Below are 57,671 nucleotides of genomic sequence, written 5' to 3'. Positions count from 1 at the left end.
CGCGGGATGACGCCGGGCCCCGGGCGGCCACCATCGACTGCCCGGACGTGGGCAACGAGCTGCCGGACGTCCCGGCGGACGCCCGCGCCGAGGTCGACCGGGACCTCGCCGCCCTGGACCGCCAGATCAGCGAGGCGTACACGCGGTTCGCGCGGGCCGAGTCGCCGGACGACCAGCGGGCGGTCCTCGAACCGCTGCGGGAGCGGCGGCGCCCGACCATCGCCTCCATCCGGGCCGCGCTCGACCGCGGCGGCCGGGCGCCCGAGGGCCTGGACGGCATGGCGGCCTGCACCCTGCGCGCCGCTGACCCCGCCGCCGATCAGGTGCCGGGAGACGCGGGCCGGGACCAGGACCCCGGGCAGGGCGACGAGGCCCCCGGGCAGGGTGACGAGGCCCCCGGGCAGGGGGACGGGACCCAGCCGCCCGGCCAGGAGCAGCCGCCCGGGCAGGACCAGGACCCCGGCGAGGACCAGGGTCCCGGGCAGGACCAGCCGCCCGGCCAGGACCAGGGGCCCGGGCAGGCGGGCAACGGCCCCGTCGCCGCGGACTTCGTCGACATCACCACCGTCCGCCCCAACGTCAGCGAGCCCCGCCCCCGGCGCGGCGGCTCCCGCGGCACCTTCACCACGCGCTGCGGCACCAACGAGAACGGCAAGTTCAACCCGGACAACGTCATCGTCGCGCCCGGCGTGAGCAACGGCGCGCACCACATGCACGACTACGTCGGCAACCAGGAGACCGACGCCTTCTCCAGCGACCGGGACCTCGCCCGTGGCCGCACCAGCTGCCGCAACCAGGGCGACAAATCCACCTACTACTGGCCGGTCCTCAGGCTCCAGAACGGCGGCGACGAGGACGACGCGGACGCCGACGGCGGCGGCCGCGACAAGAACGTCGGCGAGATCCAGACCCCCGACCGGGTCACGCTGACGTTCGTCGGCAGCCCCGTCAGCAAGGTCACCGCCATGCCGCGGTTCCTGCGGATCATCACCGGGGACGCGAAGGCGTTCACCAACGGCGACGCGAACGCCAACGCCTCCTGGAGCTGCACCGGCTTCGAGAACCGGCAGCTCAAGGACAAGTACCCGATCTGCCCGCGGGGCAGCAAGGTCGTCCGCACGTTCCGCTTCCAGAGCTGCTGGGACGGCCGCAACACCGACAGCGCCAACCACCGCACCCACGTCGCGTTCGCCGACCCCCGCACCGGCCGCTGCCCGCGCGGCTTCCGCGCCGTCCCGCAGCTGGTGCAGCGGATCGTGTACGACGTGCCGCCGGGCCCCGGCTTCGCGGTGGACTCGTTCCCCGAACAGCTCCACAAGCCGGTCACCGACCACGGCGACTTCATCAACGTCTTCGACGAGCGGTTGATGCGCCGGGTGGCGCAGTGCCTGAACGAGGGCCGCCGCTGTTCCTAGGCCACGCCGTGGGACGCGCCCCGAGGGGGCGCGGGGAACCGCGCGCCCGGCCACGACGACGCGGCACACGACGAACGGCCCTACGAGGCGTGGTGCGGGGCCGCCTCGGCCACCCGGCCGCCCAGGCGGCCCCGCACGACGCCCAGCACGCCCCGGTCGCCGACCGCGACCCACTTCCGGCCCACCAGATACGTGCCGCCGTAGTCATCGGCCCCGTCCAGCCACGCGCGGGCCCCGCGCTCCGTGGCGAAGGTGACGAGCACATACCGGCGGCCGTCGGAGCTGCGGCAGTTCGCCTGCCGCAGCTCCGCCGCGTCCGTCCGCACGTCGGGGGCGCACCCGGCCTTCCGGGCGAGCTGCTCCAGGCTGCCGCGCGCCACCGCGGGCGCGCTGGGCACGCCGGGCACCGCGGGCACCGCGCGCCCGCCGTCGGAGCCGTCCGCGGCGAGGCCCCCCGCGATCACCAGGCCGAAAGCCGTGGCCGAAACCGCCCCGGCCGCCCACACCATGCTCCTCATCGTGCGCTCCCGTCTCATCAGGTGATGTGAACGCGCCGTGTCCGTGCGTTCCGCCCCGCCCCGGTGGCCACCGGGCTACCGTGCGCCGCAGCCATCGACGCAGGGGGTACACATGTACGGTCCGTCACGACGCTCGGTCCTCGGCACCGCCGGCGCCATCGGCCTCAGCGGCCTCGCCCTCGGCGGCGCGCTCCCGGCCCACGCGGCCGACGACCCCGGCAGGGATCCCGGCAGAGGTTCCGGCACGGGCCCCTCCTTCGATACGGACGCCGCCCGCGCCGTGCTCAATCGGCGACTGCCGCACCACGCGGACCAGTTCCGCCTCAGACTCGTCCCGGCGCGGGAGGGCCGCGACCACTTCCGCGTCACCGGCGCCACGGGGCGCGTCGAGGTGTCGGGCACCACTCCCGCCGTCCTGCTGACCGGGGTGCACTGGTACCTGAAGTACGTCTGCGGGGCGCACATCGTCTGGAACGGCGACCAGCTCGACCTGCCGCGCCGCCTGCCCGCGCCCGCGCGCCCCCTGGAGCGCACCACCGCGCTCCCCCACCGCTTCGCGCTGAACGACACCAACGACGGCTACACCGCCCCGTACGCCGACTGGCCGTACTGGGAGCGGATGATCGACGTCCTGGCGCTGCACGGCTGCAACGAGGTCCTGGTCATCGCGGGCACCGAGGCCGTCTACCACCGCCTCCTGAAGGAGTTCCACTACAGCGACGCCGAGTCCCGGGCCTGGCTGCCCGCGCCCTCGCACCAGCCGTGGTGGCTGCTGCAGAACCTGTCCGGGTACGGCGGACCGCTCTCCCCCGAGATCATCGACCGGCGGATCGAGCTGGGGCAGCGGATCGTGGCGCGGCTGCGCGAGCTGGGCATGGCGCCGGTCCTGCCCGGCTACTACGGGCACGTCCCCGACGGCTTCGCGGACCGCAACGGCGGGGACGCGCGGGTCGTGCCGCAGGGCACCTGGCACGGCTTCCAGCGCCCCGACTGGCTCGACCCGCGCACCGACGCGTTCGCCCGGGTGGCCGCCTCGTTCTACGGCCACCAGCGCGAACTGTTCGGCGCGGCACGGCACTTCAAGATGGACCTGCTGCACGAGGGCGGCACCGCGGGCGACGTGCCCGTGCCGGACGCCGCGCGCGGCGTGGAGCGCGCCCTCCAGACGGCGCACCCCGGCGCGACCTGGGTGATCCTCGGCTGGCAGGAGAACCCGCTGCCGGAGCTGCTCGACGCCATCGACAAGCGCACGATGCTGATCGTCGACGGCGTCAGCGACCGGTACGCGAGCGTCACCGACCGCGAGCGGGACTGGCGCGGCACGCCCTACTGCTTCGGCACCATCCCGAACTTCGGCGGGCGCACCACCATCGGCGCCCGCACGCACGTCTGGAACGAGAAGTTCTTCGCCTGGCGGGACAAGCCGGGCAGCGCGCTGGTCGGCACCGCGTACATGCCGGAGGCCACGGACCGGGACCCGGCCGCGTTCGAGCTGTTCTCCGAACTCGCCTGGACCGAGGAGCGCGTCGACCGGGCCGCGTGGTTCTCGGCCTACGCCGACTTCCGCTACGGCGGGCGCGACGCGCGGGCGCGCGCCGCCTGGCGGGCGCTGCACGACACGGCGTACCAGCACCACGCGGTGGAGCGCAGCGACGCCCACGACTCGCTGTTCGCCGCCCGCCCCGACCTGTCCGCGAACCGCGCCGCCGAGTACGCGCCGCGCGCCCTGGCCTACGACCCGGGCCGCTTCGACGCGGCGCTCGCGGGCCTGCTCGGCGTCGCGGGCGCCCTGCGCGGCAGCGCGGCGTACCGGCACGACCTGGTGGACGTGGCCCGGCAGGCCCTCGCCCACCGCAGCCGCCAGCTCCTGCCGCAGCTCAAGACGGCGTACGACCGCAAGGACCAGGCCACCTTCCGGGCCCTGTCCAACCTGTGGCTGCGCCTGATCCGCCTGGCCGACGACGTCACCGGCACCCACCCGGCGTTCCTGCTCGGCCCGTGGATCGAGGACGCGCGGCACCTCGCCACCAGCGACACCGAGCGCGTGGAGTTCGAGCGCACCGCCAAGGTCCTCATCACGGTGTGGGGCGACCGGCCCACCTCCGAGGGCGGCAAGCTGCACGAGTACGGCAACCGCGAGTGGCACGGCCTGATCGCCGACTTCTACGCGCCGCGCTGGCAGCGGTGGCTGGACGAGCTGGCCGACGCGCTCGCCGAGGGCCGCGCCCCGAAGTCCGTCGACTGGTACGGGGAGTTCGAGGAGCCCTGGACGCGGGAGCGCCGGGACTATCCGCTGCGGCCGGTCGGCGACCCCTACCGCACCGCGTCCCGCGTCCGGGACGCCCTCGCCCGCGCCCCCTACCAGGGCACCCTGGAGGTCACCGCCGAGCCGCCCGCGTTCCCGCCCGGCGGCCGGGCCCGTATCGAGGCGCGCTTCCGCAACGTCAACGGGCTGCGCGCCACCGGCCGCGTCGACTTCGCGCTCACCGGCATCGAGGCGGAGCCCGACGGGCCGACCTCGCTGCCCCGGGTGGCTCCGGCGGGATCCGGCACCGCCGCCTGGCGCGCGAGCGCCCCCGGCACCCCGCTGGACCGCCCCCTGCGCCCCCTCCCGTACGCCCTGACCGTGCGCTACGGCCCGCTGGGCGAGAAGCGGGTCACCGCCACCCACGAGGGCGCCCTCTTCGAGGCGGGGCCGCTCAGCGCCGGATGGCGCACGTACACCAACAACGCCGCCGTCTTCGGCGAGTGGGACGGGCGGTACGGGATCAACGGGGCGGGCGCGGACCTGTGGCGCGGCACCGCCGAGTTCGGCACGCTCTTCCGGCCGGGGGCCCTGCGGGACGGGGGGTCCGCCACGGTGCGCGTCGACTCCCAGTCCCCGACCGGCCCCTGGGCCCGCGCCGGGATCGTCGTCCGCGACTCCCTGGCCACGCCCGGCTCCCCGGGCTTCCTCAACCTCGCCGTGACCCCCGCCAACGGCGTCGTCCTGTCGTACGACGCCAACGGTGACGGCGCCCTGGACACCTACCGGCGCGTCACCGGCGTGGCGGCGCCGGTGCTGCTGCGGCTCTCCCGTGCCGGGGGCGCGTTCACCGGGGAGCTGTCCACGGACGGCGGGGCGACGTGGCGGGTGGTCGCCACGGTGCCGGTGCCCGGGGCGGGCGGGGCCCAGGACGTGGGGCTGTTCATGACGGCGACGAACGGGGGAGCGGGGGCCGTGGGACGGCGGAGTTCAGCGGCTGGGCGCTCCGCTAGGGGGTGCTCCTCCGCCCCGGCAGTGCGCCTACCTGCGGTAGGTGACCGGTGGTCGGTTCGCTCGTTCTGCTGAACGTGTCGTCATCGCAGTCCACGAAGAACCCCGCGCGCCCCGCCGCCACGTCCGTCATCGACGTGGAGCAGGCCGAGGCCGCCGTGATCGAGCACTACCCGCGTCTGACCCGCCTCGCCTACCTGGTGCTGCCGCCGTCCCTCGGCCGGGGCCGCCGCGTGCTGACCGCGCACGCCCTGGCCCAGCGGGCGCTCCCCCGCGGCCGCGCCGCCAACGCGACCGTGCCGGACCAGCGGGGCTCCGCCACCGGCCGGGCCGCCGACCCCGGCTACGCCTACGTACGCTGCCAGGTGCTGCGCACGGCCCTGGAGGCGAGCCTGCCGCGGAAGCGCCGCGCCTGGCCCCGGCGGTCCGCACTGCCGCCGCTGCTGCCGCAGGTGTGGGGGCTGCGGCTGTTCCCCGCTCCGGGGGCGCCGACGAACTCGCCCTGGACCAGCACCTCACCACCCTGTCGGGCCCGGCCCGCGCCGCGTTCGCGCTGCGCGGCCTGGAACGGCTCACGGACGACGAGGTGCGCCGCGCCCTCGCCGCCGCCGGGGTCGACGACGACGAGACCGATGCCGCGCTCGCCGACGCCGACGGCGTCACCGCCCCCGCGGCGCTGCTTGAGTCACCCGAGTTCGACCCGTGCTCGCTCCAGGCGCGGCCCACGGACCTGATGCGGCGCAGGCAGCACCTGCGGGCCGCGGCCGTCGCGGTCGCCGCGGCGGTCGTGTGCGGGGCGCTGCTCGGCCTGCCCGGCGAGGGCTGGGGCCCGGACGGCGCGGCGGCCCCGCCGTACGCGAAGAACCCCGCGGGCGAGGCCGCGCTCGACCCCGGGAAGCTGACCAAGGCGGCGCCCGCCGCCTGGAAGCGGGCCACCCGGCACGACTTCGCGGCCTGGCCCGCGCGCGGCGAACTCGTCGACGACCAGGCCCTGTTGCGCCGGGCGCTGGCCGTGTGGGCGCGGCCCGGCTCGTCGGTGCGGGTGTCGGCGACGCCCGGTACGCCCGCCGGGGCGCCGCCGGGGCCGACGCGGCTGCTGTACGCGGGCGAGGTCGACGGGGCGCGCGTGGTGCTGCTGCACGACGGGCTGCGCGTCGCCCGCTACGCCGAGCCGAAGGACGGCACCGAGGGCGCCGCCCTCGACCTCGCGCGGGTCGACGGCGCGAGCGACGCCGAGGCCGGGGCCGTCGTCCTCGGCCGCTCCGACGGCAACGTCCGCTACCTCACGGCCCCTTGGGTGGGCGACATCGCCGTACGCGACCTGCTGAAGCCGTCCGCCGCGGCGGCGCCGCTGCGGCGCGACGACCACGGGGTGACCGCGCCGTTCGCCAGCCCGGCGGTCGCCCGGGACTGCCGCGCCTGGAACGCGCTCCAGTTCCGCGACGGCACCGGCGCCGTCGCGCTCACCACCGACCTGGGCGAGCTGACCCCCGCGCGGCTCACCTCCGGGCGGCCCGGTGCGACGCGGGACTCCGCGCCCGGCGACTGGGCGCGCACCGCCTGCTCCCTGGCCGCCGCGCGGTCGTACGGGGTGCGGTCCGTGAACTCCTGGGCGTACGCCCGCCAGTCCCTGCCGGGCGGTGTGGGCAGCGCGGACTGGGTGTGCACGCGGGCCGAGACCTGGCGGGGCGCCGGGGAGCGGGTACTCGCGCAGGTGCTCGTCCCCGGGACGGGGCCCGGCGCGGTCGCCGCCAAGGCCGAGGGGTCGGCGGCGTGCGGGGTCCGGCAGCCGCGGGTCCTCGCGGCGGCGCTGTGGAAGGCCCCCGCCGGGGGCTGGTACCTGCTGGCCGCGGGCAGCAAGGACGTGGCGTCGATCAAGGTGTCGGGGCGCGCGCCCGTGCCCGGGCCGACGCTGGCCCTGCCCACCAAGAGAAGCGCCCGCCCCGAGGTAACGGCCCACCTCCCCAACGGCACCCAACTCCCGCCCCTGCGCTGACCTTTCCCCAACGCAACCGATCGAGCCCGTCCGGCGATTGAGGACGAGCGCGCCAGCGCGACATATCGAGCCTGTCCGGCGTTTGAGGACGAGCGCGGAGCGCGAGATGGAGCCCGCCCGGCGTTTGAGGGCGAGGCGCGGAGCGCCGATGGGGGCGGGGGTGCCAGGGGGCGCCGCCCCCTGGTTCGGGGAGGGGCGGGTCTGGGGCGCCCCCGCGAGGGAATTGGCCGTGAACGGCCCCTGTACCCGCGCCCTACCCACGCGTACATTGACGCCATGTCTAACACGAAGGCCCGGCGCCCCCAGCCCGTCGCCTCCGAGCACATACCGCTCAAGGCCCGCAACGTCTCCTTCTCCTGGGAGGACACCCCCCTCCACTGGCTCCCGGGAGACCCCTTCTCCACGCACACCATCAACGTCCTGCACCTCCTCCTACCCGCGGGGGAGCGCTGGTTCGTGCACGTGTACAAGCAGGTGCTGCCGCACATCCGCGACGAGCGCCTGCGCGAGGACGTCCTCGGGTTCATCGGCCAGGAGGCCATGCACTCCCAGGCGCACGACGAAGTGCTGCCGCACCTGCGGGAGCAGGGCCTGGACCCCACCCCGTACACCGCGCAGGTCGACTGGCTCTTCGAGAAGCTGCTCGGCGACCGCACCCTGCCGCCCGGCCGGGCCCGGCACTGGTGGCTGATGGAGCGCGTCGCGCTGATCGCGGCGATCGAGCACTACACGGCGTTCCTCGGCGACTGGGTGCTCAACGCGCGCGAGCTGGACCGCCGCGGCGCCGACCCGACCATGCTGGACCTGCTGCGCTGGCACGGCGCGGAGGAGGTCGAGCACCGCTCGGTGGCCTTCGACCTGTTCGAGCACGTCGACGGCTGCTACCGGCGCCGGGTGCGGACCTGGGCGACGGCGTTCACGGCCCTGGTGTTCCTGTGGCAGCGCGGCGCCCGCTTCTTCATGGAGAACGATCCGACGCTCGTCGGCGGCAGGGCCACGTTCCGCGACTTCCACCGCGCCGGGCGCGCGGGCACGCTGCCGGGCACCGGCGCGATGCTCCGCTCCATCCCCCGCTACCTGAGCCGCGCCTACCACCCCTCCCAGGAGGGCAGCACCGCGCAGGCCGTCGCCTACCTCGCCTCCTCCCCCGCGGCACGGGCCGCCGAGGCCCGCGCGAACGGAGCCGCCTGAGATGCCGCCGAGCCCGGTCAGGACCGCCCTGTTCGTCACCGGCGCCGCGCTGCTCGCCCGACGCACGCGGCACGCGCTGCGCCGCCGCGTCGAGGGCTCGCCGCTGTGGCCGCTGCCCGCCCTGGACGAGCCGATCTCCGGGCGCCCGCGCTCGCGGGCGCTGAGGCTGCGCGTCGCCCGGCACGAGGCGATCGCCGACGGCGTCGTACGACTGCGCCTGGAGGGCGAGCGGCTGCCGCCGTGGGAGCCCGGGGCGCACCTGGACCTGGTGCTGCCGTCGGGGCTCGTGCGGCAGTACTCGCTGTGCGGTGACCCCGAGGACACGTCGTCGTACACCGTCGCCACCCGGCTCATCACCGCCGACCAGGGCGGCAGGGGCGGGTCGCGGGAGGTGCACGAGGGGCTGCGCGAGGGCGACGAGGTCGAGGTGCGCGGGCCGCGCAACCGCTTCCCGCTGGCCCGGGGCGCCGCCGCGTACGTGTTCGTCGCGGGCGGCATCGGGATCACCCCGGTGCTGCCGATGGTGCGCGCGGTGGCGGCGGCGGGCGGCGCGTGGCGGCTGCTGTACTGCGGGCGCACCCGGGCCTCGCTGCCGTTCCTGAAGGAGTTGGAGGAGCTGGACGGGGGCGGCGGGCACCTGACCGTGGTCAGTGCGGACGAGAGCGGGCGGCCGGACGTCGCGGGCTTCCTCGCCGACGCCGCGCCCGGCACCGCCGTGTACGCGTGCGGGCCCGAGGGGCTCATGGACGCCGTCGCCGACGCGCTGCCCGCGGGCTGCGCGCTGCACCTGGAGCGGTTCGCGCCCCGCGTCTCGGCGGGCGGCGAGGCGGCCTTCGAGGTCGAACTGCGGCGCAGCGGGCGCACGGTGGCCGTGGCGGCGGACACCACGGTCCTGGCGGCCGTCCGCGAGGCGCTGCCCGACACCCCGTACTCGTGCGCGCAGGGCTTCTGCGGCACCTGCCGACAGCGCGTCCTGGAAGGGGAGGTCGACCACCGCGACGAGCTGCTGACCGACGCCGAGCGCGCCGACTCCCTGCTGATCTGCGTGTCCCGCGCGCACGGCACCCGGCTCGTGCTCGACCTCTAGCCCCCGGCGAGCGAACAGGCGGAGCGGGGGCGTCCGTTCATCGCCTGATCGAATCGGTAGAGTGTTCGCATGTCTACCGGGATGCGCCGCAGGATGGGCGTCGAAGAGCGGCGGCAGCAGCTGATCGGGGTCGCGCTCGAACTGTTCAGCCACCGCTCTCCCGACGACGTCTCCATCGACGAGATAGCGTCGGCGGCGGGCATCTCGCGCCCGCTCGTCTACCACTACTTCCCCGGCAAGCTCAGCCTGTACGAGGCGGCCCTGAAGCGGGCCGCCGACGACCTGGCCGAGCGGTTCACCGAGCCGCACGAGGGGCCGCTGGGGGCGCGGCTGCTGCGGGTGACGGGCCGGTTCCTCGGCTTCGTCGACGAGCACGGGCCCGGCTTCTCCGCCCTGATGCGCGGCGGCCCCGCCATCGGCTCGACGTCGTCGTCGACGACGAACGCGCTGATCGACTCGGTGCGGCAGGCGGCGTACGACCAGATCCTCGCGCACCTCGGCATCACGAAGCCGCCCGCCCGGCTCGAACTGGTGGTGCGCTCGTGGATCTCGCTCGCCGAGTCCACGGCGCTGATCTGGCTGGACGGCCGCCGCATCCCGCGCGCCGAGCTGGAGCTCCAACTCGTGCACGACTTCGCGGCGTTGGCGGCCGTCAGCGCCGCGTACGACGACGAGATGGCGGCGCTGCTCGGCCGGGTCCTCGCCGACGAGCCGTCCGACGGCCCGTTCGCGGACCTGCTGACCCGGCTCGCCGCGCTGGCCCCGCCGTCGATCGGGGCGCCGTCGGCCGCGACCCCGTAGGTCAGGGCGCGGCGCCGTTCGAGGAGGGCGCGTCGGTGAGGCTCAGGGCGAGCACCGCGATGTCGTCGTCGCGTTCCCGGCCGAAGCACTCGAAGAGCGTGTCGCACAGCGCCGTCACGCCCGGCGGGGCCCCGGCCGCGGCCGCGCGCAGGTGCTCCATCGACACCGCGAGGTCCGTGCCGCGCGTCTCGATCAGGCCGTCGGTGACCATCAGGAGCCGGTCGTGCGGCCGCAGCCGGACCGTCGCGGGCAGCGGCCGGTCCAGGCCGAGGCCGAGCAGCGGCCCCGCGGCCCGCACGTACGCGGCCGAGCCCGCCTCCCGCACCACCAGGGGCGGGATGTGGCCCGCGTTCGCGACGCGGGCGCGGCCCGAGGGCGGGTCGACCAGCGCCAGGCACAGCGTGGCCGTGGTCTCGGGGTGGTAGCGCTGGAGCATCCGGTCCAGGCGGCGGGCGAGGGTGCCGGGGTCCGGGTCCTCGGCGCAGTAGGCGCGCAGCGCGTGGCGCAGCTCCACCATCACCGTGGCCGCTTCCAGCGAGTGGCCCGCGACGTCGCCGATGCCGGTGAGCACCCCGGCGGGCGTGTTCAGGGCGGCGTAGAAGTCGCCGCCGATCTCCGCCTGCGGCGAGGCCGGTTCGTAGCGGACGGCGATCTCCGCGCCGGGCGTGCGCGGCAGGCGGGTCGGCAGGAAGCTGCGCTGGAGGGTGAGCGCGACGTGGCGCTCCTTCTCGTACATCAGCAGCTGCTCGGCGACGCGGGCCGTGGCGTGGGCCAGGCGCTCCAGGTCGGCGGCGCCGTGCCGGGCGTGCGCGGCGGTGGCCAGGCACACCGGGGCGTACTCCTCGCGGGTGCGGGCCAGGGCGAGCAGGGCGCCGCCGTCCCCCGGCAGGCCGTGCGCCGCGCCGTTGGCGAGCCGCTGCTCCCCCGGCGCCCACACCCCGGCCGGGACGCCGCGCCCGGGGCCGAGGAAGCCGGGCGGCCACACCGGCGCCGGGACCACCCTGCTGCACACGCCGGTCCTGCCGGACATCAGGCGGAGCATCAGGTCGGCCACCTCCTCGTCGGCGTCCGCGCCGGGCCGGGCCGCGGGCGCCCGGCGCCGGGACAGGCCCCGGTGGACGGCGCCCTCGTCACCGAGGACGAAGGCCGCGGCGGGCGCGCCCGCGAGCCGCGCCGTGTGCACCGCCGCCGTCTCCACCAGCTCGTCCAGGCAGCCCGCCGACTGCACGTCGAGGACGGCCTCGGCGAGCAGCGTGAGGCGGCCCGCGCGGGTGGTGGCGGCCGAGCGGCGGCGGGCGCCGCGCGCGGCGGCGCGCACCACCGCCTGGATCTCCTCGGGCTCCGCGGGCACCGCCAGATACGCCTCGGCGCCCGCGTCCAGGCCCCGGCACCGGTCGGCCGTGCCGTGCGCGACGGCGGAGAAGTGGACGACCGGCAGGGCCGCGGTGACCGGTGACTCCTTCAGGCGGCGGCACAGGTCGTAGCCGCTCATGTCGGGCAGGCCGACGTCGACGAGCGCCACGTCGGGCAGTTCGCCCGCGTGCAGCCGCACATCGAGTTCGCTCAGGGCCTCACCGGCGCTCCCGGCCAGGAGGACCCGGTGTCCGGCGCGGCGCAGGACGGCGCCCATGGCGTACCGGCTCGCGGCCGCGTCGTCGACGACCAGGACCGTGGTGTCCGGTCCGGCCTGCTCCCCTTCGTTGTCTTTCACGCCCACGTGGACAGCCCCCAGGACCCGGCTCGGTGATGGCGGGCCCCTTGGCTCGCCCGTCCACGCTAGCGCTCTAGCACACCTGGGGGGAGCACACGGCGTGGTCATGTCCCGCAGCGGTGCATCCCTGCCAAGCGCCCTCGTACGGCGGCGAGTTGCCGATAAGATCCGCGCTCCGCCGGGGCCGCGGGGCCGGAGTGCGGGGCCGCTCGTGACCCCCGCGCACCGCCGCGCGTTCACCAAGGCGTCCGGCTCGCCGCGCCGCGCCGCGGAACGGCCCCCTCGTACCGGCAAGGGACTGGAATGACCCAGCACAGCACCGACGTCGCCGACGGCATCGAGACCGCGCCCGCGCGCACCGACTGGTGGCGCGACGCGGTCATCTACCAGGTCTATCCGCGCAGCTTCGCCGACTCCGACGGCGACGGCATGGGCGACCTGCCGGGCGTCACGGCCCGCCTGCCGCATCTGCGCGGGCTCGGCGTGGACGCCGTGTGGCTCTCCCCGTTCTACGCGTCCCCGCAGGCCGACGCGGGGTACGACGTCGCCGACTACCGGGCGGTCGACCCGGTGTTCGGCACGCTCTCCGACGCCGACGACCTGATCCGCGCCGCGCACGGCCTGGGCCTGCGGGTGATCGTCGACATCGTGCCCAACCACTGCTCGCACCAGCACGCGTGGTTCCGCCAGGCCCTCGCCGAGGGGCCGGGGTCGCCGCTGCGGGAACGCTTCCACTTCCGGCCCGGCCGGGGCGCGGGCGGTGAACTGCCGCCCAACGACTGGGAGTCGGTGTTCGGCGGGCCCGCCTGGACCCGCGTGGACGACGGCGAGTGGTACCTGCACCTGTTCGCCCCGGAGCAGCCCGACTTCAACTGGGACCACCCGGCCGTGCACGAGGAGTTCCGCTCGATCCTGCGGTTCTGGCTGGACCTGGGCGTCGACGGCTTCCGCGTGGACGTGGCGCACGGCCTGGTCAAGGCGCCCGGCATGCCCGACGTCGGCCACGGCGAGCAGGTCAGGCTGCTGGGCGCGCACCCCGTGCCGTACTTCGACCAGGACGGCGTGCACGCGATCTACCGGGACTGGCGCGCCCTGCTCGACTCCTACGACGGCGAGCGCGTCGCCGTCGCCGAGGCCTGGACGCCGACGGTGGAGCGCAGCGCCCTGTACCTGCGCCCCGACGAGCTGCACCAGGCCTTCAACTTCGCCTATCTGACCACGGGTTGGGACGCCGGGGCGCTGCGCGCGGTCATCGACCGCTCCCTGGCCGCAGTGAACGCCGTGGGCGCGCCCGCGACCTGGGTGCTGTCCAACCACGACGTGGTGCGGCACACCACGCGCCTCGCCGACGGCGACCCGGCGCGCGGGCTGCGCCGGGCGCGCGCGGCGACGCTGCTGATGCTGGCGCTGCCCGGCTCGGCGTACCTCTACCAGGGCGAGGAGCTGGGGCTGCCCGAGGTCGTGGACCTGCCCGACGAGGTGCGTCAGGACCCGGCGTTCTTCCGGGGCGCGGCGCAGGGCGGCGGCTCGGGGCAGGAGGGCAGGCGCGACGGGTGCCGGGTGCCGCTGCCGTGGTCGGGGACGCGGCCGCCGTTCGGCTTCGGCCCGGTGGAGGGCGGGCCGAGCTGGCTGCCGCAGCCCGAGGGGTGGCGGGACCTCACCGTCGAGGCACAGGAGGCCGACCCGGACTCGACGCTCGCGCTGTACCGGGCGGCGCTCGCCGTGCGCCGGGAGCATCCGGCGCTCGGGGCGGGCGAGTCCGTGACGTGGCTCACGGCACCGGAGGGCGTGCTCGCGTTCCGCAGGGAGGCGGCGGGCGGCCGGTCCGTGGTGGTGACCGTGAACCTCACCGGCCGTCCGGTGGCGCTGCCCACGCCCGGCGAGGTGCTGCTGTCCAGCGTCCATCCGCACGGCACCGGGGCCGAGTTGACCGGCGGCACCGACGGCGGCTCCGGCGACGGAGGCGGGTCCGGGACCGGCGCCGCGGCCACCGCCGTCCTGCCGCCGGACGCGACGGTCTGGTGGGCAGGGTGAGGGACGACCGGTACAGTCCCGTCCCGTGACCGCGCGACTGGCCGACATCGCAGCCCAGGCGGGGGTCAGCGAGGCGACCGTGAGCCGGGTCCTGAACGGCAGGCCGGGCGTCGCTGCGGCCACCCGCCAGTCCGTGCTCGCCGCGCTCGACGTCCTCGGCTACGAGAGGCCCGTCAAGCTGCGTCAGCGCAGCGCGGGCCTCGTGGGCCTGATCACACCGGAGCTGGACAACCCGATCTTCCCCGCGCTCGCCCAGGTCATCGGGCAGGCCCTGACCCGGCAGGGGTATACGCCGGTGCTCGCCACGCAGACCCCGGGCGGCTCCACGGAGGACGAGCTGACGGAGATGCTGGTGGACCGGGGCGTCGCCGGGATCATCTTCGTCTCCGGGCTGCACGCGGACACCACGGCGGACATGGGCCGCTACGCGTCCCTGCGCGCCCAGGGGGTGCCGTTCGTCCTCGTCGACGGCTTCTCGCCGCACGTGCGGGCGCCGTTCATCTCGCCCGACGACCGGGCGGCGACGCGGCTCGCGGTCACCCACCTCGCCTCGCTCGGCCACACCCGCATCGGCCTGGCGCTCGGGCCGCGCCGCTTCGTGCCCGTCCAGCGCAAGATCGAGGGGTTCACCCGCACCATGCGGGAGCGCTTCGGGCTCCCCGCGGAGGCGGTCGAGGCGGAGCTGGTCCAGCACTCCCTGTACACGCTCGAAGGCGGGCAGGCGGCGGCGTCCGCGCTGCTCGACCGGGGCTGCACCGCCGTCGTGTGCGCCAGCGACATGATGGCGCTCGGCGCGGTGCGGGCCGCCCGCGAGCGGGGTCTGGGCGTGCCCGACGAGGTGTCCGTGGTCGGCTTCGACGACTCGGTGCTCATCGCGTTCACCGATCCGCCGCTGACCACGGTCCGCAAGCCGGTGCCCGCGATGGGCCAGGCCGCCGTGCGGACCCTCCTGGAGGAGATCGGCGGGACGCCCGCGCCGCAGAGCGAGTTCGTCTTCATGCCGGAGCTGGTGGTACGGGGATCGACCGCGGCGTCTCCGCGCGGGCCTCGTCCCTGAGGCGTAGGGAATGCGGCGGGAACCCATCGGGGGGATGATCTGAGGGGAGGTGGGTATCTGGCAGACTCTGTCCCTATGGGTGAGATGACTGTGACGACACTGGAAGGCCGCCAACGGCCCACCACATCACCCATCGCGGGCGAGGGAGACGACCGCGAGGGGCGGAATCTCCTCCGGCGGCTGCGCACGCCCCGCAGGCCCCGGCTGTGGTTCGAGATCCTGCTGATCGCGGTGAGTTACTGGACGTACTCGCTGATCCGCAACGCCGTGCCGGAGCAGAAGTCCGAGGCGCTGCGCAACGCGGACTGGATCTGGGACGTCGAGCACACCCTCGGCATCGCCGTGGAGCGCTCCGTCAACCACGCCGTCGATTCCGTGACATGGCTCATCGTCGGCATGAACTACTACTACGCGACGCTGCACTTCGTCGTCACGCTGGGTGTCCTGGTGTGGCTGTACCGCAGTCATCCCGGCCGGTACGCGGCCACGCGCCTGGTCCTCTTCGCGACCACGGCGGTGGCCCTGCTCGGTTACTACCTGTATCCGCTGGCGCCGCCGCGGCTGATGCCCGGCGGTGACTTCATCGACACGGTCATCGTGCACAACACATGGGGGTCCATGGCCTCCGGCGACCTGAAGAGCATGTCGAACCAGTACGCCGCGATGCCGTCCATGCACATCGGCTGGTCCCTGTGGTGCGGGCTCACGATCTTCGCCCTCGCCTCCGTGCCGTGGGCGAAGGTGCTCGGGCTGCTGTACCCCGCGGCCACGCTCATCGTGATCGTCGCCACCGCCAACCACTTCTGGCTGGACGCCGTGGGCGGCATGATCTGCCTCGCCTTCGGCTACGCGGTGGCCCGCCTGTGGTACGGCCGCCTTCCGTACACGCTGCCGCAGCAGATCCCCTGAGGCCGCCGGTCACGGCAGGATTCCAGCCCGTCCGGCGTTTGAGGACGAGGCCGAAGGCCGTTTGACCGGGGCGCCCCCCGCGAGGGCTCACGCCCCGTAGAAGCGCTGCTCCACGACCCCCCGCGCGCGGCGCGTGACCCGGCGGTAGTCGTCCAGCATGTCCCCGACGTGCCCCGCCTCGTACCCCAGGTAGCGCCCCACGGCGGCCAGCTCCCGCCCGTCGGAGGGGAACGTGTCCCCGGCCCGCCCCCGCACGAGCATCACGGCGTTGCGGACCCGCGTGGCGAGCACCCAGGCCTCGTCGAGCACGGCGGCGTCCTCGGCGGGCAGCAGCTCGGCGGCGCAGGCCGCGGCCAGGGCCTCACGGGTCCGGGTGGTCCGCAGGCCGGGCTCCGCCCACCCGTGCTGGAGCTGGAGGAGCTGGACGGTCCACTCGACGTCGGAGAGCCCGCCGCGGCCGAGCTTGGTGTGCAGGGTGGGGTCGGCCCCGCGGGGCAGCCGCTCGGACTCCATGCGGGCCTTGAGCCGCCGGATCTCGCGGACGGCGTCGTCGCCGAGCCCCTCGGCGGGGTACCGCAGCGGGTCGACGAGGTCGAGGAAGGCCCGCCCGAGGTCGGCGTCGCCCGCGACGGGCTCGGCGCGCAGCAGGGCCTGCGACTCCCAGACGAGGGACCACCGCCGGTAGTAGGCCTCGTACGACTTCAGGGTGCGCGCCAGGGGCCCGCTCTTGCCCTCGGGCCGCAGGTCGGCGTCGATCAGCAGCGGCGGGTCGGCGCTCGGCACCTGGAGCAGGCGGCGCATCTCGGCGACGACCTGGGCGGCGGCGCGCGTGGCCTCCTGGTCGTCGACGCCCTCGCGGGGCTGGTGCACGAACAGGACGTCGGCGTCGGAGCCGTAGCCCAGCTCGCGGCCCCCGAAGCGGCCCATGCCGATGACGGCGAAGCGGGTGGGCAGGGTGTCGCCCCAGCCGTCGCGGACGACGGCGCGCAGGGCGCCCGCGATCGTGGCGGCGGTGAGGTCGGACACGGCCTGCCCGACCCGGTCGACGAGCGCGCCCGCGTCGACGGGCACCTCGGTGTCGTACGACGCGATGAGGTCGGCCGCGGTGGTGCGGAACAGCTCGCGGCGGCGCACGCCGCGGGCCGCGGCCACGGCCTGCTCGGCGCCGTCGGCGCGGCCCACCGCGGCCAGCACCTCCTGCTCCAGGTGGGCCCGGCCGCGCGGTTCGAGGCCGCGCTCGTCGCCGAGCAGGGCGACGGCCTCGGGGGCGCGGAGCAGCAGGTCGGGGGCGAGGCGTCCGGCGGAAAGGACGCGGGCCAGGTTCTCGGCTGCGGCGCCCTCGTCGCGAAGCAGGCGCAGGTACCAGGGGGTCTTGCCGAGCGCGTCGGACACCTTGCGGAAGCCGAGCAGGCCCGCGTCGGGGTCGGCGGAGTCGGCGAACCAGCCGAGCAGCACCGGAAGGAGCGTGCGCTGGATGGCGGCCTTGCGGGTCACTCCGGACGCCAGGGCCTCCAGGTGGCGCAGGGCGGCGGCCGGGTCGGCGTACCCGAGCGCGACGAGCCGTTCGCGGGCCGCGTCGGTGCTCAACCGCGACTCGCCGGGGGCAAGTTGGGCGACGGCGTCGAGCAGCGGGCGGTAGAACAGCTTCTCGTGCAGGCGGCGGACGACGGTCGTGTGCCGCTTCCAGGCGCGGTTCAGCTCGGTGATGGGCTCGGTGCGCATGCCCAGGGAACGGCCGATGCGGCGCAGGTCGGCGTCGTCCTCGGGCACCAGGTGGGTGCGGCGCAGACGGTACAGCTGGATGCGGTGCTCCAGGGAGCGCAGGAACCGGTAGGCGTCGTCGAGCTGGGCGGCGTCGACGCGGCCCACGTAGCCGCCCGCGGCGAGCGCCTTGAGGGCGTCGAGCGTGGTGGCGCTGCGCAGCGAGGCGTCGGCGCGGCCGTGCACCAGCTGGAGCAGTTGGACGGCGAACTCGACGTCGCGCAGGCCGCCGGGGCCGAGCTTCAGCTCGCGGTCGACCTCGCCCGCGGGGATGTTGGCGACGACGCGGCGGCGCATCTTCTGCACGTCGGCGACGAAGTTCTCACGCTCGGCGGCCTGCCACACCAGGGGCGCGACGGCGGCGGCGTACTCCTCGCCGAGGTCGGTGTCGCCCGCGACGGGCCGGGCCTTGAGCAGCGCCTGGAACTCCCAGGTCTTCGCCCAGCGCTGGTAGTAGGCGAGGTGGGAGGAGAGGGTGCGCACGAGGGGGCCGTTGCGGCCCTCGGGGCGCAGGTTGGCGTCGACGGGCCAGATCGTGCCCTCGACCGTGGTCTCGGAGCAGATCCGCATCAGGTGCGCGGCGAGGCGGGTCGCGGCGCGCAGCGCCTTGCCCTCGTCGGCGCCGTCGGCGGCCTCCGCCACGAAGATCACGTCGACGTCGGAGACGTAGTTCAGCTCGTGGCCGCCGCACTTGCCCATGGCGATCACGGCGAGGCGGCACTGGGCGGCGTCGGCGGGCGCGGCGGCGCGGGCCATGGCGAGGGCGGCGCGCAGGGTGGCCGTGGCGAGGTCGGCGAGTTCGGCGGCGGTCTGGGCGACGTCGGTGGTGGCGCACACGTCGCGGGCGGCGATGGCCAGCAGGCAGCGCCGGTAGGCGACGCGCAGCGTGACCGGGTCGGTGGCCTCGGCGAGGCCGCGCTCGAAGTCCTCGACGCCCGGGTGCAGGTCGGCGGCCTCGTACGTGACGAGGGCCCGCCAGTCGCGGGGGTGCCGGGCGAGGTGGTCGGCGAGGGCCTCGGAGGCGCCGAGGACGCCGAGCAGCCGGTCGCGCAGCGGCTTGGAGCTGATGAGCGTGTCGAGCAGTTCGCGGCGCGCGGCGGCCTCGGCCTGCGCCTCCACGAGCCGGGTGAGGCCGTGCAGCGCCAGGTCCGGGTCGGCGGTGGCGCCGAGGGCGTCCAGGAGGACCGGATCGGTGCGCACCGCGTCGAGGCCGGGCGCGGCCAGCAGCCGCTCGGCGGCCGACGGATCGGTGAACCCGTGGCGCAGCAGCCGCGTGAACGTACTGCTCCTGCGCCCCTGCGGCAGCGTCATGCCCGCGCCTCCCACTCGCCCGTTTCCTGGGCCCGAGCCTACCCAGGGGTGTCCTGGCGGGCGCTGGCGCGTTGTGCGACGTACAGGGGTTCGCCCCGGAAGTGGACCGCGGAACGGACAGGAACAGGAAGGCGTGTCATGACGAGCCAGGAACCCGTGACCGATCTCGACCCGCGCTACAGCAGCGAGGGCGCGACCGCGGTCCCGTGGTCGAACGCCCTGGAGCTGTTGCGCTCGGCCGAGCTGTTCTGGATCTCGACGGTGCGGCCCGAGGGCCGCCCGCACGTCACGCCGCTGCCCGCGGTGTGGTGGGAGGGGGCCCTGCACTTCGCGACGGGCCCGAAGGAGCGCAAGGCCCGCAATCTGGCGGGCAACGCGGAGACCGTCCTGACCACCGGCACGAACCTGTGGGACAAGGGCTTCGACCTGGTGGTCGAGGGCACGGCGGAGCGGGTCGCGGACGAGGAGCGGCTGCGGGCGCTCGCCGCCGCCTGGGAGGACAAGTACGGCAGCTTCTGGCACTACGAGGTGCGGGACGGCTGCTTCCACCACGGCGCGGGGCACGCGTATGTGTTCGCGGTGGCGCCGCGCACGGTGTTCGGCTTCGGGAAGGGGGAGCGGTACAGCCAGACGCGGTGGCGGTTCGCCGGGTGAGGCCCGACCCTCGTGCGTAGGGGGGCGTGCCCTGCGCGGGGGCGCGTGCCCTGCGCGGGGGGGCGCCTGCCTTTCGTGGGAGCGTCCGCCTTTCGTGGGGGCGGGCGCCTTTCGTGGGGGCGGGCGCCTTCCGTGGGGGCGCCTGCCTTCCGTACGGCTCCCGCGCGGAATCGAGGAACCTGCGCGGAACCCCGACGTCCGCACCCGAACACGTGTTTGGATCCCCTCATGGACTACACACTCGAAGTGATCACCCTGCCCGTCAGCGACCTCGACCGGGCCAAGGACTTCTACGAGAAGAAGTGCGGCTTCACGGCCGACCTGGACGCCGAGGTCGCCCCCGGCGTGCGCATCATCCAGATCACGCCGCCGGGCTCGCGCTGTTCGATCGCGATGATCCAGGGGCTGCCGTCCGCGCCGGGGCACGCGGCGATGGAGCCCGGGACGCTGCACGGGCTCCAGCTGTGCGTCACGGACATCGAGGCGGCGCGCGCCGAGCTGGCCGGGCGCGGCGTGGACGTCACGCCGGTGCGCCACCTGGGCGAGCAGGGCTGGACGGACGGCAGGGGCGAGGCGGAGTGGAGCTCCTTCTGCTTCTTCGCGGACCCCGACGGCAACAGCTGGGCGGTGCAGGAGGCCCCCTCGCCGCTCGCCGAACGCTGAGCGCCAGGGGCAGGGTCAGCGGAGCTTGTCCTCCATCCAGGCCACGCCGAAGTCGACGACGTCCCGGGCCTCGAACAGGAAGCTCTCGGCGGCGCCGACGGGCCCGCGCAGGCCCTTGCCCGTGGCCAGCAGGTCGCGGGCGATGACCTCGAACGGCCAGGTGCCCTCGGGCACGACGGCGGAGTAGTCGAAGGCGCCGTCCTGCGAGTCGATGTCGTGGAAGCGCCGCCAGACGCGCTCGCCGTCCTCCAGGACCGGCTGTTCGTAGTCCACGAACCGCTTGCCCGGGGCGTCGGCGAGCGCCTCCGCGTGGTGCAGCAGCGTGATCGAGTCCAGCGGGGCGCCGAGCAGCAGCACCCGCCCGCCGTGCGCGACGAGCCGGGCGAGCGGGCTGTCCGGGCCGTGCGGGTCGTCCCACGGGTGGTCGGCCATCAGGGCGTCGGCGGCGGCGCCGAGGGCCGCGAAGCTGGCGTCGGGGTGGCGGCTGCGCACAGCGCCGGGCCAGCGGCGCAGGGCCTCGGGCAGGCGGCCGTTGTTGTGGTCGGCCTCGCTGAGGACCGGGTCGAAGGCGGGCAGCTCGGCGCGCAGGGCCGCCTGCCAGTCGGCGGGCCAGTCGGTGCTCCACTCGTACGGCGGGGCGTCGTTCCACCCGCAGGTCACCATCAGGGTGCCCCGCTCCCCCACGGCCTCGCGCAGGGCGCCGATGACGGTCTGCGGCCCGCCCGCGACGTACCCCAGGGCGGACATCTCGGTGTGGAACATGACGACGTCCCCGTCGGCGAGCCCCAGCGCGCGCAGGTCCCGCACGAGCCGCCCCCGCGTCACGGGCCCGCCGGAGCGCTTCAGGAGTGCCTCTTCATCCATGCGGCGACGCTACCCAGGGGGCCCGGAGCGCGGGCAACCCATTTACGGGCGGCGCCCTTTCGCCTCCTTGCCCGGCGGCGCCCTTTCCGGCGGCCCCCTTGACCGGCGGCGCCTCTTACCGGCCGCGCCCGCCCACGGCTACAGCACCGGCAGGTTCTTGCGCAGCTCGAACGCGGTGACCTCGGAGCGGTACTCCTCCCACTCCTGCTTCTTGTTGCGCAGGAAGAAGTCGTACACGTGCTCCCCCAGGGTCTCCGCGACCAGTTCGGAGCGCTCCATCAGGGAGATCGCCTCGCCCAGGTTCTGCGGCAGCGGCTCGATGCCCATGGCGCGGCGCTCGGCGTCGGACAGGGCCCAGACGTCGTCGTCGGCGCCCGGCGGGAGTTCGTAGCCCTCCTCGATGCCCTTGAGGCCCGCGGCGAGCAGGACCGCGTACGTCAGGTAGGGGTTGGCGCCGGAGTCGATGGAGCGGACCTCGACGCGGGCGGAGCCGATCTTGCCGGGCTTGTACATGGGGACCCGGATGAGCGCGGAGCGGTTGTTGTGGCCCCAGCAGATGTACGAGGGGGCCTCGCCGCCCGCGCCCGCGGTGCGCTCGGAGCCGCCCCAGATGCGCTTGTAGGAGTTCACCCACTGGTTGGTGACCGCCGAGATCTCGGCGGCGTGCCGCAGCAGGCCCGCGATGAAGGAGCGGCCGACCTTGGAGAGCTGGTACTCGGCGCCGGACTCGTAGAACGCGTTGCGGTCGCCCTCGAAGAGCGACAGGTGCGTGTGCATGCCGCTGCCCGGGTGCTCGGAGAACGGCTTCGGCATGAACGTGGCCTGCACGCCCTGCTCCAGGGCGACCTGCTTCATGACCAGGCGGAACGTCATGATGTTGTCGGCGGTGGAGAGCGCGTCGGCGTAGCGCAGGTCGATCTCCTGCTGGCCCGGCGCCCCCTCGTGGTGGCTGAACTCGACCGAGATGCCCATGGATTCGAGCATGGTGATCGCCTGGCGGCGGAAGTCCATGCCCACGTTCTGCGGGGTGTGGTCGAAGTAGCCGCTGTTGTCGGCGGGCGTGGGCCGCGAGCCGTCGGTCGGCTTGTCCTTGAGCAGGAAGAACTCGATCTCGGGGTGGGTGTAGAAGGTGAAGCCGAGGTCGGAGGTCTTGGCGAGGGCGCGCTTGAGGACGTAGCGGGGGTCGGCGAAGGACGGGGAGCCGTCCGGCATCAGGATGTCGCAGAACATCCTGGCCGTGCCGGGGGCCTCCGCGCGCCAGGGCAGGACCTGGAAGGTGCCCGGGTCCGGCTTGGCGATCATGTCGGACTCGTACACGCGGGCGAAGCCCTCGATGGCGGAGCCGTCGAAGCCGATGCCCTCGTCGAAGGCCTGCTCCAGCTCGGCGGGGGCGACCGCGACCGACTTCAGGAAGCCGAGTACGTCCGTGAACCACAGGCGTACGAACCGGATGTCGCGCTCCTCCAGAGTGCGGAGCACGAACTCCTGCTGCTTGTCCATCTCGACTTCCACCCATCCTTGCTGGTCGGAACCGGCTGCTCCCAAGCCATGGGACGTCGCCCCGGCACATGAGCATCCCACCACACGGTTTCGCGCGCGTTGCGGCCGCTCCGGCCCGCACCCGCGCGCCCGTACCGCGCACTCGTGCCGCACGCCCATACTGCACGGTCACCGGGAGGCGGTGACAGCGGCGCCGACCCCCGCCTTTAAAGTGGCATTCGAGATGCAAGTTATAGCGGTCCGGGGCACCGGTTCCGCGAGAGGAGGCACCGTGCTGTCCGAGCACTCCGCAGCCACCGTCCGCGCCACGCTGCCCGCCGTCGGCGGGGCCATCGAGGACATCACCGCGCGCTTCTACGACCGGCTCTTCACCGCCCACCCCGAGCTGCTGCGGAACCTCTTCAACCGCGGCAACCAGGCCGCGGGGACCCAGCGCCAGGCCCTCGCGGGCTCCCTCGCCGCCTTCGCCACCCACCTGGTGCGCCACCCCGACGAGCGGCCCGACGCGATGCTCGCCCGCATCGCGCACAAGCACGCCTCGCTGGGCGTCACCCCCGGCCAGTACAAGGTCGTCCACCGCCATCTGTCCGCGGCCATCGCCGAGGTCCTCGGGGACGCGGTGACGCCCGAGGTCGCGGCGGCCTGGGACGAGGTGTACTGGCTGATGGCGGGCGCCCTCATCGCGATCGAGCGCCGCCTCTACGCCGAGCGGGGCATCCTGGCGGGCGCCACCGAGCCGCGCGAGTGGGAGGTGGTCGAGCGGATCGAGGAGACCCCGGACGTCGCCACGTTCCGGCTGCGCCCGGCCGACGGCCGCCCCGCGCCCGCCTTCCGCGCGGGCCAGTACGTGTCGGTGCGGGTGGAGCTGGCGGACGGGGCCCGGCAGATCCGCCAGTACAGCCTCTCCGGGGCGCCCGGCGGCGACGTGCGGCAGATCACCGTCAAGCGGGTCCGGGGCACCGGCGCCGCCCCCGACGGCGAGGTCTCCGCCCACCTGCACGCGCATGTGCGCGCGGGCGACCGGCTGTGGGTCTCGCCCGCGTACGGCGACCTGGTCCTCGACGGGCCCACGGACGCGCCCCTGCTGCTCGCCTCCGCGGGCATCGGCGTGACCCCGATGGCCGCGCTGCTCGCCCAGCTCGTGACCGACGGCCACCGGGGCCCGGTCACGGTCGTCCACGGCGACCGCTGCCCGTCCGCCCACGCCCTGCGCGCCGACCAGCTCGCCCACACCGCCGCGCTGGCGGACGCGACGGCGCACTTCTGGTACGAGGACCTGGAGGGCGGCGCGGCTCCGGGGGCGGGCGGTCCGGCCGTCCGCGCGGGCCTCGTGGACCTCTCGGCGCTGCCGGTGGCGCCCGGCACGCGGGCGTACCTGTGCGGCCCGCTGCCGTTCATGAAAGCGGTGCGCTCCCAGCTCCTGGCCGAGGGGGTCGCGCCCGCCGACATCCACTACGAGGTCTTCGGCCCCGACCTGTGGCTGGCGAGCCCGAGCAGCAGCGGCCCGGTCGGCGAGGCGACGATGCCGTCGATGGTGACCGGGTCGAGCGCCGCGTAGAACGCCTCCTGCGCCTGGCGCAGGGCGCCCCTGAGGCGGCAGCCGGAGCGCAGCGGGCACGGCGTCGCGCCCTCGCACTCCACGACGTCCCCCGCGCCCTCGAACTCCCGCACCAGGGCCCCGACGGACGCGGTGCGCCCCGCCTCCGTCAGCGTGAGCCCGCCGCCCCTGCCGCGGCGGGCCACCACGAGCCCGAGCCGCTGGAGCCGCGCCACCACCTTCGCGGCGTGCGTGTACGGCACGGCCATGTCGGCGGCGGCCTCACGGGTGGTGGGCGCGACGCCCTCCCCCACGACGGCGAGCCGCATGAGCAGACGCAACGCCAGATCGGTGGAGTGCAGCAGCCGCATGCGGCGAGCGTAGGGAATGCGCATACGGGGTTCAAATTACGAGGGGCCCGAGGAGGCGCCCCGAAGGGGCGCGGGGAACCACAACGACGCTGCGGGCAAACGACAACGAGAAGCACCCCAAGGGGCGCGAGGAACTGCGCGAGCAACCACGACGAGGCGACAGACGGACGACGGCGAGAAGCCACCCCGGCCCACCCGGCGGCAGAGCCCCCGCGGCAGCGCACGGCGGCAGCGCACGGCGGCAGCGCACGGCGGTGGGCCGGACCGCCGTCTCTTTGGCAGAGTTGCCGCAGGGCCCGCGCGCCCAGCGCCCGGCGGCTACGATCAACGCACGCGCACCGCCCAGCAGTTCAGCTCACTGTTCGACCCCTGTTCAACCCATCCGATCCGTCCGAATTCCCGCAGTTTTCGCAGAAGGACACACCATGGGTTCCGCCAAGAAGACGAGCAGCGCCGAGCGCAAGGCCCGGATAGAGGAGATGCGGCGCGCGGAACGCGCCCGCGAGCGCCGCGCCCGCGCGCTCACCATCACCCTGAGCGCCGTCATCGTCGCGGCCCTCGGCATCGGCGGCTACTTCCTGATCTCCCAGGCGGAGGACGACGACCCGGACTCCAAGGGCTCGGGGGACGCCGCGGCCGTCGCGGAGTTCACCCGGGCCAAGGACGGCGAGAAGGTCTGGGACGCCAAGAAGCTGGGCCGCAACCACGTGACCGGCAAGGTGAACTACCCAGTGACGCCCCCGGTCGGCGGCAACCACAACCAGGTGTGGATGAACTGCAACGGCGACGTCTACGACAAGGAGCTGCCGAACGAGAACGCCGTGCACTCCCTGGAGCACGGCTCGGTCTGGGTGACGTACAACGACCAGGCGAAGGACGCCGACCTGAAGAAGCTTGAGGCGAAGGTCAAGAAGACGCCGTACTCGTTGATGAGCCCGGTGAAGAAGCAGAAGGAGCCGCTGCTGCTCACCGCCTGGGGCCACCAGCGGGCGGTGACCGGCGCCGACGACCCGAAGGTCAACGCGTTCTTCTCCAAGTACGTCCAGGGTAAGCAGACCCCCGAGCCGGGCGCGGCTTGCACCAACGGGAAGAGCCAGTGATGATGCGGCGCGGCGACTGGCTGATCGGGGCGGTCGCCGGGGCCGTGCTCGCCGCGGTCGGTATCACGGCCGCGGTCGCCTCCGGCGACGGCTCGTCGGGCTCCGGCGACCGCTCGGGGGTACGCCCCCGAACTCCTCCGCCGACGCCGGGTTCGCCCGCGACATGGCCGTGCACCACCAGCAGGCCGTGGAGATGTCGTACGTCGTGCGGGACCGCACCAAGAACGAGGAGGTCCGGCGCCTCGCCTACGACATCGCCCAGACCCAGGCCAACCAGCGCGGCATGATGCTCGGCTGGCTCGACCTGTGGGAGCTGCCGAAGGTGTCCGAGGACCCGCCCATGAAGTGGATGGGCATGGACGGCGCGCAGTCCGGCGGGGACGGGGCGCTGATGCCCGGCATGGCGACGAACACCCAGATGAACCGCCTCGCCCGCCTCAACGGCCGGGCCGCCGAGGTCTCCTACCTGCGCCTGATGATCACCCACCACAAGGGCGGGATCCACATGGCGCGGGGGTGCGTCGAGCGGTGCGGGGTCGACGCGGAGCGGCGGCTCGCCGAGGGCATGGTGGAGTCCCAGGAGTCCGAGGTGAAACTGATGACGGACATGCTCAAGGCGAGGGGCCACCGCCAGTAATCCCTCGCGGGGGCGCCCCAGGCCCGCCCCTTCACCGAAACCAGGGGCTGCCGCCCCTGGCACCCCGCTTCATTGCCGCTTCGCGGCTCGTCCTCAAACGCCGGACGGGCTGAAAACCTGCCGCCCCCGCAGAATCCAGCCCAGCCCGCACCATCCAGCCCGTCCGGCGTTTGAGGACGAGGCCGAAGGCCGATTGACGGGGGTGCCAGGGGGCGGAGCCCCCTGGTTCGGGAAGGGGCGGGTCTGGGGCGCCCCCCGCGAGGGCACCCCTACGCCACCCGCCACCCCACCTCCGGCGGCCGCACCCCCGCGCAGACCGGCATCCCCGCCCCGTCCGTCAACCCCAGCTCCCCCACCACACCACCCGCGACGACCCCCTCCACCGGCAGGTCCCCGAAGAACAGCTTGGCCCGCCGGAACATGGCGAACCGCCCACCGGGCGGCAGCTCCCCCCAGGTCAGGTAGAAGAACCGCGCACCCCGCCGCCCCTGCACATACGGCCCCCGGAAGTCGACACCTCCGTCCGCCCCGGACACGACCCGCACCTCGAACTCCCACACCGCCTCGTCGGCATCCCCCCTCACGAGCCCCTCGGGCTCGCTCCCGCGCTGCACGGCCACATGAACATCCCGATAGTCCCCGCACACGGCCCCGGGCAGGTCACGCCCGACCACCCGCACGGTCAGCTGGTGATCCGTCATGCTCCCCATCACAGCACGGGGGTCTGACAACGGACGGCGCGGACGGCCTCGGCGACCTCACGCGGCCGTTCGGCCATGACGAGGTGCCCCGCGGGCGCGAGCACGCGGAAGTCGGCGCCCAGGGCACCGGCCAGCGCGCGCTGGCGGCCGACCCAGCGCCCCGCACCCGTGCGGGAGGCCGCGAGCACGGTGACGGGCACGGCGGGCAGCGGCGCCCGCTCCCGGAGGAGGGCGAGTTCCCGGGCGGCATCCCCGTACGTCACGTACTCGGCGAGCGCCGCCCGCCACACCCGGCTCGACCCGTACACCCGGCGCAGACGGCGCGGCACGCCGCCGCCCCTGAGGAGGGGCCCCAGGGCCCGCGGCACCCCGGCGGCGCCGAGCAGTGCCGCGGCCGCCCCCGCGCAGCGGACCCGTGCCGCCCGCCCCGGCAGGGCCCGGGGCCGCTCCTCGACGCTGGAGTCGACCAGGACGAGCCCGGCGGTGCGCCCGGGGTGCAGCCGGGCGAAGGCCTCGGCGTGGAACCCGGCGAGGGAGTGGCCGACGACGGTGACGGGCCGCCCGCCGAGCCCGACCGCGTCCAGGAGGCGGGCGATCCGGTCGGCCTCTCCGAAGAGGGTGGGCGGCACGCGCGCGGGCCCGCTGAGGCCGAGGCCCGGCCGGTCGAAGCGGACGACGGTGCGGTGCCGCGCGAGGTGCGGAACGACCGGGTCCCACTCGAACCAGGCGAGCCCGAGCCCGGCGCTGAGCACGCACACGGGCCCGTCCCCGGTCACCTCCACGTGGTGCGGCACCCCGTCGAGGCGTACGAAGCGAGGGCCGCTCACCCCGGGCGCCCCGCGCCCGCCGCGCGGCCCCCGGCGCCCGCCCGCACCAAAGAGGCGAGCACCACGAGGAACACCGCGATGGTGAGCACTTGGAGGCGCTGGCCGACGCCCAGCGCCCAGGTGCCGTGTCCGGCGTAGAAGGCGCTGATGGCGGCCAGGGTCCAGACGGTGGCGGCGAGTTCGACGGCGACCAGCGCCCTGAGGACGCGGCGCACCCGGGCGGCGCCGGGCGCGTCGCCCCGCACGGCCGCCGTGAGCAGCGCCATGCCGAGGAGCGCGCCCGTCACCGCCACACCGCTGCTGACGGTGTGGGCGGCGTGCTCCCAGGGGACGCGGCCCGCCTCCTCGCGGGCCGCGCAGGCCGCGTCCACGGTGGGCGCGCAGCTCAGCGGGAGCCGCGAGTCGGCGACGGTGGCCGCTCCGAAGAGGGCGATCCCGGCCCAGCCGAGCACGGCCAGCACTCCGGGGTGCCGGACTCCGGGCAGCGCGGCGGCGCGCGGCCACAGCAGCGCGCCCCCCGCGCCCGCGCACACCAGGAGGCCCGCCGCGCCGTCCACCGTGCGGAAGAACGCCCCGTACGGCTGGTCGAGCGCGGCGAGTTCGCTGACGTAGGCGCGCAGCGGGGACAGGCCCGTCGGCAGGACGGCCTCCAGGGCCCAGGAGGTGTAGGCGAGGGCCCCGCACGTGAGGAGCACGGCGATCGCGGTGCCGGTCGGGGGCCTCCTCGGCATGGGTGGGCGGGGGTCAGTCGGCTGGGCGCGCGCTGTGGTGGTCAGGGTGAATCCACTCCGGTCTGCGGAACTTGAGGAACGCGGCGGGCGCCGCGACACCGATCACGAGGAGGCCGCCGCCGACGATCAGCAGATAGCGCCACAGGGGCGCGTCGCCGAACTGGTCGGGCGGCACGAAGCCGATGACGAGGGCGCAGGCCGAGGCGACGAAGCCGACCCCCGCGACCAGCGTCACGGCGGGCACGACGAAGCCGCGCCGCACCTGCGGCTGGGTCCTGCGCAGCCGCACCACGGCCACGAACATCAGCAGGTAGGCGATGAGATAGATCTGCACGGTGATCACGGAGAACATCCAGTACGCGCTGGACACGTCGTCGCTGAACGCGTACAGGACGCCGATCAGGGTGGTGACGACGCCCTGCGCGACCATGATGTTCAGCGGGACGCCGTGCCGGTTGGTCCGTTGCAGGAACGGCGGCAGATAGCCCTCCTGCCGGGCCAGCGCCACCAGGCCCTTGGCGGGCCCGGCGAGCCAGGTCAGCATGCCGCCGAGCGCCGCGAGGACCAGCATGACGCCGACGACCTTGGTCATCCAGCCGACGCCGAAGTGGTCGAAGAAGGCCTGGAAGGCCTGCATCAGACCGGCGGTGAGGCTGAGTTCCTCGGACGGCATCACCCAGCTGATGGCGAGCGCCGGGAGGATGAAGATCAGCAGCACCAGGCCGGTGGCGAGGAAGATCGACCGCGGGTACTCGGTGCGCGGGTGCCGCAGCGACGACACGTGGACGCCGTTCATCTCCATGCCCGCGTACGACAGGAAGTTGTTGACGATCAGCACGAGGCTGGCGAGGCCCGTCCACGGGGGCAGCCAGTGGTCGGCCGTCATGGGCGCGGCGGGCTCGTTGCCCTGCCCCAGGAAGACGACGCCGAGCGCCACGAGGACCACGCCGGGCACCAGCGTGCCGACGACGAGGCCGAGCGACGACAGGCCCGCGACGGTCTTGGTGCCGCGCGAGGTGACCCACACCCCGGCCCAGTAGATGACGACGATGACGATCGCTACGTAGAGCCCGTCCTCGGCGAGGCTCGGGTGGACGACGTACGCGAAGGTGGAGGCGACGTACGCGAGCAGGCTCGGGTAGTACGCGATGGTCATGGCGAACTGGCACCACACGGCGACGAAGCCGAGCGGCTTGCCGAGGGCCTCGCTCACCCACCGGTAGATGCCGCCGGTCCAGCCGGAGGCCAGCTCCGCGCCGACGAGGGCCGTGGGCAGCAGGAAGACGACGGCGGGCAGCAGGTAGAGGAAGACCGCGGCGAGCCCGTAGATGCCCATGGCGGGCGAGGGCCGCAGGCTCGCCACCGACGCGGTGGTCATCAGGGCGAGCGTCACCCAGGAGATGGTGTTCTGTACGGGTACTGCTCTGCGGGCTCCCTGGGTGTCGCGCTGCTCTATTCGCTGGGCGGTGGCTGTACCGGCCTCCGTGACCGCGCCGCCGTCCGCCCCACCGGGTCCGCTCTGTCCCGGCCTGTCCGTTCTCGTCATGGGGCAATGATCAACGATGGCTCCGGGCCCCGCACATCCGCCCCATACGGGGCGGGGGTAAGCTCCGGTCCATGGCCCCGAGGAGGACGACGACCGCGAGCAGGCTCCTGCTGCTCGCCGCGCTCCTCTTCGGCCTCGTGACGATGCACACGCTCGGCCATCCCCGGGAGCACGGGGGCGGGCCCGAGGTCGCGCACGGGGGCTCCCACGCGACGGCGACGGCCGCGCACGCCCCGCGCCACGCACCGGAGAACGGCCGGGCGGACGAGCCGGAACACGCACCGGCGGGTGAGCGGAAGGCCGCCACGGCCGACCAGCCCGCGCCCCCGTCGCCCGGCACCGGCATGGACCCCCTCTCGCTCTGCCTCGCGGTCCTCGGCGCCGCCCTCACGTTCGCCCTGCTGCGCCGGGCGACGGCCACGGCCTCCGGGGCCCTCCTCCTCGTCCGCGGACCCACGGGCCTCCTGGACGCCCTGCGGCCGAACCCGCCCCCGCCCCGCGCCCTGCTGTCCCGTCTGTCCGTGCTGCGCATCTAGACCGGCGCACGCGCTGCTTCGCGCTGCCCGCGCGCGCCCGCCCGCCCCCTCGCGGAGGGGAACCTCGGGGCGGCGAGCGGTGTATCCGAAGCAGCAGACGCGCCCCTCTGCACGCACACATCACACAGACGAGGTGCACTCAGTCATGCGCACACGCACCACCAGCGGCACATCGCGCCGCACCCTGCTCGGCGCCGCGCTCGCCACCGCGGGGACGGGCCTGGTGACGGCCTGCTCCGGCGACTCCGGTAGCTCCGGCGGCTCCGGTGGCTCCCACTCCGGGCACGGCGCCAAGGGCGGCGCCGCCCCGGAGGGCTATGTGTCGCCCACGGGCCCGGAGGTCGCCGCCGCGGAGAAGAAGCGCCCCGGCGGCGGCCGGGTCCGCGCCGTCAAGCTCACGGCCATGCCGACGACGCTCGACCTGGGCGACCGCACGGTCCGGTCCTGGGCGTACGGGGACGACCTGCCCGGCAAGGAGATCCGCGCCACCGCGGGCGACACGCTCGCCGTCACGCTCGCCAACCACCTGCCCGAGGCCACGACCCTGCACTGGCACGGCCTGGCCCTGCGCAACGACATGGACGGCGTCCCCGCCCTCACCCAGCGGGACATCAGGCCGGGCGCCGACTTCACCTACCGCTTCAAGGTCCCGCACCCGGGCACCTACTGGTTCCACCCCCACTCGGGCACCCAGCAGGACCGCGGGCTGTACGCCCCACTGATCATCGACGACCCCAAGGAGCCCCTGGAGTACGACAAGGAGTGGGTCGTCGTCCTGGACGACTGGGTGGACGGGGTGGACGGCTCCACTCCGGACGCCGTCCTGAAGGAGCTGCGCCGCGGCATGGACCACGGCGGTGGTGGCATGGACCACGGCGGCGGCGAGGGCGGCGGTGACGGCGGCGGCCACGAGGGCCACGACATGTCCCAGATGTCCGCCCCCAAGCCCTCCCCCAGCGGATCCAGCGGCTCCGGCGGCTCCGACGGCTCCGAGGGTTCCGGAGGCAAGGGCGACGGGCGGCCCGGCCCGTCCCGGATGATGATGGGCGCCGACAGCGACCTCCTGGGCCGCGACGCGGGCGACGTGGCCTACCCGCACTACCTGATCAACGGCCGCACCGCCGGGTCCCCCACGACCTTCCGCGCCCGCCCCGGCGACCGGATCCGCATCCGCCTGATCAACGCGGGCGGCGACACGGCCTTCCGCGTGGCCCTCGGCGGCCACGAGCTGACCGTGACGCACACGGACGGCTTCCCGGTGCGCCCCGCGAAGACCGACGCGCTCCTGCTGGGCATGGGCGAGCGGTACGACGTCCTGGTCACCGCCAAGGACGGCGTGTTCCCGCTGACGGCGGTGGCCGAGGGCAAGAAGGCGGCGGCCCAGGCGGTCCTGCGCACGGGCCCCGGCTCGACGCCCGCCCCCTCCACCCGCCCCCGGGAGCTCAAGCGCCGGGTGCTGCTCGCGGACAGGCTCACGGCGGACGACTCCGTGGCCCTCAAGCCCCGCAGGCCGGACCGCACCCTGAAGATCCGCCTGACGGGCGGCATGGCGAAGTACGACTGGGCCTTCGACGGCAAGCCCTACTCCCCCACCCAGCGCCACCCGGTGCGCGCGGGAGACCGCGTCCGCCTGGAGTTCAGGAACTCCACCACGATGTGGCACCCCCTGCACCTGCACGGCCACACCTTCGCCCTGGCCAACGCTCCCGGCCGCCCCCGCAAGGACACGGCCGTGATCGTGCCGAACGGCACCCTGACGGTGGACTTCGACGCCGACAACCCAGGCCTGTGGATGCTCCACTGCCACAACGTCTACCACGCGGAGGCAGGCATGATGACGGTCCTGGGCTACCGCACCTGACCCCACCCTTGAGCGGGCGGGGGCCGCCGCCCCGCCCGCTCTCCTCCTCCCGGAGCACTCCCCGTCCTCCCGGAGCACTCCGTGGGCGGGCGCACCCGCCGGGGCGCACCGGCGGGCCGGGGACGCCCCCGAACACCACCGGCGCCCTCCTCCGCAGGGGGCCTCACGGCGCCACGGAAGAGCATCGCGTCGATTTGACGATTACACTGATTCCGTGCCTCAACTACGCCTCGCCCTGAATCAGATCGACTCGACCGTCGGCGATCTCACGCGGAACGCCGAGGCGATCGTCCACTGGACCCGGCACTCCGCCGAGCAGGGGGCGCACCTCGTCGCGTTCCCGGAGATGGCCCTGACCGGCTACCCGGTGGAGGACCTCGCCCTGCGCGCGTCCTTCGTGTCGGCGTCCCGCCAGGCCCTCGACGCGCTGGCGACCCGCCTGGCCGACGAGGGCTTCGGCGAACTCCCCGTCATCGTCGGCTACTTGGACCGCTCCGACGAGGCCAAGCCCCGCTACGGCCAGCCCGCGGGTGCCCCGCGCAACGCGGGCGCCGTGCTGCACCGGGGCGAGGTGGCCCTCACCTTCTCCAAGCACCACCTGCCGAACTACGGCGTGTTCGACGAGTTCCGCTACTTCGTGCCCGGCGAGACGCTGCCGGTGATCCGCGTGCACGGCGTGGACGTGGCGCTGGCCATCTGCGAGGACCTGTGGCAGGACGGCGGCCGCGTCCCCGCGACCCGCACCGTCGGCGCGGGCCTGCTGCTGTCCGTCAACGCCTCGCCGTACGAGCAGAACAAGGACGACCAGCGGCTCGAACTGGTCCGCAAGCGCGCCCAGGAGGCGGGCTGCACGACGGCGTATCTGGCGATGATCGGCGGCCAGGACGAACTGGTCTTCGACGGCGACTCGATCGTCGTGGACAAGGACGGCGACGTCATCGCGCGGGCACCGCAGTTCGCGGAGGGCTGCGTGGTCCTTGACCTGGAGCTGCCCGCGGCGGCGGCCGAGCCGCCGTCCGGCGTGGTCGACGACGGGCTGCGCGTCGAGCACGTGACGCTCTCCGCCGAGCCGCTGCCGCCGTACGAGGCGGAGCTGACGGGGGGCTACGCGGAGCGGCTCGACGACGACGAGGAGGTGTACTCGGCGCTGGTCGTGGGCCTGCGGGCGTACGTCGCGAAGAACGGCTTCCGCTCGGTGCTGATCGGCCTCTCCGGGGGCATCGACTCGGCGCTCACCGCGGCGATCGCCTGCGACGCGCTCGGCGCGCAGCACGTGTACGGGGTGGCCATGCCGTCGCGCTACTCCTCCGAGCACTCCCTCGCCGACGCGGAGGAACTGGCCCGCCGCACCGGGCTGAACCTCCGCACCGTACCCATCGCGCCGATGTTCGACGCGTACATGGACTCCCTCGACCTCACCGGGCTCGCCGAGGAGAACCTCCAGTCGCGGCTGCGCGGCACCATGCTGATGGCGCTCTCCAACCAGGAGGGCCACATCGTGCTGGCGCCGGGCAACAAGTCCGAGCTGGCCGTGGGCTATTCGACGCTGTACGGGGACTCGGTGGGCGCGTACGGGCCCATCAAGGACGTCTACAAGACCGCGGTGTTCCGGCTGGCCAAGTGGCGCAACCGGGCGGCGGCCGAGCGGGGGCAGACCCCGCCGATCCCCGAGAACTCGATCACCAAGCCGCCGAGCGCGGAGCTGCGCCCCGACCAGGTGGACACCGACTCCCTGCCGGACTACGAGGTCCTCGACGCGATCCTCGACCTGTACGTGGACCGGGACCAGGGGGCGGAGGCGATCGTCCGCGCCGGGTTCGACGCGGGGCTCGTCGCGAGGGTGCTGCGGATGGTGGACGCCGCGGAGTACAAGCGGCGGCAGTATCCGCCCGGCACGAAGATCTCCGCCAAGGGCTTCGGCAAGGACCGCCGCCTCCCCATCACCAACGCCTGGCGGGAATCCAGGCCGTAGGCCCCCCTCCCTTTCCCACCCGCCCACCCGTTGCCGCCACCTGGGAAGTGAACGCCCCACGCGGGGGCGCATCGCCGTTGGCGTCTGCGGGTGTGCGGTGGGTTTCCTCTCCCACCCGCCCACCCGTGACTGCCAGCCGAGAGGCGGAGGCTCCTCGTGGGGGTCATTCGCCGTTGGCGTCCGCGGCCGCGTACGGGGTTTCCTCCCCGCCCGCCCACCCTCAACCCGCACCCGCCAACGACGCAGCACCCCCGGGAGAGGGGCCAGCCCCTGCACCAGGGAGAAACGGGCGGGCGGGTGGGAAAAGGACACCCACCACACACCCGCAGACGCCAACGGCGGTGAAGCCCCCCCCGGGGGCAACGGGCGGGCGGGGGGTCAGGCGTGGGTGCGGGTCTCGGGGACGTGGGTGGCGACCAGCCGCCCCCCTGCTGACCCTCGACGGACGTCGACCCCGTAGGCGAGCCCCGCCACAGCGACCCCCAGCACGGCGAGCCCGGCCCCGGCCACCGCGGGGGACGTCGCGCCGAAGCCCGCCGCGAGGGCGAGCCCGCCGATCCACGCCCCGCCCGCGTTGGCGAGGTTGAACGCCGCCTGGTTCGCGGACGAGGCGAGGGAGGGCGCGGCGGCGGCCTTCTCCATGACCATGAGCTGGAGGGGCGAGCCGGTGACGAACGCGGCGGTGCCGAGCAGTGTGACCGCGACGGCGGCGCTCCACTCGGCCCGCATCAGCAGCGGGAAGAGAGCGAGGACCAGGGCCAGCGCGCCCAGGCCGCCGAAGAGGGTGCCGCGCAGGGAGTGGTCGGCGAGCCGCCCGCCGAGCAGGTTCCCGGCGGTGGCGCCGACGCCGAACAGCGCGAGCAGCACCGTGACGGTCGACTCGGCGTACCCGGCGGAGTCGGTGAGCATCGGCGTGACGTAGCTGTACGCGGCGAAGAGGGCGCCGAAGCCCGCCACGGTCGTACCGAGCGCGAGCCACACCGGCAGCGAACCGAGCGCCCGCAGCTCGCCGCGCAGGCCGACGGCGCTCCCGTGGCCGTGGTCGGCGGGGACGAGCAGCGCGAGCGCGGCGACGGCGGCGAGCCCGATGGCGCTGACGGCGAGGAACGTGGCGCGCCAGCCGAGCTGCTGCCCCATGAGCGTGGCGACGGGCACGCCGACGACGTTGGCGACGGTCAGGCCGAGGAACATCAGCGACACGGACCGCGCCTTGCGCTCCGGCGCGACGAGCCCGGTGGCGACGACCGCGCCGACGCCGAAGAACGCGCCGTGCGGAAGGCCGCTGAGGAACCGGGCCGCGACGAGCAGGTGGTAGTCGGGGGCGGCGGCGGACAGCGCGTTGCCGACGACGAAGAGGACCATGAGGCCGATCAGGACGCGGCGGCGCGGCAGCCGCGCGGTGACGGCGGCGAGCAGCGGGGCACCGATGACGACGCCGAGGGCGTAGGCGGAGACGAGGTGACCGGCGGTGGGGATGGATATGCGCAGGTCGTCGGCGACGTTGGGCAGCAGGCCCATCATCACGAACTCGGTGGTGCCGATGCCGAAGGCGCCCACGGCGAGGGCGAGCAGGGCCAGGGGCATGGAGGGGTACCTTCCAGGGGGCGTGCGGCGGGGGCGGTGGGCGGCGCGGCCGGGGCGGGGAGCGCCGGGGTCCGGGGCGCGCGGAACCGTTCGGTTGGCGTACGGGTAAGTTCACGTACGAAACAAAGGCTGCCGCACGGACTATTCCGCGAGGTTAAACCCCCGTGGCCATCAGAGGTCGACCGTGGCCGTCAGAGGTCGACGCGTGCCGCCACCGGCAGGTGGTCGCTGGCCGTGCGGCCGAGGGTCCAGGAGTCGACCGGTTCGACGCCCTTGACCATGATCTGGTCGATGCGGGCCATCGGGAACGAGGCGGGCCAGCTGAAGCCGAAGCCGTCGCCCGCGGCGCCCTGGGTGGAGCGCATCTGGGAGGTGACCGCGTTCAGCGCGCGGTCGTTCATCGTGCCGTTCAGGTCGCCGAGCAGGATGACCTTGCCGAGCAGTTCGCCGGAGATGGCCTCGCCGAGGGCGTCGGCGCTGTTGTCGCGCTGGTTGGCGGTGAAGCCCGCGTCCAGCTTGACGCGCACGGACGGCAGGTGCGCGACGTAGACGGCGACCTCGCCCTTCGGGGTGTTGACGGTGGTGCGCATCGCGCGGGTCCAGCCGAGCTTGATGTCGACGGGCTTGGTGTCCGTCAGCGGGTACTTGCTCCACAGGCCGACGGTGCCCTGCACCGAGTGGTACTTGTACGTGTCGGCGAGGGCCCGCTCGTACGTGGGCACGGCCGACGAGGTCAGCTCCTCCAGGGCGACGACGTCCGCGCCGGACGCGGCGACGTCGCGGGCGGTGCCCTCCGGGTCCGGGTTGTCGGCGTTGACGTTGTGCGTGGCCACCATGAGGTCGCCGCCGCCGCCCGACTTGTCGGTGATGAGGCCGCCGAAGGCGTCGAGCCAGACGATCACCGGCAGGAGCAGCGCGATCAGGGCGGTGGCGGACTTCCGTACGACGGCGACGACCAGCAGCACCGGGATGAAGACGCCGAGCCAGGGCAGGAAGGTCTCCGTGAGGCTGCCGAGGTTGCCCACGCCGTTGGGGATCTGGGCGTGCAGCAGCATGACCAGGCCGAGCAGCACCGCGAGCGCGCCCGTGACGAGGCCGCGCCGCCAGATGCCGCGGTCGCCGCGCCAGCCGTCGACGAAGCGCCGCAGCCGGGAAGCAGGGCGCTCGGCCCGCGCGTCACCGCTGTCCGTCTCCGCCTTGTACGCCTGCGCCATCACTCTCGTCGCCTCACTGACTGCCGTGCACACCGTGGCCCCCGCCCTGGAAACCCTAGGCGATGATCGGGTGTCGTCCCCGCCGTCCTGGAACGGCCGTACGGGCACGAGGACGACCAGGGGGGCGCGTGAGGTTCCGCTTGCGCCCGTGGGGCCCGCCTTCTGTGACGAAACGTGCATACTGCCCGTGCGTCATCGGTACTTGGGGCCCGTCACGCTAGCATCCGGCGCCCCCGGAGCGGGGGTTCGTGGCCAGGTTCACTCCGGGGGCCGCAGCCCGGCGAGGACCGCGTCGACGATGCGCTCGGCGAGGTCCTCGTCGAGCGGGGCGTTGGGGCGCAGCACCGTGCGCACCAGCATGGGGCCGACGAACAGCTCGTTGGCGAAGACGATGTCGATGTCCGGGCGCAGCTCCCCGTTCTCGATGCCGCGGCGCAGGACCGCGTACATCCTGCGCTGCTGCGGCTCGATGACCGTCTCGTGGTAGGCCTGCCACAGCTTGGGCAGGCTCTTCATCTGCGCGAAGACGTTGTGCAGGATCGCGGAGGAGCGCATGTTGAGGCCGCGGCGGCGCAGGTACTCGACGAGGGCGATGATGTCGTCGCGCACGGAGGTGCCGGGCAGTTCGGCGGGCGGTTCCTCCAGGGAGCGCAGGACGTCGACGAAGACGGCTTCCTTGCCGCTCCAGCGGCGGTAGATGGTGGCCTTGCCGACACCGGCGGTGCGGGCGATCCGCTCGATGGAGAGCTCGGCGAGCGGCACGCCGTCCTCGATGAGCTTGATGACGCCTTCCAGGATGGCCCGCTCGACGGCTTCGCTGCGGGGGCGGCCCCGGGCGGGGGCACCTCGGGCGGGGGCGCCTGGTGCGGGGTGGCCACTCTCCACGGTGTCGACTCCTCTGCGGTTGGGCGGGCCCCGTGATTGTGCCTGGTCCGGGGCGGGGCGCGCCCGGCACCCGCGTCTCCCGCCCCCACCCCCGTACCTCCGTACCCCCGGCCGGACCGGTGCCCGGCGCCTGGGGCTGTGCCCACCCGTTCCGCCCCAGCGGAACGGCTGCCCGCAGCCGGGGCCGGTCCGGCCGGTTCGGGCCGGGCTCAGGACCTCGCCGCGGCCTTGGCTCGCTCCCCCGTGTCGCCCGCGTCACGGCGGGTCGGCTCCGCCGGGGGCTTGCCCGGCAGGAACAGGGAGACGACCACCACGCCCACGAGGGCGACGCCCGCGCCGCACAGGGCGGTGATGTGCATGGCGTGCAGGAAGGAGTCGTTGGCCGAGGCGACCAGGGCGTCGCCGCGGGGGCCGAGGCGCGCGGCGGCGCCGAGCGTGGCCTCGATGGACTCGCCCGCGGTGTGCCGCGCGCCCTCGGGCAGCAGCCGCAGCTCGTCCTCGACGCCGCCGCGGTAGGCGGTGGAGAGCACCGAGCCGAGCACGGCGATGCCGAGCGCGCCGCCGACCTGCCGGAAGGTGTTGCTGAGCGCCGACGCGGAGCCCGCCTTCTCGCGGGGCAGCGCCTGCATGATGACGACGCTGGTGGGCGTCATGATGTGCGCCATGCCCGCACCCATCACGAAGAAGATGACCTCCAGGACCCAGATGGGGGTGTCGGCGTCCAGCAGCGTGAAGCCGACCAGGGTCAGCGTGACGAGCCCGAGGCCGCCCGCGCACACGGCCCGGACGCCGAACCGGTCGACGACGAGGCGGGCCCGCGGCGCGAAGACGAGCTGCGCCACCGCGAGCGGCAGCATCAGCAGACCGGTCTGAAGGGGCGAGTAGCCGCGCACGCTCTGCGTGTAGAAGACGGCGAAGAACGTCACGCCCATCAGCGCGAAGAAGACCAGGGCGATCGCCGCGATCGCGGCCGAGAAGACCCGGTTCTTGAAGTACGTGATGTCGATGGACGGGTGGTCGCTGCGCTTCTCGTACCAGACGAAGCCGACGAGCACGGCGAGGCCCGCGAGGACGGTGGCGAGGACCGCCGGGTCGGTGAAGTCGGCGAGCTGGCCGCCCTTGATGATGCCGTAGACGAGCAGCACGAGGCCGATCACGGACAGGGCGACGCCGACGAGGTCGATGCGGCCGGGGCGCGGATCCTTGGAGTCCGGTACGAGGACGACCATCAGGGCGATCGCGATGAGCACGATCGGCACGTTGATGAGGAAGACCGAGCCCCACCAGAAGTGGTCGAGCAGGACGCCGCCGGTGATGGGGCCGATGGCGACGGCGAGGCCGACGCCGCCCGCCCAGATGCCGATGGCCTTGGGCTGCTCCTCGCGCTCGAAGACATGCATGAGCACGGCGAGCGTGGCGGGCATCACGAAGGCGGCGCCGAGGCCCATCAGGCCGCGGAAGGCGATGAGTTCGGCGGGCGAGCCGGACTGCGCGGCGAGCGCGGAGCCGATGCCGAAGACGGCGAGACCGCCGATGAGGATCTTCTTGCGGCCGAGCCGGTCACCGAGCAGACCGGCGGTGAAGAGCAGGCCCGCGAAGACGAGCGTGTAGGAGTTGATGGCCCATTCCAGCTCGCCCTGGGTGGCGCCGAGGCCGGTGGGTTCGGGCGTCGAGATGGTCTTGATGGCGACGTTCAGGATCGAGTTGTCCAGGACGACGATGAGCAGGCTCAGCATCAGCACGCCGAGGATCGCCCAGCGTCGCCGGTGGACGGCCTCCGGTATCCGGGGGGCGCCGGGGACGGCAGGTGTGGTCATGGGGATCACCCTAGACCCATTTCGATACGAGACCGTCTCGTATAGGAAAGGCAGCGGAAGACTTTGCCAGGCTTTTCCCTCCCGGGCCCGCGGAACGGCTCGCGAGAATGGCCGGAAAGAGCCCCCCTAGCCGCCGAGCGGCACGCGATGCCACCATGGAGGTGATCCGGAGACGCCGTCAGGGCGCTTCGAGACGACAGAAGGAGCCGTTGCGATGACGCAGCTTCCGGCTGCCCAGAGCCCCGCCCCCCAGGAGCGGACGTCCGACAGCAGCAAAGCGCTGTACGGCGGCAAGGGCACACGCCGCATCACGGTCCGCGACATCACCGCCGCCAAGGAGCGCGGCGAGAAGTGGCCCATGCTCACCGCGTACGACGCGATGACCGCGTCCGTCTTCGACGAGGCCGGGATCCCGGTCCTGCTCGTCGGCGACTCGGCGGGCAACTGCCACCTCGGGTACGACACCACCGTGCCCGTCACCCTCGACCAGATGGCCATGATGTCGGCGGCCGTCGTGCGCGGCACCAGCCGCGCGCTGATCGTCGCCGACCTGCCCTTCGGGTCGTACCAGGAGGGCCCGGTGCAGGCCCTGCGCTCGGCGACGCGCCTGGTCAAGGAGGCGGGCGTCGGCGCGGTCAAGCTGGAGGGCGGCGAGCGCTCGCGCGCCCAGACCGAGCTGATCGTGCAGGCGGGCATCCCCGTCATGTCCCACCTGGGCCTGACCCCGCAGTCGGTGAACACGATGGGGTACCGCGTGCAGGGCCGCGGCGAGGAGGCCGCCCAGCAGCTGCTGCGGGACGCCAAGGCCGCCGAGGCCGCGGGCGCCTTCGCGGTCGTCCTGGAGCTGGTGCCCGCCGAGCTGGCCGCGGAGGTCACGCGGTCGCTGCACATCCCGACCGTCGGCATCGGCGCGGGCGTCGACTGCGACGCGCAGGTCCTGGTGTGGACGGACATGCTGGGCCTGACGCCGGGGAAGATGCCCCGGTTCGTGAAGCAGTACGCGGACCTGCGCGGGGCCATGGGCGACGCCGTGAAGTCCTTCGCGCGGGACGTGGTGGGCGGAGCGTTCCCCGCGGCGGAGCACTCCGTGCACTAGACGGCGCGTACGGCACCCCGCCGTACCGTCGTGATCCAGCCACTGTGGCACCAGCGGCAGCCCGTCGACGCTTCCCCCACGTCGGCGGGCTGCCGACCGCGCTGAGGAGGCACGCTTTCCGCCGCTTCACGGCGATTTCCACCCCCGTCCCAGCCCGCTGGCCGCCCGCCCGCCCCGCGCTGCCCACCCTCGGGCAACTCCCCGCTGTCGTACGCCTGTAGGAAATCTGTCGGTGGATTGTCGGTGGTGCCTGATCTCATGGACGGCATGACACGCATCGACAACAAGCCCCAACGGGGAGCGGACGGCGCGGCGAGCGCCGTCACGGTACGGGGGCTGGTCAAGCACTACGGCGAGACCAAGGCGCTGGACGGTGTCGACCTGGACGTCCGCGAGGGCACCGTCATGGGCGTCCTCGGGCCGAACGGCGCCGGTAAGACCACCCTCGTACGCTGCCTCTCCACGCTCATCACCCCCGACTCCGGCACCGCCACGGTCGCCGGGTACGACGTGCTGCGCCAGCCGCGGCAGCTCCGCCGCGTGATCGGCCTCACCGGGCAGTACGCGTCGGTGGACGAGAAGCTCACCGGCTGGGACAACCTGTACATGATCGGGCGCCTGCTCGACCTGCCCCGCAAGGAGGCCAGGGCCCGGGCCGACGCGCTGCTGGAGCGGTTCTCGCTCACCGACGCCGCCCGCCGCCCCGCGCGGACGTACTCGGGAGGCATGCGCCGCCGCCTCGACCTGGCGGCCTCGATGATCGGCAGCCCGGCCGTGCTGTACCTGGACGAGCCGACCACGGGCCTCGACCCGCGCACCCGCAACGAGGTCTGGGACGAGGTCAAGCGCATGGTCCGCGAGGACGGCGTCACCGTGCTCCTCACCACCCAGTACATGGAGGAGGCCGAGCAGCTCGCCAGCGAGCTGACGGTCATCGACCGCGGCCAGGTCATCGCGGGCGGCGGCATCGAGGAGCTGAAGGCGAAGGTCGGCGGCCGCACCCTGCGGATCCGCCCGGCGGACCCGGCGCAGCTGCGGCCCACCGCCGCCGCCCTGGACGAGGCGGGCCTCACCGGCCTCGCCACCACCACCGTCGACGCCGAGAGCGGCACGGTCCTGGTGCCGATCCTCAGCGACGAGCAGCTCACGGCGGTCGTGGGCGCGCTCACCGCCCGCGGCATCACGCTGTCCGACATCGCCACCGAACTGCCCAGCCTGGACGAGGTGTTCCTCTCCCTCACCGGTCACAAGACGAGTGACGCCGAGGACGCCGAGGCCACCGAGTCCAGCGAACTCGAGGAGGTCGCCGCATGAGCACGACCACTGTGGCGCCCCCGGCGCCGCCCGCCCGCCAGCAGCCCTCCGGCAAGGGCGGCGCCGACAGCCGCATCGGCCTGCGCGCCCACGTGCGGCACACCGGCGCCCTCGTCCGCCGCAACCTGCTGTGGATCAAGCAGGACGCGGAGTCGATGTTCGACGCCGTCCTGATGCCGATCGTCTTCACCCTGCTGTTCGTGTACGTCTTCGGCGGCTCCGTCGGCCAGGCCCTCGGCGGCGGCCGCGAGGAGTACGTCCAGTACGTGATCCCCGGCCTGATGGCCATGATGGGGATGAACATGGCCATGGGCGTCGGCACGGGCTTCAACCAGGACTTCCAGACCGGCGTAATGGACCGCTTCCGGTCGCTGCCGATCGGTCGCTCCTCCGTGATGATCGCCAAGATCGTGGTCGAGATGCTGCGCATGCTGGTCGCCACGGCGATCCTGCTGGTCGTGGCGCTGTGCATCGGCTTCGACGTGGAGAGCGTGCCCGGGCTGCTCGCCTCCATAGGCCTGGCGCTCGCCTTCGGCGTCGCCCTGATGTGGATCTTCCTGACCATGGGCGTCGTCATGAAGAGCGCCCAGGCCATCCAGGGCATGGGCTTCCTCGTCCTGATGCCGCTCCAGTTCGGCTCGTCCATCTTCGCCCCGACGAAGTCCATGCCCGGCTGGCTCCAGGCGTTCACGGACTACAACCCCCTGTCGTCCCTGGCGGACGCCGCCCGGGGCCTGATGAACGGCGGCATGCCGATCGCCCACGACGTGTGGGTCACCCTGATCTGGTCGGTGGCCCTGACAGCGATCATGGCCCCCATAGCGATCCACAAGTTCCGCACGAAGACCTGAGGAGACACCGAGCATCAGACCGAGAGGACAAGGCCGAGGGCCAAGGAATCAAGCCCGTCCGGCGCTTGAGGACAAGGCCGAAGGCCGACTCCCCACCACGGCGGGAAAGCCAACGGCCGGGCGCGCCACGAAGATTGAGCCCGTCCGACGCCTGACGACGAGACCGAAGGCCAAGGAATCAAGCCCGTCCGGCGCTTGAGGACAAGGCCGAAGGCCAACTCCCCACCACGGCGGGAAAGCCAACGGCCGGGCGCGCCACGAAGATCGAGCCCGTCCGGCGATTGAGGACGAGGCCGAAGGCCGATCGGGCGGGGCGCGCCAGCCGGGGGGTGACCCTACCCACTGCGAGCCGAGGCCGGCAGGCCAGCCGCCGAGACGGCCTGCTCCCAGGTGAGCCCGCCGCCCTCGGCGTACGCGGCGTCATACGCGGAGTCCCCGAGCACCGCCCGCGCCGCCCGCTCGGCGCCCGCCCGGATCTCCCGCTCCAGGGCGGTGCGCACATGCCCGTCCGGCAGCCGCCCGTCGGCGACCGCGAGCATGCGGGCGGCCTCGGGGGCGCGGCCCGGGTCGGCCGAGGCGAGCGCCCGGGCGATGGTCGCCAGGTGGACGGTGAGCAGCTGCGGGGCGACCAGCACGGACAGCGGGTCGGTGGCCTTGTCGAGGCACTCGCGGGCGCGCGCGAGTGCCTCCTCGTGGCGGCCCTCAAGGGTGTCGAGCCACGCCTGCGTGGCCAGCACGGTGCCGTCGAACACGGCGAAGCCGATGCTCTTGAACTCCTCGCGCAGCAGCTCCAGTTGCTCGCGGGCCACGGCGATCCGGCCGGTGCGGCCGAGCAGCCCGATGAGGTAGATGCGGGCGGCGGGCAGCGACTCGTGCACCCGGCTCGACCCCTTCTCCGCGACCCGCCACAGCAGCGACTCACCCCGCTCGTCCTGCCCCGCCTCGACGTAGGCCGAGCCGAGCCGGGCCGTCAGCAGGGACACCTGCGAGGTGGCGCCGAGGCTCTCGGCGTGCGCCATGGCGGCCTCGTAGTCCTCGGCCGCGCGCAGGTAGTCGCCGCGCCGCTCGTGGGCCTCGCCGCGCGAGGCCAGCGCCTCGGCCAGGCCCCAGGTGTCGCCAAGCCGGGTGAAGATCTCCAGGGCCTCGTCGGCGTCGCGGGCCGCGTCACCGACCCAGTCGGTGCGGTTGGCGAGGATGTTGGCGCGCCACTGGAGGGCCCCGGCCAGCTCCCAGGTGTAGCCGAGGGCGCGGCAGGTCGCGACGGTCTCGTCGACGATCGCCCGCATCCTGCTGACGTCCCCGGTCATCAGGACCGCGTAGAACCACAGGGCGCCAGGACTGCGGCAGGTCTGCGGCAGGCCCGGGCGGTAGGCGTCGCGGATGGCGCGCAGCTTCGCCTCGGCGTGCGGGGTCTGCCAGTTCTCCGGGTCCATGTCCATGCAGGAGAGCTGGACGAGGTGCACGCCGCGCCGGGCCTCGGCGAGGACGTCGGGGCGCATGGGAGGCGGGCTGTCCGTGCAGCGCTCGTACAGCGGCGGCACGGGGGCGACGGGCGGCGCGAACGGGTCGGGGCCGAGGGCCATGACCTCGCCGGACCAGTGCCGGGCCTCGGCGCGCAGGTCCCGCATCTGCCAGAACCAGGCCAGGGACAGCACCAGGCACAGCGCCTCCTGCTCGTCGCGGGCGGCGACGGCGCGGCGCAGCGCGGTGCGCAGGTTCTCGTACTCGGTCTCCAGGGCCGCGATGGCGTCGCGCTGCCCGTGGCCGCGCAGCTCCGGGTCGGTGCGCCGGGCCAGCTCCCGGAAGTGCGTGAGGTGCGCGCGCTCGGCGGCGGCGCGCTCCCCCGCCTCGTCGAGGCGCTCGGCGGCGTACTCGGAGACGGTCTCCAGGAGCCGGTAGCGCATCTCGTCGCCGCGCGCCGAGGGGGCCGCCACGACCAGGGACTTGTCGACGAGCGAGCCGAGCAGTCCGGGTACGTCGATGGGGTCGGCGGCGGTGGGCGCGGCGCCGCCCCCGCCGTCGAGGGCGCCGACGGCCTCGGCGGCGGCGAGGTCGCAGCCGCCCGCGAAGACCGACAGGCGGCGCAGCAGGGCGCGTTCGGCGGCGTCGAGGAGGTCCCAGGACCAGTCGACGACGGCGCGCAGGGTCTGCTGGCGGGGCAGCACGGTGCGGGCGCCGTTGGTCAGGAGCCGGAAGCGGTCGTCGAGGCGGTCGGCGACCTGCCGGGGGGTGAGCATCCGCAGCCGGGCGGCGGCCAGTTCGATGGCGAGCGGCAGGCCGTCCAGGCGGCGGCAGATCTCGGCGGCGGCCCGGGGGTCGTCGTCGACGCGGAAGCCGGGCCGGGCCGCCTGCCCCCGGTCGGCGAGCAGTCGCAGCGCGGACGGCTCCGGCAGCGGTTCGACGGGGCGCAGCGACTCCCCCGGCACGCCGAGGGGTTCGCGGCTGGTGGCGAGCACGGTCAGGCCCGGGCAGTGCGCGAGCAGCCGCTCGACGAGGCGGGCGGCGGCGTCGACGACGTGCTCGCAGTTGTCGAGGACGAGCAGCATGCGGCGGCGCGCGCAGTGCTCGGTGAGGCGCACCAGGGGGTCGCCGCCGTGCCGCTCGGACGCCGCGCGCAACTCCTCGGCGCCCGCGCCGCGCAGCAGTGTCTCGCGGGCGCCGAGCGCGGTCAGCACCGCTTCCGGTACGTCGTCGGGGTCGTCCACCGGGGCGAGTTCCGCCAGCCACACGCCGTCCGGCGCGGCGTCGAGGGCGGTCTCGGCGGCCTCCTGCGACAGCCGTGTCTTCCCGGCCCCGCCGGGCCCGATCAGCGTCACGAGCCGGGCCCGGCGGAGGTCGTCCCGGATGGCGTCGATGTCGGCGTCGCGGCCGACGAAGGAGGTGAGGCGGGCGGGCAGGTTGCCGGGGGCGCGGGGCGGGGTGCCGGGCACCTGCGCGGCGAGCGGTGCCGGAAACCCGGCTCGGGCGGCGGCGCCTGAGGCGTCCCCACCATCAGCGGCGCCCCCACCGTCAGCGGCGCCCCCGCCGTCCACACCATCGATCGCGACCGCACCATCAACCGCGTCCACACCGCCAGTCACATCCGCACCGCCAGCGCCGTCGCGCCCCGAGGCCGCACTGTCGGCCGCCGCGGCAGCGGCACCCTCAGGCGCGCCCGGCACCGCACCACCGGCCGCCCCCGCCCCCTCCCCCGGCCGCAGCAACTCCTCATACAGCGCCCGCAGTTCCGGCCCCGGGTCGGTGCCGAGGCGGTCGGCGAGGGTGCGGCGTACGCCGTCGTACGCGGCGAGCGCCTCCGCCGTGCGGCCCGCGTCGCGCAGGGCGCGAAGGCGCAGGGCCTGGAACGACTCGTCCAGGGGGTGGGTGCCGCACAGGGCGGTCAGCTCCGGCAGGGCGGTGTCGGCCCGGCCGAGGGCGAGGGCGGCGGCGAGGCGGGCGCGCCGCGCGTCCAGGCGCAGGGCCGCCCAGCGGGACGCGTCGGCGGGGTGCCGGGGCAGGTCGGTGAGGGGCTCGCCCTGCCAGAGGGCCAGCGCGTCGTCGAGGGTGGCGGCGGCCTTGGCGGGGTCGCCGTCGGCGAGGGCGCGGGTGCCCTCGCCGACGAGGCGCTCGAAGCGGTGGGCGTCGACGTCGTCGGCGTCGGCGCGCAGTTGGTAGCCGCCGCCCGCGGAGAGCACCGCGTCGGCGCCGAGCGCGCGCCGGAGCCGACCGACCAGGGCCTGGAGGGCACCGGTGGCGTCCGCCGGGGGCGCGCCGTCCCACACCTCCTCGACGAGCAGGGCCGCCGGAACGGCGCGCCCCGGCCGCAGGGCGAGCGCCGCGAGCAGGGCACGCAGACGGGCGCCGCCGACGGGGACGGTGGTGCCGTCGGGGCGCACGGCCCGGGTGACGCCTAGAACGCGATAGCGCACGCCCCCATTGTCACCGCTCGGGGGACGCCGCCCACCGGCAGCCCGCGCCCGCCCGCCCACCACGCCCGCATACCGGCCACACACCGGCCCCCGGCGGCCCCGTACGCCCCGCCGACCACCCCCAGGAACCCCGCCGCCGCCCCCAACCGTTCACCCACTCCTGCTGTACGGTCGGGCACGCCCCGCCCCGGTGCCCCGGGCGTACGGCGTCGCACGGACCCTCAGGAGCCTCGCAGCATGACCGGTCACTCCCACGGCGAGCGCCGTGTCAGTCCCGTATTCCTCGGCATCGTCGCGATCACGGCGGTGAGCGGCTGGGCGGCGTGGACGGGGTTCGCGAACAGTCCGGGCTTCGCCGTGTTCCTCTTCGTCACGGCGGCGTGGGTGGTGTCGCTGTGCCTGCACGAGTACGCGCACGCCCGCACGGCGCTGCACGGCGGCGACATCTCGGTGGGCGCGAAGGGCTATCTCACGCTGAACCCGCTGAAGTACACGCACGCGCTGCTCAGCATCGTGCTGCCGGTGCTCTTCGTGATCATGGGCGGGATCGGTCTGCCGGGCGGCGCGGTGTTCATCGAGCGCGGCCGGATCCGGGGCCGCTGGCGGCACAGCCTGATCTCGGCGGCGGGCCCGCTGACGAACGTGCTGTTCGCGGTGGTGTGCACGGCCCCGTTCTGGCTGGACGCCCTTGACGGCGTGCCGGACACGTTCCGGTACGCGCTGGCGTTCCTGGCGCTGCTCCAGGTGACGGCGGCGATCCTGAACTTCCTGCCGATCCCGGGCCTGGACGGCTACGGCGTCATCGAGCCGTGGCTGTCGTACTCGGTGCGCCGCCAGGTGGAGCCGTTCGCGCCGTTCGGGCTGCTGGCGGTGTTCGGCATCCTGTGGATCCCGGAGGTCAACCACGCGTTCTTCGACGCCGTGGACGCGATCCTGCGCGGGCTCGGCGTGGAGGAGTGGGACACGTACTGGGGCCAGCGGCTCTACCGGTTCTGGCAGGGCACCCCGGACATCCCGGAACTCGTCGGCTGACGGGCCACCGGCGGCCGGGCCCCCGGCCAGCGGGTCAGCGGCCCGCGGCGGCCGTCTCGCGCGCCGCCCGCTCCAGCTTGGCGCGCCGCACGTAGTACCAGGTCATGTTGGACGACAGGCCCGCGAGCAGCACCCACACGATGCCGAGCAGGCTCCCCCGGGCGAAGGAGACCACGGCGGCGGCGACGGCCAGGACGCAGACGGCGAGGGTGTACAGGGCTAGGCGGGGCATGGGGTTCGGCTCCTGATCACAGCTTCACGGCAGTCCGGGTGGACGTACCGCACCAGTGTCCCCCATGCCCCGTCCTCCCCGGCACAAGGCCTGCACACGGCCTACACGTCGGTGACGCGCAGCCCCGCGTGCGCCTTGTAGCGCCGGTTGGTGGAGATCAGGTTGGCGACCAGGGACTCCACCTGGTGGGCGTTGCGCAGGCGCCCGGCGAAGACGCCGCGCATGCCGGGGACGCGGGCGGCGAGCGCCTGCACGGTGTCGGTGTCGGCGCGGGACTCGCCGAGCACCATCACGTCGGTGTCGATCTCCTCGACGGACGCGTCCTGGAGGAGGACCGCCGACAGGTGGTGGAAGGCGGCCGTGACCCGCGAGTCGGGCAGGAGCGCGGCGGCCTGCTCGGCGGCGCTGCCCTCCTCGGGCTTGAGGGCGTAGGCGCCCTTCTTGTCGAAGCCGAGCGGGTTCACGCAGTCGATCACGAGCTTGCCCGCGAGCGGCTCGCGGAGCGCTTCGAGGGTCCTGGCGTGGCCGTCCCACGGCACGGCGACGATCACGACGTCGCTGCGCCGGGCGCACTCGGCGTTGTCGGCGCCCTCGACGCCGAGGCCGATCTCGGCGGCGGCGGCCTCGGCCCGCTCCGCCGCCCGCGAGCCGATGATCACCTTCTGTCCGGCGCGGGCGAACCGGTAGGCGAGGCCCCGGCCCTGGTCGCCGGTGCCGCCGAGGACGCCGACGACGAGGCCGGACACGTCGGGCAGGTCCCAGGGGTCCTTGGCGGGCGCCTTCGACGCGCCGCCCGCGTTCTGCACACGTTCCGTGGAAGTCATGGTCAGACCCTACGTCGGCGGGTGCGGCGGCCGGTCCCGGGCGGGCCCGCGGTTCAGGTGACCCAGTCCAGCGGGATCCGCCGGAACGTGATGGTCTCGTACGCGCTGAAGTCCCCCGTCTCGTACAGCAGTCCCAGCGTGTCCTCGTCGACGCGGACGAGGTCGGAGTACGCGGCGGGCAGCCCGTCGACGGTGTGGGCGAGGTCCCAGGTGGTGCCGTCGTCCTCGCTCCGGCGCAGGCTCATGCGGGCGCGGTAGCCGGGTTCGGCGGGGCCGGAGAACAGCAGCACGTCGGGGTCGCGCACCTGGAGCACACTGCACTCGACGACCGGCCCGGTGAGGCAGGCCTGGGGGCGGAACGGCTTGACGAGGGTGCGGCCGCCGTCCTCGGAGTGGGCGTCGGCGCGGGTGCCGGGGGCGGGCGAGTCGTTGCGGGCGTTGAAGTAGACGCGGCCGTCGGGGAGTTCGGCGGCGGTGGTCTCGTTGACGTTGATGTACCCGTTGGTGTTGTCGTCGACGTAGCCGATGCGCCAGCTCTGGCCCCGGTCGTCGCTCAGCAGGCAGTGGCCGCCGTCGTACCGGCCCTCGGTGCCGCCGTCCGTGCCGGTGGGCGGCAGGGAGTGGTTGGCGGGCACCACGACGCGGCCGCCGCTCAGCTGGATGGCGTGGCCCGGCGTGGTCGCGTACCAGCGCCAGTTCGTCCGCTTCACCTGCTTGGTGATCTCCCGGGGCGTCGACCAGGTGAGCCCCTCGTCGTCGCTGTGCTGCACCCAGACGCGGCGGCCGTCCGGGGCGGCGACCCGGCCCCGCCGGATGGCCTCCTCGGTGGCCGCGGCGGCGTTCCTGACCTGCACCAGCAGGACGCGTCCGGTGTCGAGCACCACGGGCGCGGGGTTCCCGGCGAGGTCGGTGCCGTTGGCGCCGACGACCTGGAGCGGGCCCCAGGTGCGGCCGCCGTCGAGGGAGCGCTTCAGGACGATGTCGATGTTCCCGAAGTCCTCCGCCGAGCCGACGCGGCCCTCGCAGAACGCGAGGAGGACGCCGCCGTGGGTACGGACGACCGCCGGGATCCGGAAGCTGGCGTACCCTTCACGCCCGGCCCGGAACGGAACAGAAACCTCAACTGTCTCCACTGACATCCCCACCCCTTCCCCAACCCGGGGGAATTCCCGGTGAACGCCCGCTGACGATTGACCCGTTGAGGCAGTATGCGCCCCCATGGACGCCGTACGGGTCGCGCTGCTGCGCGACGTTCTCTCCGGGACCGAGTGGCCGGGTGCCACGCGCCGCTTCGCCGCCGCGCTGCGCTCCAGCGTCGTACCGCGCGGCGGCGGCCTGCTGCTCGTGGGCACCAGCGAGTACGAGCCGTGGCACCTGGCCGCCCACCTCGACGACGAGGCCGCCTGGTCCGGCACGCCCGAGCTGGCGCCGACCCTGGTGCGGCACCGGCCGCGCCCCGGCGGGCCCGCCCACCTCGCGGTGGGGCTCGACCGGGTCGCGGCGGCGCGGCGCGGCGAGACGCTGCTCGTGGTCGCGCCCGGCGTGCCCGCGCCCGACCTGCTCACGCGGGTGCACGGCGCGCGGCGGGCGGGCGCCACGGTGTTCGCGCTCGGCGCGCCGGACGACGACCTGGACGCGCTCGCCCACGAGGCGCTGGCCGTGCCGCGCGACGGGGAGCTGGACGTGGACACGGTGCAGCACCTGGTGAGCGCGGCGGCGGGCGAGAACGGGGTGGCGCCGGTGCGGCGGGGGCGGCGGCGCGTGCGCGACCGCCTCTCGCGCCTCGCGGACCACCTGACGACGCCGCCGCCCGCCCGGTGGTGACCTCGCGGCGCGCCCCGCCGTGTCCATGAGCGCGCTCCGCGCGCGGGCGCCCCTTTCCCGAAAGCAGGCCCCTTTCCCGAAAGCAGAAGGCCAGCCCCCTGGCCCCCCCTGGGGAGTCGGCCGCTCCCGGGCGGAGAAATCGTTTGCTCCCGGGGGTGGGCGCGGCTCAGCATGTTCCCTCGTGAAACGTCTCACCGCGATCCTGCCCGACCTGTCCCCCTGGCGGTCAAGCCGTGACTTCCGGCTGCTGTGGGTGCAGGGGATCGTCACCTACTTCGGCAGCTTCATGGCGATGATCGCCCTGCCCCTCCAGATCAAGGAGCTGACCGACTCGCCGGTCGCCGTCGGCGCGATGGGGGCCGTGGAGCTGGTCCCGCTGATCGTCTGTGGTCTGTACGGGGGCGCGCTCGCGGACGCCGTGGACCGCCGCCGGGTGATCCTCCTGACGGAGGCCGCGCTCGGCGCGCTCGCCGTCGTCCTGCTCGTGAACGCCCTGCTGCCGAGCCCGCTGCTGTGGCCGCTGTACGTGGTGGCCGCGGGCGTCTCGGGCCTCGCCGGGCTCCAGCGCCCCGCGCTCGACTCGCTGCTGGCGCGGATCGTGCCGCACGAGCAGCTCGCGGCCGCCGCCGCGCTCAACTCGCTGCGCTGGAACCTCGGCGCCATCGCGGGGCCCGCGCTCGCCGGGGTCGTCGTGGCCTACGCCGGGCACGCCAGCGCGTACGCGGTGACGGTCGCCGCCTTCGCCGTGTCGGTGGCGCTGTGCACCCGCCTGGCCCCCGCGCCCGCCGCGCACGACGCCGAGAAGCCGTCCCTGCGGGGGCTCGCCGAGGGCGCGCGGTACGCCTGGTCGCGGCCGGTGCTGCTGGGTACGTACGCCATCGACGGCGCCGCCATGGTCTTCGCCTTCCCCAACACCCTGTTCCCCTTCCTCGCCGACGACCTGGACGCCGAGTGGTCGCTCGGGCTGATGTACGCCGCGGGGGCCGTCGGGTCGCTGCTGCTCAGCCTCACCAGTGGCTGGGCCTCGCGGGTGCGGCGGCACGGGCTGCTCGTGGTGTGCGGGGCGGCGCTGTGGGGCCTCGCGATCACGGCGGCGGGCCTGCTGTCCCACGTGTGGCTGGTCCTCGGCGCCCTCGCGCTCGCCGGGGCGGGCGACATGCTCAGCGGCCTCGGCCGCAGCACCATCTGGAACCAGACCATCCCGGACGGGCTGCGCGGCCGCCTCGCCGGGATCGAGGTCCTGTCCTACAGCGTCGGCCCCCAGCTCGGCCAGGTGCGCGCGGGCGCCGCCGCGGGCTGGACGGGGACGCGGTCGGCGGTCTGGTCCGGTGGCGTCGTGTGCGGCGGTGGGCGCGCTGTGCGCGGCCCTGCCGTCGCTCCTGTCGTACGACGCCGAAACGGACACCGACGCCCGCCGCCGGGCCGCTGCCGCGCAGGCCTGACACGAACGGGCACCTGGCACCTGGGGCTGTGCCCACCCGTCCCGCCCGGCCGCAGCCGCCGACGGTGACCAGCCCCCACTAGGGGCGTCCACCCCTCGGCAGAGAGTCACGGGCGGGCGGGTGGGAAGGAAAAAAGCCCACGCAGCCGCAGCCGCCGACGGCGCTCACCCCCCGCCAGGGGCGTCCACCCCTCGGCAGAGAGTCACGGGCGGGCGGGTGGGAGAGGGGGGAAGGCCCCGCGCGGCGGCGGGCGCCGGTGGGGCTCAACCGCCGCCCTCCCGACGGGCCCCGTCGGCATCGTGCCAGCGAGGATCCGTCTCCCACTCCAGGTTCCGCTCCGCCGCCGTCTCCATCGCGTGGGTGGCCTCCTCCCGGGAGGCGTACGGCCCGAACCGGTCCTTGCCGGGGCACTCCGGCCCCTCCTCGACCTTCCTGTGCTCCAGGCAGTAGTACCACTCGCCCGGCTTCCCGGTGGTGCGCCGCTTGAAAAGGGGCATGTCCGGCTCCTTTCTCTCCCGCCATGCTGCCCCATCCCCGCTCGTTAGACTCGCTGGCATGTCTGGCCAGTCACTGCTCGTACCAGGGGAGCTGTCCCCCACCCGTTCCGTCCCGAAGGGCATCGCGCGCCCGGAGTACGTCGGCAAGCCCGCCCCGACGCCGTACACGGGGCCGGAGGTGCAGACCCCGGAGACCATCGAGCGGATGCGGATCGCGGGCGGCATCGCCGCGCGCGCCATGGCGGAGGCCGCGAAGGCGATCGCGCCCGGCGTGACCACCGACGAGCTCGACCGCATCGCGCACGAGTACATGTGCGACCACGGCGCCTACCCGTCGACGCTCGGCTACCGCGGCTTCCCGAAGTCGCTGTGCGCGTCGGTCAACGAGGTCATCTGCCACGGCATCCCGGACTCCACCGTGCTGAGGGACGGCGACATCGTCAACCTCGACGTCACGGCGTACATCGGCGGGGTGCACGGCGACAACAACGCGACGTACCTGGTCGGCGACGTGGACGAGGAGTCGCGGCTGCTCGTGGAGCGCACCCGCGAGTCCCTGAACCGCGCGATCAAGGCGGTCCGCCCCGGCCGCCAGATCAACATCATCGGCCGGGTCATCGAGTCGTACGCGAAACGGTTCGGCTACGGCGTGGTCCGCGACTTCACCGGCCACGGCATCAACTCGTCGTTCCACTCCGGCCTGATCGTCCCGCACTACGACAGCCCGCACGCCACGACCGTCATCCAGCCCGGCATGACGTTCACCATCGAGCCGATGCTGACGCTCGGGACGCACGAGTACGACATGTGGGACGACGGCTGGACCGTCGTGACCAAGGACCGGAAGCGGACCGCTCAGTTCGAGCACACGCTGGTGGTGACGGACACCGGCGCGGAGATCCTCACGCTTCCGTGACCCCGCCCCCCGCGTGATCCCGGACGGACGGCCCGGCGCACACCGCGCCGGGCCGTCTTGCTGCCCTGATGTCAGCCGGGCGGCGATCTCTTTTTACCGACAAGACGTCGGGAACCAGTTGACTTAGGTAAGCCTAACCTTGCATGATCGGTCCTGGCCACACTGGTTTCCCGTCCGTCCTCGGCACCGGAGGTCCCCATGGACTCGTCGTCGGTCACCGACCACCCGTCGTTCTCGACCCTCATCCGCACCGCGTCCCACGCGGCGCACACCGAGGCGGAGACGTCGACGTTCATGAGCGACCTGCTCGGCGGCCGCCTCGGCGTGGACGCGTACGCGCGGTACACGGAGCAGCTGTGGTTCGTCTACCGCGCCCTGGAGGACGGCGCCGCCGCCCTGCGCGAGGACCCCGTCGCGGGCCCCTTCATCAGGCCGGAGCTGCTGCGCGTGGCCGAGCTGGAGCGGGACCTCACGCATCTGCTCGGCCCCGGCTGGCAGGACTGCGCGACGGCCCTGCCCGCCACGGAGGCGTACGCGGCCCGGATCCGCACCTGCGCCCGCACCTGGCCCGGCGGCTATGTGGCCCACCACTACACGCGCTACCTGGGCGACCTGTCCGGCGGCCAGATCATCCGCGGCAGGGCCGAGAAGACCTGGGGCTTCGCCCGCAAGGGCGACGGCGTGCGGTTCTACGTCTTCGAGCAGATCTCCAACCCGGCCGCGTTCAAGCGGGCCTACCGCGAGCTGCTCGACCAGGTGGACGTGGTGGTGCCGGACGAGCTGGAGCGGCAGCGGATCGTGGACGAGTGCCAGCGGGCGTTCGCCCTGAACACGGCGCTCTTCCGTGGGCTCGGGGACGAGTTCCCCAGGCGGCCTGAGAACCCCCCTCCGCCGCCGGGGGCCGTATGGGGCTGCGCCCCTTTCCCCCTTGTTGGCGCTTCGCGCCTCGTCCTCAAACGCCGGACGGGCTGAATGGGTGCGCCTCCGCCTCAGACGCCCGACAGGCTGGATAGGCGCGCCTCGACCTCAGACGCCCGACAGGCTGAATGGGCGCGCCTCCGCCTCAGACGCCCGACGGGCCCGCGCCGCGCAGTCTGACCCGGCCGCCCACCTCGATCATGTCGCCGGGGCCCGGGGCCGTCAGGATCTGGGAGCCCCGGCCCTGGGTGATGTTGAGGGCCCGGCCCAGGTGGTGGGTGAGCAGGAGGGCCGCGGCGCCCGTCGCCTCGTCTTCCGTGATGCCGTCGTCCCGGCCGGGGAAGGCCCGCGCGCGCACGCGTCCGGCGGACTCGTCCTCCCACGCCCAGGCGTAGACCCACGTCCCGGAGGGCGGCACCGGCAGGGCGTCCACCTCGGCGGCCGTCGCGTAGCGGCGCAGCTCCCGTGGGGGCGCCCAGTCGGCGCGGGCCGTGATCCAGGTGAACTCGCCGTCCTGGCGGGCCTCGACGAGCCCCGCGGGCGTCACCAGCTCGGGCACGTCGAGGAGCCACGCCGCGCCGACGCACGGGTGTCCGGCGAAGGGCAGCCGGGTGGTGGGTGTGTAGATGTCGACGGCCCCGCGCTCGGGGTCGTCGACGAACACCGTCTCGCTGAAGCCGAGTTTCCCGGCGAGCCGCTGCCGGTCCTCGCGGGCGGGCAGCTTGCCGCCGTCCCGGACCACGCCGAGTTCGTTTCCGTACCGCCCGTCGGGCGCGCAGAAGACGTGCAGGACGTCGATGCCGTCCGGCACGTCGAGTATGCGTTCTTCGCTCACGGGGGCATTGAAGCACCAAGCCCCGGGCGCCGCGCCAACACGCGGCGCCCGAGGGGGTGTTCACCGGGTCACACCGGCGGCGTCACACCGCCTTGCCGTGGCCCGCCCCGCGCCGCCGCGCCACGTACACCGCGCCGGTGCCCGCCGCGACGGCCGCGCCCGCGAGGCCGAGCAGCGCCCCGGACGGCGCGCTGGAGCCGGTCTCCGCGAGGGAGTCGGCGGCGCCGCCGCCCACGGAACCACCGCCGCCCACCGAGCCGCTCGCCACCGGCCCGTTGTCACCGCCCATGCCGGACGCGCCGGAGCCGCCCGTGCCCCCGGAGCCGTCCGTCGACGACGGGATCCGGGCGCCGTCGGACAGCGTGAGCGCGACGGTCACCGGGTCGATGCGATCGCCCGCCTTGTACGGGGAGCCGACGGTGTCGTTGGCGAACTGCCGGGCGCCCGCCGCCGTGAACCGCGCCGGGACCTTCTTCATCAGGACCACGTCGTTCTTGGCGGCGTACGAGACCCGGGACAGGTCGAGCGTCGCGAACTTCACGTCATCGCTGGTGCGGCTCGGCGTCTTGACGTCGACGTACAGCGCGCCCTTGGTGCCGCTCGCCTTGATCTTCACGTCGCTGAACGTCATGTCGATGCCGTGGCCCCGGTACAGGAACCGCACGCTGCCGCCGAAGGACGCGTTCAGCTTCTTGGCCGAGGCCTTCCAGTCGGCCTTGGCGTACGGGAAGTCGTAGCCGTTCGCCTTCTTCTTGGCGCCCTTGGCCACCTTCACCTCGCCTCCGGCGGAGATATAGCGGCGGAAGCTCTCCTTCATGCCCCAGGACAGCTTGCCGCCGACGATTGTGCCGTCGGTGCGGCCGGGCTTGGTCGGGGTGGAGGTGGGCTTCGGCTCGGGGGTCGGCTTGGGCTTCGGCTTGGTGCTGGGCGTCGGCTTCGGCTTGGGCTCCGGCTTCTGGGGGGTGCTCGGGGACGGGGACGGCTGCGGCGCGGGGCCGCCGGGCACCACGGTCAGGGTCGCCGGGTCGAGCGCCTGACCCGCCTGGTACATGCCGTTGAACGCCTTCGCGCCGTCGGCCGTGAGCTTCGCCGGAATGTCCTTGAACGTCATCGCGCCGCCCTGGCCGTGGCCGGGGCGGATGCCGGTCAGGTCGAGCTTGGCGAGGTCGATGTCGTTCTGCTTGGTGCCGTTGAGCGTGACGTCGGCCTGGATGGCGCCCGTCGTGCCCTTGGTGCGCACCTTCACGTCCGCGATCTTGATGTCGAAGCGGTGCGCGGTGGAGGCGAAGCGGACGGATCCCTTCGCGGAGACCTTGGTGGCGTGGGTCGACAGGTCGTAGGTGCCCTTGGCGCCGGTGAACGTGAACACCCCGTTGTCCGGGGCCTGCTTGGCGCCGCCGCTGGCCGTTATCCTCCCCGCGGCCATGCCGGTGACATACGAGCGGAAGGACTCCTTCAGGCCCCAGTCCAGGGAGCCGTCGGTGATCGTGAACACCGAGGGCGCCCGCTGGCCCTCGGGGGCCTGGCCCGCCGCGGGAGACGCGGGGGCCCCGGCGGGCTCGTCGGCGGCGAACGCCGGGAGGGCGAACACGGTGGCGCCGAGCGCGACGGCCGTCGCGACGGCGGCCGCGCGGACTGCGGGGCGGCTGGTGGCTGCCATGGTCAGAGTGCTCCTCAGAGGGGGAGATCGGAAAAAGGGGGAAGGGGGGGTACTACGCCGCGCGGCGGCGGCGTACGAGGAAGAAGGCGCCCGCGCCCGCCGCGAGCAGCGCCGCTCCCCGCCCAGCGCGATCGGCAGGGCGGCGGACGAACCCGAGTCACCGGCGTCGTCGGGCTTCGCGGCCTGGGCGGTCTTCGGTCCACCCGCGGCCTTCTTGGGCTCAGGGGCGGAGCCAAGGTCCGGCAGCGCGGGCAGCTCCGCCTTCTTGTCAACGG

At 74.2% G+C, this 57,671-nt stretch carries 40 protein-coding genes and 7 pseudogenes (2 of these 47 only partly in view); 25 read left to right on the top strand and 22 right to left on the bottom strand.

Annotated elements, in window-relative coordinates:
- On the top strand, window positions 1-1,415 hold the 3' portion of the coding sequence (locus tag ACOBQU_RS28105) for a DUF1996 domain-containing protein (RefSeq protein WP_423630709.1). 160 nt of this gene lie to the left of the window's left edge; the window shows 1,415 of its 1,575 coding nt (coding positions 161-1,575); the start codon falls outside the window, past its left edge; the stop codon is at window positions 1,413-1,415.
- Between the two features lie 80 nt (window positions 1,416-1,495).
- Here the strand turns inward: ACOBQU_RS28105 and ACOBQU_RS28100 are convergent, their stop codons facing one another.
- Complete coding sequence (locus ACOBQU_RS28100; protein ID WP_423630707.1) at window positions 1,496-1,933, bottom strand: hypothetical protein; 438 nt, start codon at window positions 1,931-1,933, stop codon at window positions 1,496-1,498.
- A 112-nt stretch (window positions 1,934-2,045) separates the two neighbouring features.
- Here ACOBQU_RS28100 and ACOBQU_RS28095 point away from each other — a divergent pair.
- The 5 genes and pseudogenes from ACOBQU_RS28095 (at window position 2,046) to ACOBQU_RS28075 (ending at window position 10,264) form a co-directional block, all read left to right on the top strand.
- Window positions 2,046-5,191, top strand: a pseudogene (locus tag ACOBQU_RS28095) (alpha-N-acetylglucosaminidase).
- A gap of 75 nt (window positions 5,192-5,266) precedes the next feature.
- Window positions 5,267-7,185: pseudogene (locus ACOBQU_RS28090) on the top strand (hypothetical protein).
- Between the two features lie 276 nt (window positions 7,186-7,461).
- A complete protein-coding gene (locus tag ACOBQU_RS28085; RefSeq protein WP_423630706.1) occupies window positions 7,462-8,376 on the top strand; it encodes a metal-dependent hydrolase in 915 nt (304 codons plus the stop codon).
- Window position 8,377: 1 nt separating this feature from the next.
- Window positions 8,378-9,463: a PDR/VanB family oxidoreductase gene (locus ACOBQU_RS28080; protein ID WP_423630704.1), complete on the top strand. Its 1,086-nt coding sequence runs from the start codon at window positions 8,378-8,380 to the stop codon at window positions 9,461-9,463.
- A 69-nt stretch (window positions 9,464-9,532) separates the two neighbouring features.
- On the top strand, window positions 9,533-10,264 hold the full coding sequence (locus tag ACOBQU_RS28075) for a TetR/AcrR family transcriptional regulator (protein WP_423630702.1): 732 nt from the start codon (window positions 9,533-9,535) through the stop codon (window positions 10,262-10,264).
- A 1-nt stretch (window position 10,265) separates the two neighbouring features.
- On the opposite strand, the gene ACOBQU_RS28070 is transcribed toward ACOBQU_RS28075, so the two are convergent.
- The gene (locus ACOBQU_RS28070) at window positions 10,266-11,981 is read right to left on the bottom strand and encodes a SpoIIE family protein phosphatase (RefSeq protein ID WP_423630700.1); all 1,716 of its coding nucleotides are present in this window, start codon (window positions 11,979-11,981) and stop codon (window positions 10,266-10,268) included.
- A 297-nt stretch (window positions 11,982-12,278) separates the two neighbouring features.
- Between ACOBQU_RS28070 and ACOBQU_RS28065 the strand changes: the two genes are divergently transcribed.
- From ACOBQU_RS28065 to ACOBQU_RS28055, 3 genes are all read left to right on the top strand, one after another.
- Window positions 12,279-14,009, top strand: a complete 1,731-nt coding sequence (locus tag ACOBQU_RS28065; protein WP_423630699.1) for a glycoside hydrolase family 13 protein — start codon at window positions 12,279-12,281, stop codon at window positions 14,007-14,009.
- A gap of 25 nt (window positions 14,010-14,034) precedes the next feature.
- The gene (locus tag ACOBQU_RS28060; protein WP_423630697.1) at window positions 14,035-15,066 is read left to right on the top strand and encodes a LacI family DNA-binding transcriptional regulator; all 1,032 of its coding nucleotides are present in this window, start codon (window positions 14,035-14,037) and stop codon (window positions 15,064-15,066) included.
- A 75-nt stretch (window positions 15,067-15,141) separates the two neighbouring features.
- Entirely contained in the window at window positions 15,142-15,975 is an 834-nt protein-coding gene (locus ACOBQU_RS28055; RefSeq protein ID WP_423630695.1) for a phosphatase PAP2 family protein, read from the top strand.
- Window positions 15,976-16,062: 87 nt separating this feature from the next.
- Here the strand turns inward: ACOBQU_RS28055 and ACOBQU_RS28050 are convergent, their stop codons facing one another.
- Window positions 16,063-19,047, bottom strand: coding sequence for a bifunctional [glutamine synthetase] adenylyltransferase/[glutamine synthetase]-adenylyl-L-tyrosine phosphorylase (locus ACOBQU_RS28050; protein ID WP_423630693.1), 2,985 nt, complete (start codon window positions 19,045-19,047; stop codon window positions 16,063-16,065).
- A gap of 138 nt (window positions 19,048-19,185) precedes the next feature.
- On the opposite strand from ACOBQU_RS28050, the gene ACOBQU_RS28045 reads away from it, so the two are divergent.
- Window positions 19,186-19,701, top strand: coding sequence for a pyridoxamine 5'-phosphate oxidase family protein (locus ACOBQU_RS28045; protein WP_423630691.1), 516 nt, complete (start codon window positions 19,186-19,188; stop codon window positions 19,699-19,701).
- Between the two features lie 228 nt (window positions 19,702-19,929).
- Window positions 19,930-20,364: a VOC family protein gene (locus ACOBQU_RS28040; protein ID WP_423630689.1), complete on the top strand. Its 435-nt coding sequence runs from the start codon at window positions 19,930-19,932 to the stop codon at window positions 20,362-20,364.
- Window positions 20,365-20,379: 15 nt separating this feature from the next.
- On the opposite strand, the gene aac(3) is transcribed toward ACOBQU_RS28040, so the two are convergent.
- Window positions 20,380-21,228 (bottom strand): aminoglycoside 3-N-acetyltransferase, encoded by an 849-nt coding sequence (gene aac(3) / locus ACOBQU_RS28035; protein WP_423630687.1) that lies wholly within the window; start codon window positions 21,226-21,228, stop codon window positions 20,380-20,382.
- Window positions 21,229-21,366: 138 nt separating this feature from the next.
- Window positions 21,367-22,728, bottom strand: coding sequence for a glutamine synthetase family protein (locus ACOBQU_RS28030; RefSeq protein WP_423634761.1), 1,362 nt, complete (start codon window positions 22,726-22,728; stop codon window positions 21,367-21,369).
- A 271-nt stretch (window positions 22,729-22,999) separates the two neighbouring features.
- Between ACOBQU_RS28030 and ACOBQU_RS28025 the strand changes: the two genes are divergently transcribed.
- Complete coding sequence (locus ACOBQU_RS28025; RefSeq protein WP_423630685.1) at window positions 23,000-24,286, top strand: globin domain-containing protein; 1,287 nt, start codon at window positions 23,000-23,002, stop codon at window positions 24,284-24,286.
- On the opposite strand, the gene ACOBQU_RS28020 is transcribed toward ACOBQU_RS28025, so the two are convergent.
- On the bottom strand, window positions 24,181-24,636 hold the full coding sequence (locus ACOBQU_RS28020) for an RrF2 family transcriptional regulator (RefSeq protein ID WP_423630683.1): 456 nt from the start codon (window positions 24,634-24,636) through the stop codon (window positions 24,181-24,183). The genes ACOBQU_RS28025 and ACOBQU_RS28020 overlap by 106 nt on opposite strands.
- Before the next feature lie 425 nt (window positions 24,637-25,061).
- Here ACOBQU_RS28020 and ACOBQU_RS28015 point away from each other — a divergent pair, with 425 nt between their 5' ends.
- Both ACOBQU_RS28015 and ACOBQU_RS28010 read left to right on the top strand, forming a co-directional pair.
- The gene (locus ACOBQU_RS28015; RefSeq protein WP_423630681.1) at window positions 25,062-25,736 is read left to right on the top strand and encodes a DUF3105 domain-containing protein; all 675 of its coding nucleotides are present in this window, start codon (window positions 25,062-25,064) and stop codon (window positions 25,734-25,736) included.
- Between the two features lie 2 nt (window positions 25,737-25,738).
- A pseudogene (locus ACOBQU_RS28010) lies at window positions 25,739-26,373 on the top strand (DUF305 domain-containing protein).
- A 269-nt stretch (window positions 26,374-26,642) separates the two neighbouring features.
- Here the strand turns inward: ACOBQU_RS28010 and ACOBQU_RS28005 are convergent.
- From ACOBQU_RS28005 to ACOBQU_RS27990, 4 genes are read right to left on the bottom strand one after another with little or no spacing between them, the layout of a single operon-like run.
- Window positions 26,643-27,074: a DUF5990 family protein gene (locus ACOBQU_RS28005; protein ID WP_423630679.1), complete on the bottom strand. Its 432-nt coding sequence runs from the start codon at window positions 27,072-27,074 to the stop codon at window positions 26,643-26,645.
- 8 nt (window positions 27,075-27,082) lie between these two features.
- On the bottom strand, window positions 27,083-27,901 hold the full coding sequence (locus tag ACOBQU_RS28000; RefSeq protein WP_423630678.1) for an alpha/beta fold hydrolase: 819 nt from the start codon (window positions 27,899-27,901) through the stop codon (window positions 27,083-27,085).
- Window positions 27,898-28,632 carry a DUF998 domain-containing protein gene (locus tag ACOBQU_RS27995; protein ID WP_423630676.1) on the bottom strand — a complete coding sequence of 245 codons (735 nt, stop codon included), beginning with the start codon at window positions 28,630-28,632 and terminating at the stop codon, window positions 27,898-27,900. Before ACOBQU_RS27995 ends, ACOBQU_RS28000 begins: the two co-directional genes overlap by 4 nt.
- Window positions 28,633-28,645: 13 nt before the next feature.
- Window positions 28,646-30,178 carry an APC family permease gene (locus ACOBQU_RS27990; RefSeq protein WP_423630674.1) on the bottom strand — a complete coding sequence of 511 codons (1,533 nt, stop codon included), beginning with the start codon at window positions 30,176-30,178 and terminating at the stop codon, window positions 28,646-28,648.
- 71 nt (window positions 30,179-30,249) lie between these two features.
- Here ACOBQU_RS27990 and ACOBQU_RS27985 point away from each other — a divergent pair, with 71 nt between their 5' ends.
- The 3 genes from ACOBQU_RS27985 to ACOBQU_RS27975 all read left to right on the top strand — a co-directional run bounded on the left by ACOBQU_RS27985 (window position 30,250) and on the right by ACOBQU_RS27975 (window position 34,547).
- A complete protein-coding gene (locus ACOBQU_RS27985; protein ID WP_423630672.1) occupies window positions 30,250-30,714 on the top strand; it encodes a hypothetical protein in 465 nt (154 codons plus the stop codon).
- A gap of 145 nt (window positions 30,715-30,859) precedes the next feature.
- Window positions 30,860-32,575 (top strand): multicopper oxidase family protein, encoded by a 1,716-nt coding sequence (locus ACOBQU_RS27980; protein ID WP_423630670.1) that lies wholly within the window; start codon window positions 30,860-30,862, stop codon window positions 32,573-32,575.
- Window positions 32,576-32,789: 214 nt separating this feature from the next.
- On the top strand, window positions 32,790-34,547 hold the full coding sequence (locus ACOBQU_RS27975) for an NAD+ synthase (RefSeq protein WP_423630668.1): 1,758 nt from the start codon (window positions 32,790-32,792) through the stop codon (window positions 34,545-34,547).
- 378 nt (window positions 34,548-34,925) lie between these two features.
- Here ACOBQU_RS27975 and ACOBQU_RS27970 read toward each other — a convergent pair whose 3' ends face one another.
- The 4 genes from ACOBQU_RS27970 to ACOBQU_RS27955 form a co-directional block, all read right to left on the bottom strand.
- Window positions 34,926-36,131 (bottom strand): MFS transporter, encoded by a 1,206-nt coding sequence (locus ACOBQU_RS27970; RefSeq protein WP_423630666.1) that lies wholly within the window; start codon window positions 36,129-36,131, stop codon window positions 34,926-34,928.
- A 191-nt stretch (window positions 36,132-36,322) separates the two neighbouring features.
- Window positions 36,323-37,345, bottom strand: coding sequence for an endonuclease/exonuclease/phosphatase family protein (locus tag ACOBQU_RS27965; RefSeq protein WP_423630664.1), 1,023 nt, complete (start codon window positions 37,343-37,345; stop codon window positions 36,323-36,325).
- A 258-nt stretch (window positions 37,346-37,603) separates the two neighbouring features.
- Complete coding sequence (locus ACOBQU_RS27960; protein WP_423630662.1) at window positions 37,604-38,230, bottom strand: TetR/AcrR family transcriptional regulator; 627 nt, start codon at window positions 38,228-38,230, stop codon at window positions 37,604-37,606.
- 209 nt (window positions 38,231-38,439) lie between these two features.
- Entirely contained in the window at window positions 38,440-40,047 is a 1,608-nt protein-coding gene (locus tag ACOBQU_RS27955; RefSeq protein ID WP_423630660.1) for a DHA2 family efflux MFS transporter permease subunit, read from the bottom strand.
- A gap of 214 nt (window positions 40,048-40,261) precedes the next feature.
- Here ACOBQU_RS27955 and panB point away from each other — a divergent pair, with 214 nt between their 5' ends.
- The 3 genes from panB (at window position 40,262) to ACOBQU_RS27940 (ending at window position 43,308) form a co-directional block, all read left to right on the top strand.
- Window positions 40,262-41,143 (top strand): 3-methyl-2-oxobutanoate hydroxymethyltransferase, encoded by an 882-nt coding sequence (gene panB / locus ACOBQU_RS27950; RefSeq protein WP_423630658.1) that lies wholly within the window; start codon window positions 40,262-40,264, stop codon window positions 41,141-41,143.
- A 267-nt stretch (window positions 41,144-41,410) separates the two neighbouring features.
- Complete coding sequence (locus ACOBQU_RS27945) at window positions 41,411-42,457, top strand: ATP-binding cassette domain-containing protein (RefSeq protein ID WP_423630656.1); 1,047 nt, start codon at window positions 41,411-41,413, stop codon at window positions 42,455-42,457.
- The gene (locus ACOBQU_RS27940; protein WP_423630654.1) at window positions 42,454-43,308 is read left to right on the top strand and encodes an ABC transporter permease; all 855 of its coding nucleotides are present in this window, start codon (window positions 42,454-42,456) and stop codon (window positions 43,306-43,308) included. Before ACOBQU_RS27945 ends, ACOBQU_RS27940 begins: the two co-directional genes overlap by 4 nt.
- 335 nt (window positions 43,309-43,643) lie before the next feature.
- Here the strand turns inward: ACOBQU_RS27940 and ACOBQU_RS27935 are convergent, their stop codons facing one another.
- Entirely contained in the window at window positions 43,644-47,216 is a 3,573-nt protein-coding gene (locus ACOBQU_RS27935; protein ID WP_423630652.1) for an AfsR/SARP family transcriptional regulator, read from the bottom strand.
- A 237-nt stretch (window positions 47,217-47,453) separates the two neighbouring features.
- Here ACOBQU_RS27935 and ACOBQU_RS27930 point away from each other — a divergent pair, with 237 nt between their 5' ends.
- On the top strand, window positions 47,454-48,248 hold the full coding sequence (locus ACOBQU_RS27930) for a site-2 protease family protein (protein WP_423630650.1): 795 nt from the start codon (window positions 47,454-47,456) through the stop codon (window positions 48,246-48,248).
- Between the two features lie 34 nt (window positions 48,249-48,282).
- Here ACOBQU_RS27930 and ACOBQU_RS27925 read toward each other — a convergent pair whose 3' ends face one another.
- The 3 genes from ACOBQU_RS27925 to ACOBQU_RS27915 all read right to left on the bottom strand — a co-directional run bounded on the left by ACOBQU_RS27925 (window position 48,283) and on the right by ACOBQU_RS27915 (window position 50,443).
- Window positions 48,283-48,480 (bottom strand): hypothetical protein, encoded by a 198-nt coding sequence (locus ACOBQU_RS27925; RefSeq protein WP_423630648.1) that lies wholly within the window; start codon window positions 48,478-48,480, stop codon window positions 48,283-48,285.
- Between the two features lie 101 nt (window positions 48,481-48,581).
- Window positions 48,582-49,304: an NADPH-dependent F420 reductase gene (gene npdG / locus ACOBQU_RS27920; RefSeq protein WP_423630646.1), complete on the bottom strand. Its 723-nt coding sequence runs from the start codon at window positions 49,302-49,304 to the stop codon at window positions 48,582-48,584.
- 53 nt (window positions 49,305-49,357) lie between these two features.
- Window positions 49,358-50,443 carry a sialidase family protein gene (locus tag ACOBQU_RS27915; protein WP_423630644.1) on the bottom strand — a complete coding sequence of 362 codons (1,086 nt, stop codon included), beginning with the start codon at window positions 50,441-50,443 and terminating at the stop codon, window positions 49,358-49,360.
- Window positions 50,444-50,522: 79 nt separating this feature from the next.
- On the opposite strand from ACOBQU_RS27915, the gene ACOBQU_RS27910 reads away from it, so the two are divergent.
- Entirely contained in the window at window positions 50,523-51,128 is a 606-nt protein-coding gene (locus ACOBQU_RS27910; RefSeq protein WP_423630643.1) for a hypothetical protein, read from the top strand.
- Window positions 51,129-51,330: 202 nt separating this feature from the next.
- Window positions 51,331-52,570: pseudogene (locus ACOBQU_RS27905) on the top strand (MFS transporter).
- Between the two features lie 263 nt (window positions 52,571-52,833).
- Here ACOBQU_RS27905 and ACOBQU_RS27900 read toward each other — a convergent pair.
- Complete coding sequence (locus ACOBQU_RS27900) at window positions 52,834-53,067, bottom strand: hypothetical protein (protein ID WP_423630641.1); 234 nt, start codon at window positions 53,065-53,067, stop codon at window positions 52,834-52,836.
- 58 nt (window positions 53,068-53,125) lie between these two features.
- On the opposite strand from ACOBQU_RS27900, the gene map reads away from it, so the two are divergent.
- Both map and ACOBQU_RS27890 read left to right on the top strand, forming a co-directional pair.
- Window positions 53,126-53,983: a type I methionyl aminopeptidase gene (gene map / locus ACOBQU_RS27895; RefSeq protein WP_423630639.1), complete on the top strand. Its 858-nt coding sequence runs from the start codon at window positions 53,126-53,128 to the stop codon at window positions 53,981-53,983.
- A 198-nt stretch (window positions 53,984-54,181) separates the two neighbouring features.
- Window positions 54,182-54,850: pseudogene (locus tag ACOBQU_RS27890) on the top strand (heme oxygenase (biliverdin-producing)); the annotation flags it as partial.
- A 196-nt stretch (window positions 54,851-55,046) separates the two neighbouring features.
- Here the strand turns inward: ACOBQU_RS27890 and ACOBQU_RS27885 are convergent.
- The 3 genes and pseudogenes from ACOBQU_RS27885 to ACOBQU_RS27875 form a co-directional block, all read right to left on the bottom strand.
- Window positions 55,047-55,736 carry a PhzF family phenazine biosynthesis protein gene (locus tag ACOBQU_RS27885; RefSeq protein WP_423630637.1) on the bottom strand — a complete coding sequence of 230 codons (690 nt, stop codon included), beginning with the start codon at window positions 55,734-55,736 and terminating at the stop codon, window positions 55,047-55,049.
- A gap of 82 nt (window positions 55,737-55,818) precedes the next feature.
- Window positions 55,819-57,204: pseudogene (locus ACOBQU_RS27880) on the bottom strand (HtaA domain-containing protein); the annotation flags it as partial.
- 244 nt (window positions 57,205-57,448) lie between these two features.
- Window positions 57,449-57,671: pseudogene (locus tag ACOBQU_RS27875) on the bottom strand (HtaA domain-containing protein); it runs 1,228 nt beyond the window's last position.

It is taken from the genome of Streptomyces sp. G45 (assembly GCF_049542095.1).
Taxonomy (GTDB): domain Bacteria; phylum Actinomycetota; class Actinomycetes; order Streptomycetales; family Streptomycetaceae; genus Streptomyces.
Note: the sequence above shows the minus strand (reverse complement) of the source record. Positions and strands in the feature narration are given on the sequence as shown.

Bases quoted from the DNA above. Each gene is read 5' to 3' on its own strand.
- ACOBQU_RS28100 (WP_423630707.1), bottom strand. From the start codon at position 1,933: ATGAGGAGCATGGTGTGGGCGGCCGGGGCGGTTTCGGCCACGGCTTTC.
- ACOBQU_RS28085 (WP_423630706.1), top strand. From the start codon at position 7,462: ATGTCTAACACGAAGGCCCGGCGCCCCCAGCCCGTCGCCTCCGAGCAC.
- ACOBQU_RS28080 (WP_423630704.1), top strand. From the start codon at position 8,378: ATGCCGCCGAGCCCGGTCAGGACCGCCCTGTTCGTCACCGGCGCCGCG.
- ACOBQU_RS28075 (WP_423630702.1), top strand. From the start codon at position 9,533: ATGTCTACCGGGATGCGCCGCAGGATGGGCGTCGAAGAGCGGCGGCAG.
- ACOBQU_RS28065 (WP_423630699.1), top strand. From the start codon at position 12,279: ATGACCCAGCACAGCACCGACGTCGCCGACGGCATCGAGACCGCGCCC.
- ACOBQU_RS28055 (WP_423630695.1), top strand. From the start codon at position 15,142: ATGGGTGAGATGACTGTGACGACACTGGAAGGCCGCCAACGGCCCACC.
- ACOBQU_RS28050 (WP_423630693.1), bottom strand. From the start codon at position 19,047: ATGACGCTGCCGCAGGGGCGCAGGAGCAGTACGTTCACGCGGCTGCTG.
- ACOBQU_RS28045 (WP_423630691.1), top strand. From the start codon at position 19,186: ATGACGAGCCAGGAACCCGTGACCGATCTCGACCCGCGCTACAGCAGC.
- ACOBQU_RS28040 (WP_423630689.1), top strand. From the start codon at position 19,930: ATGGACTACACACTCGAAGTGATCACCCTGCCCGTCAGCGACCTCGAC.
- ACOBQU_RS28030 (WP_423634761.1), bottom strand. From the start codon at position 22,728: ATGGACAAGCAGCAGGAGTTCGTGCTCCGCACTCTGGAGGAGCGCGAC.
- ACOBQU_RS28020 (WP_423630683.1), bottom strand. From the start codon at position 24,636: ATGCGGCTGCTGCACTCCACCGATCTGGCGTTGCGTCTGCTCATGCGG.
- ACOBQU_RS28015 (WP_423630681.1), top strand. From the start codon at position 25,062: ATGGGTTCCGCCAAGAAGACGAGCAGCGCCGAGCGCAAGGCCCGGATA.
- ACOBQU_RS28005 (WP_423630679.1), bottom strand. From the start codon at position 27,074: ATGACGGATCACCAGCTGACCGTGCGGGTGGTCGGGCGTGACCTGCCC.
- ACOBQU_RS27995 (WP_423630676.1), bottom strand. From the start codon at position 28,632: ATGCCGAGGAGGCCCCCGACCGGCACCGCGATCGCCGTGCTCCTCACG.
- ACOBQU_RS27990 (WP_423630674.1), bottom strand. From the start codon at position 30,178: ATGACGAGAACGGACAGGCCGGGACAGAGCGGACCCGGTGGGGCGGAC.
- ACOBQU_RS27985 (WP_423630672.1), top strand. From the start codon at position 30,250: ATGGCCCCGAGGAGGACGACGACCGCGAGCAGGCTCCTGCTGCTCGCC.
- ACOBQU_RS27980 (WP_423630670.1), top strand. From the start codon at position 30,860: ATGCGCACACGCACCACCAGCGGCACATCGCGCCGCACCCTGCTCGGC.
- ACOBQU_RS27970 (WP_423630666.1), bottom strand. From the start codon at position 36,131: ATGCCCCTGGCCCTGCTCGCCCTCGCCGTGGGCGCCTTCGGCATCGGC.
- ACOBQU_RS27965 (WP_423630664.1), bottom strand. From the start codon at position 37,345: ATGGCGCAGGCGTACAAGGCGGAGACGGACAGCGGTGACGCGCGGGCC.
- ACOBQU_RS27955 (WP_423630660.1), bottom strand. From the start codon at position 40,047: ATGACCACACCTGCCGTCCCCGGCGCCCCCCGGATACCGGAGGCCGTC.
- panB (WP_423630658.1), top strand. From the start codon at position 40,262: ATGACGCAGCTTCCGGCTGCCCAGAGCCCCGCCCCCCAGGAGCGGACG.
- ACOBQU_RS27945 (WP_423630656.1), top strand. From the start codon at position 41,411: ATGACACGCATCGACAACAAGCCCCAACGGGGAGCGGACGGCGCGGCG.
- ACOBQU_RS27940 (WP_423630654.1), top strand. From the start codon at position 42,454: ATGAGCACGACCACTGTGGCGCCCCCGGCGCCGCCCGCCCGCCAGCAG.
- ACOBQU_RS27930 (WP_423630650.1), top strand. From the start codon at position 47,454: ATGACCGGTCACTCCCACGGCGAGCGCCGTGTCAGTCCCGTATTCCTC.
- ACOBQU_RS27925 (WP_423630648.1), bottom strand. From the start codon at position 48,480: ATGCCCCGCCTAGCCCTGTACACCCTCGCCGTCTGCGTCCTGGCCGTC.
- npdG (WP_423630646.1), bottom strand. From the start codon at position 49,304: ATGACTTCCACGGAACGTGTGCAGAACGCGGGCGGCGCGTCGAAGGCG.
- ACOBQU_RS27915 (WP_423630644.1), bottom strand. From the start codon at position 50,443: ATGTCAGTGGAGACAGTTGAGGTTTCTGTTCCGTTCCGGGCCGGGCGT.
- ACOBQU_RS27910 (WP_423630643.1), top strand. From the start codon at position 50,523: ATGGACGCCGTACGGGTCGCGCTGCTGCGCGACGTTCTCTCCGGGACC.
- ACOBQU_RS27900 (WP_423630641.1), bottom strand. From the start codon at position 53,067: ATGCCCCTTTTCAAGCGGCGCACCACCGGGAAGCCGGGCGAGTGGTAC.
- map (WP_423630639.1), top strand. From the start codon at position 53,126: ATGTCTGGCCAGTCACTGCTCGTACCAGGGGAGCTGTCCCCCACCCGT.